Genomic DNA, 53070 nt, shown 5'->3' with positions numbered 1-53070 from the left:
TAGGTCGTTGCCAGGCAAATTGTCACCCAAACCACCTTCAGCAAGACTGCTGAAGGTGGTTTTTTTATGCTTGTTAAAAACGGTTGGCCAGTGGCGGTGGCAATGGCTTGGGAGAGCTGTAGAAAGGATGTGGAAAGAGAGAAATGAACTGGTTTTCCTCTCCAAATCAAAATGTTGAAGGCATCCGTTTCAGCCAAAGGATGAAATGTAATGTGTGGATTATCAACAAAAATGTCACGCAGAAATTACAGAAAGCAGGCAAATCGTCAGGTTGAATGCACAAATTTTCAACATGAAGGACTTGATGTTTCTTGTCTGGGGCCGTTGAAAATATCTAAGAGCCGGTCAAAAAATCCGGAATCATCCATCTTGCCCGAGGAAGAACGTTTGGACTTGGTGCAGACCGGATATGGATTAAAAAATTAATCGTCCGGAAAACCGATTTAAAAACCGGTTAAAAGCGGAAAGTGGCAATTGCATTTGGCCGGAATATCATACCCGCATCTGACGATACAGGGGGAGTAAGAGATGTGCGGCGGGATGGGACAAAGCAGGCGATGCAAAATGAGGAAAAGAAAGCCCGGATGTTTTTTCTGCAGCCATGGAATGGAAGCGGAATGAAACGGCTTTTTCTTGTATCAAACGGGTCTTAAACAAGGTTTTTACGGATTTTGTGTTGCTTAAGGCCAATTTTTTTCTTGAAAAACCAAATTTATTGCAAAAAACACGAACAAGGAGAAATTTGTTATCTGTAAATGTTCGTTTATTATATTGACGTGTTCCATGGGTTCCTGTTACACTGATAGTGAATTAAATAGCTGTTGTTTTCTCATATATGCTCAGGAATATGGCTTGAGCGTCTCTACCAGGAAACCGTAAATTTCCCGGCTATGAGAAAAAAACTGTTGGTGGGATCTTCTTGAAGGAAGATGAGCCTAAGCAGTAGTTTTTCTCATGCCCTTTTTCAGAAAACCTGCTGTTTAGGCTTATCTTTTTGAAAAGGAGAGGAACCATGGATCAGGCAAAAGTCGGAGTGATTATGGGGAGCACCTCAGATTGGCCGACAATGAAAAATGCATGTGAAGTGTTGGACGAATTGGGAATCAGCTATGAAAGCAAAGTCGTTTCCGCCCACCGCACCCCCGATGAAATGTTTCAATATGCCAGTGAAGCTGAAAACCGGGGCATTCAAGTCATAATAGCGGGGGCAGGGGGAGCCGCCCATTTGCCGGGAATGGTGGCAAGCAAAACCGTATTGCCGGTGATCGGGGTTCCCATCAAAACATCTTCCCTGAATGGATTGGATTCCTTGTTGTCCATTGTGCAAATGCCAGGAGGCGTTCCGGTGGCAACCGTTGCCATCGGCAAAGCCGGCGCGGTCAATGCCGGATTGCTGGCGGCGGAAATGCTCGGCATCAACGATCCGGAAATTCGTAAACTCCTGCAGCAACGAAGGGAGCAAATCCGTGAGCGGGTATTGAAGGAGAGTGATCTTGCTTGAATTCAAATTTGGAGGAAACACCGCAAGCATTGATCTCTCCGGGCCAAACCATCGGTATTTTAGGCGGGGGACAATTGGGAAGAATGATCATTAATGAAGGGAGAAAGATGGGTTTTCACTTTGTGACCCTGGATCCCGATCCCGATTGTCCGGGAGCGCAAGCATCGGACCGGCACATTGCGGCTCAATATGACGATTGGGCTGCCGTGGCCAAACTGGCCGGACAATGCGATTTGATTGTGTATGAATTTGAAAACATCCCTCCGGAAGTGGTTGAACACCTGGAAAAGATCAAGCCGCTTCCACAGGGAAGCCGGTTGTTGAAAACCACCCGGCATCGGTTGAGGGAGAAAAAAGCGCTCCGGCAAGCGGGTGTTCCGGTGGCCCGTTTTCAAGAAGTGAATACGTTTCAGGATCTGATGCAGGCAGTGGAAGAGTTGGGATGGCCGGCCGTGCTCAAAACGACAACGGGCGGTTACGACGGAAAAGGACAGTGGATTTTGCATTCCCGGGATGATATGAACCGGTTGCCGGACGGCCTGTTTCGAGAAGGCAAACCCTTCATACTGGAGGAATGGGTTCCTTTTGAAAAAGAAATTTCGGTGGTCGTTGCCAGGAGTATTCACGGAGAAATGGCTGCTTTTCCGCCGGCTGTCAATGTGCATCGCAATCATATTTTGCATCTGTCGGTTTCCCCGGCTCCGGTTTCCGATTCCGTCATCCGACAGGCCGTCCATTGGGCCAAACAGATCGCGGAGTCTTTGGAGGTTGTCGGTCTCATCGCAGTGGAGATGTTTTGCATGGAAGACGGAAGGCTGCTGGTGAATGAACTGGCTCCCCGGCCTCACAATTCCGGCCATTACACCTACGATGCCTGCCTGACTTCACAATTTGAACAGTTGATCCGTGCCGTTGCCGGGCTGCCGCTCGGACCGGCGGAGCAAGTAAAGCCGGCTGTGATGGTGAATCTCCTCGGAGAGCACATGGAAATGTTCCGGCGGCATTTTCCCCGGCTCCCGGGGGATATCAAGCCGCATTGGTACGGAAAAAAGGAAGCAAAGCCCGGAAGGAAAATGGGGCATCTGACCTTGCTCGGCCGGTCCATGGAAGAAGCGGTTCAGTGGATGGACGGAAGCGGAATTTGGCCTCCTTTGACGAGACAAGAAAAAAAGGTTATTTATAATAGAGATTCTTAAAAAAAGGTGGAAAAGCAATGATTGAACGTTATACGCGACCCGAGATGGGACAAATCTGGACCGAAGAAAACAAATACCAAGCATGGTTGGAAGTGGAGATTCTTTCCTGCGAGGCTTGGTCCAAATTGGGCGTCATTCCGGAAGAAGACGTCAAGCAGATCCGCAAGAACGCGGAAATTCATGTGAACCGCATTTATGAAATTGAACAGGAGACGCGCCATGATGTGGTGGCCTTCACCCGGGCGGTGGCGGAAACTTTGGGACCGGAATCCAAATGGGTTCACTATGGATTGACCTCCACCGACGTGGTGGATACGGCGCTTTCCTATCTCTTAAAGCAAGCCAATGAAATCTTGCTCAAAGACCTGGACCGTTTGATTGAGGTGTTGAAAGAAAAAGCCAAAGAGCATAAATACACCGTCATGATGGGGCGCACCCACGGGGTTCATGCGGAACCGACCACATTCGGACTGAAAATGGCCCTGTGGCTGGAAGAGATGAAACGAAACAGAGAACGTTTCTTGCAAGCCATGGAGACCGTGCGGGTTGGAAAAATTTCCGGGGCGGTCGGAACGTATGCCAATATTGATCCTTTTGTGGAGAAATATGTTTGCGAAAAACTGGGGTTGAAACCTTCCCCGATATCGACGCAAACCCTGCAACGCGACCGTCATGCGCAATACCTCTCCACCTTGGCCCTGATTGCCACATCGCTGGAGAAGTTTGCCACCGAGATTCGCGGCTTGCAAAAAAGCGAGACCCGGGAAGTGGAAGAGCCTTTCCGCAAAGGACAAAAAGGTTCTTCGGCCATGCCGCACAAACGCAATCCGATCGGTTGCGAAAACATCAGCGGATTGGCCCGGGTGGTTCGCGGACACATGGTCTCCGCATATGAAAATGTTTCTCTCTGGCATGAACGGGATATTTCCCATTCATCGGTGGAACGGGTGATTTTGCCGGATTCCACGATTTTGCTCAACTATATGTTGAATCGTTTCACCAACATTGTTCGTGATTTGACCGTATTCCCGGAGAACATGAAACGGAATATGGAACGGACCTTCGGTCTCATTTATTCACAACGGGTGCTGCTCAGTCTCATCAACAAAGGCCTGAAACGGGAAGAGGCATATGACCGCGTCCAGCGTTTGGCCATGCAGGCTTGGGAGGAACAGCGTCCGTTTAAGCCCCTGGTGAAACAAGATGAGCTGATTTCCCGGACATTAACCCCCGAAGAGGTGGAAGATTGCTTTGATTACCGGTACCACTTGAAACAAGTGGACACGATTTTCACCCGGTTGGGGTTGGATGATTGATTTCGCGGTGAAGCCGGTTTTCCGGCTTCCCTCCCACCTTCCTTTGAAAGGAGCAGGGCAATGGATACCTTGGAGATGTTATACGAAGGAAAGGCCAAGCAAATTTTTAAAACCGGTGACCCTTCCTTGGTTTTGGTGCGGTACAAGGATGCGGCAACGGCTTTTAACGGTGAGAAGAAGGCTGAGCTTTCAGGCAAAGGCGAATTGAACAACCGGATCAGTTCCTTCTTCTTTCAACTGTTAAGCAATGAAGGCATTCCACATCATTTTGTAAGAGAAGTTTCCGCACGCGAGCAACTGGTGAAAAAGGTGAACATCATCCCGCTGGAAGTGGTGGTGAGAAACCGGGTGGCCGGTTCCATGGCCAAAAGGCTGGGGCTGGAAGAAGGACAAATCCTGCCGCAACCGGTGGTGGAGTATTATTACAAAAATGATGAGCTTGGGGATCCGCTTTTGACGGAAGACCATGTGGCCATCTTGAATCTGGCAACCCCTGCGCAAAGAGCCCGACTCAAAGAGATGGCTTTGCAGGTGAACCGCTTTTTGTCGGAGTGGTTGGATCAACGGGGAATTATGTTGGTGGATTTTAAATTGGAATTTGGAACGGATGAAAAGGGTGAAATATTGTTGGCGGACGAAATTTCACCGGATACTTGCCGCTTTTGGGATAAAGAAACCGGGGAGCGTCTGGATAAAGATCGTTTTCGCCGTGATCTCGGCCAGGTTGTGGAATCTTATCGAAAAATTTGGAATCGTTTGGAAGGGGATAGCCATGTTTAAAGCTGAAATCTTCGTGTCGCTGAAAGAAAGTGTTCTGGATCCGCAGGGGGTGGCCGTCAAAAGTTCATTGCATTCCCTCGGGTTTCAAAAAGTGAGCGATGTCCGCATCGGCAAGCGCCTGGAGATGATGCTGGAATGTGACAGCCGGGAAGAGGCGGAGAAACAGGTTCAAGCGATGTGTGAAAAAATGTTGGCCAATCCAACGATAGAAAATTATACCTTTGAACTGGAGAGGGTGTCCTGACGTGAAATTTGCGGTTCCCGTATTTCCCGGATCCAATTGTGACATGGACTGTATCCATGCGGTTGAAGACGTATTGGGCGAACCGGTGACGCCGGTATGGCATCATGAGTCGGATTTGTCTTCGTTTGATGCCGTGATTTTGCCGGGAGGATTTTCTTACGGCGACTATTTGCGCTCCGGTGCCATTGCACGGTTTTCCCCGGTGATGCAAGGTGTCAAAAAAGCAGCGGCAGACGGAAAACTGGTGATCGGTATCTGCAACGGATTTCAAATTTTGCTGGAAAGCGGATTGTTGCCGGGAGCGATGTTGAAAAACAAAAACCTTTCTTTTCTCTGTGATTTTCAGACCCTGCGCGTGGAAAACGCCAAAACCCCGTTTACGATGCAGTATCAGGAAGGCGAACGGATCCGGATTCCGATCGCGCATCAGGAAGGCAATTACTACTGTGACGAAAAGACCCTCGCCGGGTTGGAAGAAAACGGGCAGATTGTGTTTCGTTATGCGGATGAAAATCCCAACGGCTCCGTGCAAAACATCGCAGGCATTTGCAACCGGGAAGGAAACGTGCTGGGCATGATGCCCCACCCGGAAAGGGCAATTCACGAGTGGATGGGATCCGAAGACGGAAGACGCCTGTTTCAATCGATGTTGAAATACGGGAAGGAGAATGGCGGTGCAGCTTGAGAACAAAGTGATCGAGAAGTTGGGCAATGAACCCTCCCCGGAAGTGATCAAGGAGAAAAAATTATACCGGGAGATGGGGCTGTCGGATCAGGAGTTTGAACAAATTGCCGGGCATCTGGGACGTTTGCCGAACTGGACGGAAACAGGGATTTACAGTGTCATGTGGTCAGAACACTGCAGTTATAAAAATTCAAAACCGTTGTTGAAGCGGTTTCCGACCCAGGGTCCAAGGGTGATTCAAGGGCCCGGGGAGGGAGCCGGGGTGATCGACATTGATGATGGCCAAGCCGTTGTTTTTAAAATCGAAAGTCACAATCACCCTTCAGCCATTGAACCGTTCCAGGGGGCCGCAACCGGGGTGGGCGGCATCATCCGGGATGTCTTCTCCATGGGCGCCAGACCCGTTGCGCTTTTAAATTCGCTCCGGTTTGGCGATTTGCGTTCCCCGAGGGTCCGTTATCTGTTTGAACAAGTTGTGGCCGGGATTGCCCATTATGGAAATTGCATCGGCATTCCGACCGTGGGCGGGGAAGTCGTTTTTGACGATGCATATGACGGCAATCCGTTGGTCAATGCCATGTGCGTGGGTGTCTTGAATCATGACGAGTTGCAAAAAGGGGTTGCCATTGGTCCGGGAAATCCCGTGATTTATGTCGGTTCCAGCACCGGACGGGACGGGATCCACGGAGCCACGTTTGCCAGTGAAGAGTTGAATGAATCGGCCGGGGAAAAACGTCCGGCGGTTCAAGTCGGCGATCCGTTTATGGAGAAGCTGCTGCTTGAGGCTTGTTTGGAAATGGTGAAAAAGGAAATGTTGATCGGGATTCAGGACATGGGCGCCGCCGGACTCACCTGTTCCAGTGCCGAAATGGCGGCCAAAGGCGGGCACGGATTGGAACTGAATCTGGATCTGGTTCCCCAGCGCGAAAAGGGAATGACCCCCTATGAGATCATGCTTTCCGAATCCCAAGAACGGATGCTTCTGGTGGTGGAAAAAGGACGGGAGCAAGAAATCATGAACATCTGCAAGAAGTGGGGCTTGCAATCCGCCGTGATCGGGCAGGTGACTGAAGGGAACCGTTACCGGATTTATTTCCAAAACCAATTGGTGGCTGACATTCCGGTCAATACGCTGGTGGATGACGCCCCGGTTTATACCCGGGAGGAAAAAGTCCCGGAATATTATGTGCAAAACGCTTCGGTCCAACCGGAAGAAGACTTGAAAGATATTGATCCCGGGCAAGCGCTTTTGCAGATGGTTTCTTCCCCCAACATGGGAAGCAAAAAGTGGGTTTACCGCCAATATGACCACATGGTGCGTGCCAGCACGGCGGTGCGGCCGGGATCGGATGCCGCGGTGGTCATTCTTCGCGGGACGGAGAAAGCCTTGGCCATGTCCACCGACGGAAACGGGCGTTATGTTTATCTCGATCCGGTGCAGGGAGGAAAAATTGCGGTCAGTGAAGCGGCGCGAAATGTGGTTTGTTCCGGGGCAGAGCCTTTGGGAATCACGGATTGCCTGAATTTCGGAAACCCGGAAAAACCGGAAGTGTATTGGCAGCTGTCCAAGGCAATTGACGGCATGTCCGAGGCTTGTCGCGTGCTTGAATCCCCAGTTATTGGCGGAAATGTCAGCTTATACAACGAAACCAAAGGAAATCCGATTTACCCGACTCCGGTGGTGGGAATGGTCGGGCTGATCCAAAAGCGGGAGCATATCACGACGCAAGCGTTTAAAAACGACGGGGATGTGATTTTCCTCCTGGGGGACACTTATGCCGAACTGGGAGGAAGCGAGTTGCAACATCTGATCACGGGCTCGATCAGCGGCCGGCCGCCGGTTTGTGATCTTCAGAAAGAACAGGCTGTGCAAAAAGCGGTTCTTCAAGCCATTCGTTCCGGATACGTCCAATCGGCGCATGATGTGTCCGAAGGCGGTTTGGCTTTGGCTCTGGCCGAATCTTGCATTTCCGGCGGAAAAGGGGCAACTGTCTCCGTGGAGACTGACTTGGCACCGGCTGTCTGTTTGTTCAGTGAAAGTCAGTCGCGCATTTTGATCACCGCTTCCCCGGAAAATGCGGGTCAGATTCAGGAGATTGCCCGCCAATACGGAGTTCCTTGCCGCAAAATCGGGAAAGTGACCGATGAACGTAAGTTGAAGGTCTCGGTAAACGGGCACGGTGCCATTCACCAAGATGTTGATCTTTTGAGCAAACGATGGGAGGCTGCCATTTCATGCGCGATGAATCCATCTTCGACTTCGATGAGTTAAACGAAGAATGTGGTGTTTTTGCGATCATCGGACATCCGGATGCCGCGCTGCTCACATATTACGGCTTGCACGCTTTGCAACACCGGGGGCAGGAAAGTGCCGGCATTGTTTCCGCTGAGGACGGGGAATTGTTTGCCAAACGGGGGACCGGGCTGGTGACCGAAGTGTTTGATTCCGCGAACTTGAAAGGGTTAAAGGGAACCACCACCATCGGCCATGTCCGGTACTCCACCTCCGGGGGATCCGGATTGGAAAATGCCCAACCTTTGCTCTTTAATTTTTCGTCGGGCAAATTGGCGATTGCGACCAACGGAAACTTGGTGAATGCCAAACGGTTGCGCTTGCAACTGGAAAAAGAAGGATCCATTTTTCAAACCACGTCCGATACGGAAGTTATTGCCCATTTGATTGCCCGATCCAAAGCCCCGACACTGAAAGAAGCCGTCAAAGAAGCCCTGAAGCAAGTGGTCGGCGCTTATGCTTTGCTCATCCTGACCAATGATCAATTGATCGTCGCTTCAGATCCGCACGGCCTTCGTCCTTTTGCCATGGGGAAAATCGGAGATGCTCATGTCTTTTCATCCGAAACCTGTGCGTTTAATGTGATCGGCGCAGAATTGGTAAGAGAAATCGAACCGGGGGAGATGATTGTTTTCGACCGGAACGGCGGGATGAAAACCACCCGGTTTGCCGGAAAAAGAGAACGCGCGCTTTGCGCATTTGAATATGTGTATTTTGCCCGTCCGGACAGTTTGATCCGCGGGGTGAATGTGCATGCGGCCCGCAAGCGGATGGGAAGAATCTTGTCGCAAGAAGCACCGGTGGAAGCGGATGTGGTGACCGGGGTGCCGGATTCCAGCACCTCAGCGGCAATCGGGTTTGCCGAAGCAACGGGCATTCCGTACGAGTTGGGATTGATTAAAAACCGCTATATCGGACGGACTTTCATTCAACCGAGCCAGGAATTGCGGGAACAAGGCGTGCGGATGAAGTTAAGCGCTGTGGAGGGTGTGGTTTCCGGAAAAAGAGTCGTTATGGTGGACGATTCGATTGTCCGGGGCACCACCAGCCGCCGGATTGTACGGATGCTGCGGGAAGCGGGCGCCACGGAAGTCCATGTCCGCATCAGTTCCCCTCCTGTGAAAAATCCGTGTTTTTACGGAATTGACACGCCGGACCGCAAACAGTTGGTGGCGGCGGTGAAAAGCATCGATGAAATTTGCAAAGAGATTGGCGCCGATTCGCTGGCTTTTCTCAGCGCCAAGGGAATGCTGAATGCCATTGGATACACTTCATCCGATCAAAACCACGGGCACTGTCTGGCTTGTTTCACCGGTGAATATCCGACCGAAGTGGAAGAGGGACTGACATTGGAGGGGAAATCATGAGTCAAGCGTACAAGGCCGCAGGAGTCGATATCCAGGCCGGCAATGAGACCGTCAAACGGATCAAAAAGCATGTGCAAAGAACCATGCGTCCCGAAGTGTTGGGGAACATCGGCGGATTTGGCGGATTGTTTGCCTTAAAGCCTTATGAGGAGCCGGTACTGGTCTCGGCAACCGACGGCGTCGGGACCAAACTGTTGATTGCCATGATGATGGACAAACATGATACCGTCGGCGTGGATTGTGTGGCCATGTGTGTGAATGATATCATTGTTCAAGGGGCAGAGCCCTTGTTTTTCCTGGATTATTTGGCCACCGGCCGCCTTTTTCCCGAACAGGCCGAAAAAGTGATCAAGGGAATCGCCGATGGATGCGAACTGGCAGGCTGTGCGTTGATCGGGGGAGAAACAGCGGAAATGCCCGGAATGTATTCATCGGGAGAATACGATATCGCCGGGTTTGCAGTGGGGGTTGCCGAAAGAAAGAATCTTTTGCCGCGGAAGAACATCCAAGAAGGCGATGTCCTGATCGGGCTTGCTTCCAGCGGACTCCACAGCAATGGGTTCAGCCTGGTGCGGAAAGTGCTGCTTCAGAACCAAAAACATTCAATTCACGAAGAAATTCCGGCATTGGGACAAACCCTGGGCGAAGAGTTGCTTACCCCGACCCGCATTTATGTAAAAACCATATGGACGCTTCTCCGGGAATTTACCATCAAAGGCATGGCCCACATCACCGGAGGCGGGTTTGTGGAAAATATTCCCCGCGTTTTGCCGGAGGGGGCTTGTGCCGTGATTGACCGGTCTTCATGGGAGATCCCACCGATTTTTTCCTTGATTCAAAAAGAAGGAGCCATTGGTATTGAAGAAATGTACCAAACATTCAACATGGGAATCGGCATGGTCCTGATCGTCCCTGAAGAAGAAGCCAAAGCGGTGGCTCAAGCTGCCGGGCAACTTGGGGAGAAGGCTTGGATCATCGGAAACATCGGAATCGGTACCCAACCCGTCCGGTGGACAGGAGGGGATGCATAGTGGGTGTAGCTGTTTTTGCTTCCGGTAACGGGAGCAATTTTGAAGCGCTGGTCCACCATTCCCGCAAGCACGCTTGGGCAGATGAAATCCGGCTGTTGTTTTGCGACCGGCCGGGAGCCGGTGTGATCGGGCGGGCCGAACGGTTGAAGATTCCGGCCATTCAACGGAGCCCCAAGGAATTTGCCGATAAAGCGTCTTATGAAAGATGGCTGCTCGGGGTGTTAAAGGAACATGGGATTGACCGGATCGTGCTGGCAGGATATATGCGGTTGATTGGCCCGACATTGCTGGAGGCTTATCCCGACCGGATTATCAATATCCATCCTTCATTGTTGCCGGCGTTTCCCGGAAAAGATGCCATTTTGAAAGCCTACTGCCATCCGGTTTGTGTGTCCGGCGTCACGGTTCACCTGGTTGATGAAGGAATGGATACCGGACGGATTTTGGCACAAGTCCCGGTTTCCATCGAAAAAGGGGACACTCTGGAAACCTTTGAGGAAAAAATGCATCAGGCAGAGCACCGGTTGTATCCCGAGGTTGTTCAAAAATGGATTGCCGGTGAAATCGGGATTAAAGAACAGTACAGCTGATAAGGGAGGCAGAACATTGGCAAATGCAAAGCGCGCATTGATCAGTGTGTCGGACAAAACCGGGATTGTCGATTTCGCGCAGAAACTGGCATCCCTGAATATGGAAATCATCTCAACGGGAGGAACCTGCCGGTTATTAAAAGAAGCGGGGATTCCGGTCAAAAATATCTCGGAAGTCACGGGGTTTCCGGAAATCTTGGATGGACGTGTCAAAACCTTACACCCCAAAATCCACGGCGGAATTTTGGCCAAACGGGACACCGCTTCCCACCTGGAGCAATTGAAAGAAAACGGAATCGGAACCATTGATGTGGTCATCGTCAACCTTTATCCCTTTCAAAAAACGATTGAAAATCCGGATGCAACGTTGGAAGACGCCATCGAAAACATCGATATCGGCGGCCCTTCCATGCTTCGTTCCGCGGCCAAAAATCATCAGGATGTCACAGTCGTGACCGATCCACAGGATTATGACCGCGTTTACCGGGAATTGTCGCAACAGGGAAGCACCAGCTTGGAAACCAGAAGATATCTGGCCGCGAAAGCTTTTAACCATACGGCTTATTATGATGCGCTCATTGCCGGATACTTTAATCAGTTGCTGGATAATCCGTTCCCGGATCAACTGACCATGACATTCACCAAAGCACAATCGCTCCGCTATGGGGAAAACCCGCATCAAAAAGCGGCTTTCTACAAGAAAACCTTTGGCAACCACAGCCACACGTTGGCCGGAGCCAAACAACTGAACGGAAAAGAATTGTCTTACAACAACCTTAATGATGCCAATGCCGCCTTGGAACTGGTGCGCGAATTTGACCAGCCGGCCGTCGTTGCCATCAAGCATATGAATCCGTGCGGAGTGGGACTGGGTTCCAATCTGTTGGAGGCATATCAAAAAGCGTATGAGGCCGACCCGGTGTCCATTTTTGGAGGCATTGTGGCAACCAATCAGACGGTGGATGCCCAAACGGCGGCGGAAATGAAGAAAATCTTCTTGGAAATCATCTTGGCGCCGGCCTTTACGGAGGAAGCCCTTGAGATTTTAAAAACGAAGAAAAATTTGCGTTTGTTAACCGTGGAAGAAGCGGCGAAAGGACAAGCAGGCATTCCGTTGAAACTGCAATCGATCGGCGGAGGGCTCCTTGTACAGGAAGAAGATCTGAAAAGTCTGGTGAAAGACGAATGCAAAGTGGTGACGGACCGTGCACCCAGCGAAGAAGAATGGGAGCAGTTGTTGTTTGCCTGGAAAGTCGTCAAACATGTCAAATCCAATGCCATTGTGTTGGCAAAAGATTTCCGGACGGTGGGCGTCGGCGCCGGGCAGATGAACCGGGTCGGTTCGGCGAAAATCGCCATTGAGCAGGCCCAAGAGGCTTCCAAAGGATCCGTGCTTGCTTCGGATGCTTTCTTCCCGATGAGAGACACGGTCCAGGCAGCCGCCGAAGCAGGGGTGACCGCCATCATCCAACCGGGCGGGTCGATCCGGGATGAAGAATCCATCGAAGAAGCCAACCGGCACGGCATTGCCATGGTGTTTACAGGGATTCGCCATTTTAAACATTAATCATTCATGAAAGAGAACGGGAGACGTATCAGAAGCCTTTTCTTGTGCGTATACTGGGAATAATTTTTGTGGAAAATGTAAATAGCACAAAGGAGGAATGAAGATGCGTCTCCTTTCATGGTCTCTTATGTGGATCGGCATCGCTCTGGCTTTAACTGGGTTGACGACATATTGGGCATATGATCTGGATCTTGCCGTTTGGCAAAGGCAACTGCAAACCGCAAGCGGTGTCTTTTACATGGCGGCAATGATCATCGGCGGAGTGTTTACCACCAAACGGTCTTATCGTCAGAAAAAACCTGTGGATAAAGAGCGGTCCTTTATCTGCATCATGGTGACATTGGGATTGTTTACGATCAGCCTGATGATTTCATAAGAAGAGCGGGGAGGAGACAATAAAGTGAAAGTGTTGGTTGTCGGCAACGGAGGAAGAGAACATGCCATTGTTTGGAAATTGCTAAAAAGCCCCAAGGTGGAAAAAGTGTATTGTGCACCGGGCAACGGAGGAATTCAGAAAGATGCAGAATGTGTGGATATTGCCGCCACTGACATCGAAGGGTTGGTTCACTTTGCAAAGGAAACCAAGGTGGATTTAACGGTGGTCGGCCCTGAAGTTCCCTTGTTGTCGGGAATTGTAGACCGTTTTGAAGAAGAGGGCCTTGCCATCTTTGGTCCCCGCAGGGAAGCGGCACGGATTGAAGGAAGCAAACGGTTTGCCAAAGAGTTCATGAAAAAATACGGAATTCCGACGGCAGATTTTCAATCATTCACGGAATCTTCGAAAGCAATCGAATATATCCGCGAGAAAGGTGCCCCCATTGTCATTAAGGCAGATGGTTTGGCGGCTGGAAAAGGGGTTGTGGTGGCAAGCACTTTGGAAGAAGCGGAAAAAGCCGTCATTAAGGCAATGGAAGAAAAGGTTTTCGGCGATGCCGGACAGGAGATTGTGATTGAGGAGTTTTTAAGCGGTCAGGAAATGTCGTTGATGGCGTTTATGGACGGAAAAACGGTTAAACCGATGGTGGTTGCCCAAGACCATAAGCCGGTGTTTGATCATGATCAAGGCCCCAACACCGGGGGAATGGGCGCTTATTCACCGGTTCCCCAGATTCCGGATGAAGTGGTCCGCGAAGCCGTTGAAACGATTTTGCTTCCCGTGCAAAAAGCGTTTAAAGAAGAAGGAATCGAGTACAAAGGAGTATTGTATGCGGGGTTGATGATCACCGCATCCGGACCGAAAGTGATTGAGTTCAATGCCCGCTTTGGCGATCCGGAAACCCAAGTGGTGCTGCCCAGACTGAAAACGGATTTGGTGGAAATCATGGAAGCGGTCATTGATGGCAAGCTCTCGGAACAGGACATCGTGTGGAGTGATCAAGCCGCCGTTTGCGTGATTTTGGCCTCGGGCGGTTATCCGGGCTCGTATCAGAGAGGAGTGCCCATTCAAGGACTTGACAAACCGGCTGCCGATACGGTGATTTTCCATTCCGGAACGGTGTTGAGCGGTGAAGAGTGGTTAACGGCAGGAGGACGGGTTTTAGGAGTCACGGCATGGGGAGAGTCGATTCAAGAAGCACAAATGCGGGCTTATGAGCGGGTAAAACAAATTTCGTTTGACAATGTTCATTACCGGACCGATATTGCAAAGAAAGCTTTGTAAACCGCTGAACGGGACTGCTGGATGCAAACCAGCAGTTTTTTATTATGTAAGGAAAATAATAAAAACGAGCCGCTGGGTCAGGCTCGTTAAATTTGGCAACCGGCACCGGTTGCGCAATAAAAGCCGTGTTCTTCATTCATTATCCAATTTGAGTCGTTTCTTTTTCCCCTTGAATGCTGATTCCGTTGACCGGGATCTTAAACCACCAACCGCCTTGTGTTTTTTGACCGGTTGGTAACCCGCTTTTTTCAGGGAACGGGCAACCGTCCAGCTGGCGGTGTATACGGTGGCCAAATTGGTCGACTCATCAAATTGGATCACAGTTTCTTTTTCCATTTCGCTAAGAGACATATAACTCACGCTCCTAAAACGGTTTTAATTTTCAAAAAACCGATCGTTTGTTCGCATTGCTATTAACCTTATTGTACCACTTTTTTTATGGAATGCCACCTCTGAATCAAAATCAACTTGATTCTTTTTTTCGACGTCAGGTTACAAATTATCCTGCTTATTCATGATAAAAAATGACGAAATTTGTATACAATATTACCAAAGTTCGATTTTTGTCGAATGAAGAGTTGGAAAGGTCGGACAAGTGTTATGGTGATCTTAGCTTGATTCTACGCCATCTGACGCATTTAATCAACTGCCATCTTACAGCACAGGAAGGAAAAAGGCTGAAAAAAGTGTTAAAATTCTTGTCGATCAGGTGAATGAGAGATTTTTATGAAGTATTTTTCTTCATCTTTCCGCGGGTGAAAGCGTTTTCCTGCGTGTTGGCAAACACCTCGTTTGTCAGAAAACGTCAAATTTCGAAAGTGACCCGCGGGACAGATTTTCTTGAAAATCATTATACAAAAGAGTCAGAATTTAATCAAGAGATTCTCTTTTGTATTTTTATATTTTTATGTTATTTATGATTGCGTCTCCCCTTTCTTTTCTAAATCAGGAAAAAAGGGGAGAAAAAATTAAATTTTCATAGATTGCATCATGAAAATGCAATCATCCATTCCATGTTTTATTCTAATATTGTATAGTTTTAATTAAATATAACTTTTTTCATGAGAGCTTTCTGTTTTCTTTTCCGAAAATGGCGATAATTGGACAAAAACGGGTGACCCCCTCTGCAACTTTCAGAGCCGAATGAATCGCCAAACACAAAGGAAAACGACGACGTTTTGCCGATGCACAATAAGCCAGACCAACCAGTCCCAACGTAATGCGAATCAAAGCATCCAACGTACCCACATTCTTTTGCAAAGAAATCCCTCCTTTTGGCTTGTTACTGTTATTTTTGCAGGTTGTGCTCTGAAGTATGCAACCTGTGGACAGGTAAAATGTTGTTCGACTGGCAAGTACAAAAATTGAAGGGGAGAGAAAGATTGTTCATCGAGATTTCAGCTGCGGAACAAAACAGGTTGATTGATGTGGCAATGGGAAGAAAAGCCCCCAGCAAGTTGATCTTGGGAGGAACGGTACTGAATGTGTACACCGGACAACTGGAAAGAGCCGATATCGCCCTGTCCGGAAAAAGAGTGGCCTATGTCGGTCCGATGGAGCAAAGCGGGCTGAAGCTGGATGAAGAGATTCCCACTCTGGATGCGACCGGACAAGTGTTAGTCCCCGGCTATATCGAGCCTCACTCCCATCCGTCACAAATTTACCATCCGCTCACACTGGCGGAAAAAGCCGGATCCTTGGGTACCACCACTTTGATTTGTGATAATGTGGTCTTTTTTGCCGAAAAAAATTTGTCACAAGTCATACATATGATGGATCAATTAAAGAAGTCACCCGTTAAATTTTTCTGGTGGGCACGGTTGGATCCCCAAGCCACTTTGCCAGATGAACGGAAAGAGCTGTTTGATCAAAAACGGGTGGAAGAAATGATCGGCTATGACCAGGTGGTGCAAACCGGCGAGCTGACCGACTGGGCGTCCTTGCTGGATGGTGATGAAAAAATGGTTTCCTGGATCACTTCGGCCAAGAATCAAGGCAAAAAAGTGGAAAGTCATGCCCCGGGGTCTTCTTATCAAACCCTGGCCAGATTGTCTGCGGCCGGCGTGACCGGCGATCATGAAAGCATCAGCTGCGATGAAGTATTCAAAAGGCTCCGTCTGGGGTATATGGTCTCCTTGCGATACAGTTCCATCCGCCCGGATCTTCCGGATATCATGAAAGAACTGGTCCGGCAAGAAAATGTGCCGTGGCACCGGTTGATGATGACAAGCGACGGGGCGACACCGTTATGTTTTAAAGACGGATTTGTTGATTATTTGATTCGCTTGGCGATCGAAAGCGGTTGTCCGCCGGTTCGTGCTTACCAAATGGCAACCATCAATCCGGCCGTGTATTATCGTATGGATGAGCATCTGGGAGGAATTGCCCCGGGACGGATTGCCGACATTAACTTTTTGTCTTCATTAAATGATCCCACGCCGGTCAAAGTGATGGCCAACGGAGAAGTGATCGCAGAAAACGGAGTATTTAAGGAAGAGAAAAAATTGTCGCGTGAGACCGTTTATGCGGGAATGAAATGGGATATGTCATCCTTTGAAGTGAAGCCGGAGGATTTGGTCATTCCGGATCCGGGGAAAAAGAGATTTCCGGTGATCCAATTGATTAACTCCGTGATCACCAAACGGTCCAAAGAAAAAGTGGAAGTAAAAGATGGAAAAGTTTATTTGCCGGAGGATGATGAACGGCTGTTTTCTTTTTTGATTGACCGGAACGGCCGGTGGATCACCCACGGATTGATCCGCGGATTTGCCGTCGGTATTGACGGATTGGCGACGACCAACACGGGATCGCGTGATATCTTGGTTTTGGGAAGGGATCCGAAAGCGATGGCGATGGCTGTCAATCAAGTGATCCGGGACCAAGGGGGATTGGTTTGGATCCAGGATGGAAAGGAAAAGTTTTATTTGCCTCTGCCTTTATTGGGTATCATGGTGGACTTATCCCTCGATGACCTGATCGAACGGTTGGAGCCATTTGTTGATGAACTGAAGCAGTATGGGTTTTCCCATTTGGATCCGCTGTTTACCATGACGTTTTTATCCTCCACGCATCTTCCTTATATCCGGCTCACCAGTGAGGGGATCATGCAAGTGAAGAAGAAGAAAGTGGAGTATCCTTCCAGCCGGCTTTTGGAGCTGGTATAGTTGTTTTGAAGACGGATCCACATGCAGGTGGGCTTCTCAGACGGAACCCACCTCTTCCCCCTAAATAACAAAAAATTCCGATAATAAAAAAGACGGCTGCAGAGGATTTCAAGAAATCCCCGTTGCAGTGAAAGTTTGTTGAGAGATCCGGCGCCCTTTTCCGTAAGGAATGCACAAGGGGGTGCCGAAAATCGGATCGGTTGTCACCTTGGACTTCAGTTTGAAAACTTCTTCAACCATGCGTTCGTTGACCACCTTTTCCGGAGCACCCTGGGCATAGACGGTTTGGTTTTGGATGGCGACAATATGATGGGCATACCGGCAGGCCAAATTCAAATCATGCAGGACCATCACAATGGTACGCCCTTCTTTCTGGTTAAGGTCAAACAAAAGATCTAAAATTTCAATTTGATGAGTAACATCCAGATAAGTGGTCGGCTCATCCAACAAAATGACATCCGTGTCCTGGGCCAGGGTCATTGCGATCCAGGCACGTTGCCGTTGCCCTCCTGACAATGCGTCCAACGGATGATCCGCATATTCCGTCATTTGTGTCATTTTTAAAGCCCACAACACTTTTTCTTCATCTTCCTTGGACCATTGGCTGGCCCAAGTTTGATAAGGATAACGGCCTTGCTTGACCAGTTGCATCACGGTAAATCCTTCGGGAGTTTCGGGTCCTTGGGGAAGGATTGCCAACTGTTTGGCGATTTCTTTGGAAGGACATTTGTGGATTTCTTTTCCATTTAAAATGATTTGCCCTTCAACCGGTTTCAAAAGCCGCGCCAGCGAGCGCAGGAGGGTGGATTTCCCGCAACCGTTGCTTCCGACAAAAACCGTGATTTTTCCGTGCGGAACTTCCAAATTTAATTCCCGGATAATGGTGGAAGAGCCATATGCCAGTGTCAATTGGTGAGCGATGATGCCTTTTTGCAACAGGAACGCCTCCAGTCAGCCCTTGATCGGACCGCATTTGTATTTGTCTTTCATTCTATGAGAATAATTTTCAATCGTCAACGTGATTAAAATTTGTAATTCATTTTATTCTTTTAGATAAATGTTATTTTATATTTGACCCGGAGAGAGGGTTTGGATATATTAGTCTTTATGGTAGGGAAAGGGTTGCTTTTTTCTTGAAGGAATAAAGAGGAATGAACCGATGGGCGAATCGAAATATATATAAATTATGTGTACAATGTAGAGTAGGAATAAAAAAGGCGATTTTGTCCACAATAATTTTGCATGTGCTGTCGAAAATGAGCGAAACTTGATCAAAAGGAGTTTATACTCTTGAAAGTAATAAATTTCTGGGGAAATCAACGGTTGGCACAGTTTTTATTTTTATCCATTATCTTGACGCCATTGTTGCCGCCGGTTGCCCTTTTGTGCATTGCAACAGCTGTTTTGTGGCATCGGAAAAAATACCGGTTTGTAAAAGACCTCGATTGGCCGGAGAAGGCTTTCATCGGGTTCATGCTGATTTCCGCGGTCAGCTGGCTGGTTGAACCTTCCTGGTTTTACGGGATTCCCATCGGGTTGATTCCGATTGCCATGTTTGGGCTTTATTGGATGTTGGCGGTTTGGATCCGCCATTTGAACTGGTCTTGGCAAGAAGTCCAAAAGACGTACCTTGCTTTTTGGCTGAGCGGCCTTTACATTGCGGTCATTGTTTTTATTCAGCAAATGGATTGGCATGTGATCAATGACTCCTTTGTAGGTAATATTTTACAATTTTACAATGATTTTCGTTTTCAGTCGGAACGATCCGTCCGCAGCATCGGAACGTCGGGAAATTCCAATTTGACCGCCGCATTGCTCATCTGTTTTTCCCTGATGAGCATTTATGCCGCATCCGTGTTGAAGAAAAAATGGCATAAGTTGACGGCATTTTTGATTTTCGGGGTTTATGTGACGGCGATTTGGTGTACGGGTTCCCGCGGTGCCTGGGCCGGATTGCTCATCGGCTTGATTGTCCAGCTGTGGATGACGGGGCACCGAAAACGCACCGTGACGATCACGCTTGCTATTTTTTTGCTGATTTCTTGTTTTCCCGAGCTGATCCCGCGCAAAGAAACCCTGCAGGCGACCATTGAAGTCCGTTTGGAAGTGTGGACCACCGCGTTCAAGATTTTCAGGGAACATTGGTTGCTCGGAGTGCTGCCCCTTCATTTCGGCCAGCTTTTCGTCAAAGAAGCCGGATTTTATGTGTATCATGCCCATAACATTTTTTTGGGGATTGCCAGTGAGTTTGGTGTGTTGGGATTGAGCCTGTTTCTTTGGATGTTGCTGCTGACCATCCAACGGGCAAGGCGCTGGCGGAAGGTGGCCAACCAAAAAGAAGAAAAAAGGCTGGCCGGGATGCTATTGTCTTTGACCATTGCCCTTTTGGGACATGGAATGTACGACTATCCGATTATTGCTCCGCAAATCGGCCTGATGTTTATGCTTAGTGTCATTATCATTCATACTCAGTATGTTCGTCGTTGCGTCAATAAGCCGGATTGGAGCAAGCCTTCGGAACCCGAGCCGGAACTTCCCGCTTTTTCGGAGCGAAAAGTGATTTCATGGATCCTGCTTTTTATCCCATATGAAGTGATGTACTGGATCTATCGCTTTTTTGTACACCGGAAAATCGAGTAGAAGCCGGGGGAAGTGCATTTCCCCGGCTTTTTTGTATTGATCCAAGAGGAACAAGAGTGTATAAAATCTGAAAAATTCGATCAGGATGATACCATGAAGAAACTTTTTGGTTTGAGGTGGTACCCGTGAAATGGATACATATGCTTTGCTTTGTTTTGTCTTTCTCCCTGGCCGGCTGTTGGTTGGCCGGTGATGCCGGGGCCGAAAGCCTTGCGGAGGATGCGGTGGTGGTTCAAAAAGGGGATACGTTGACCCGGTTGGCGAAGAAATATGAGGTTTCCGTGGAAGACTTGGTACGGATAAACCACCTGAAGGATCCGGACAAGATCTATCCGGGACAAAAATTGTGGATCCGGAAAAAACAAGGATCCGTCCAATTGTCCTCCGCGCGTGCCATGCCGGCGATGAAAAGGGGGAAGGACCTCGGTGAATTTACGCTCACAGCCTACACGGCCGGACCGGAGTCAACCGGCAAACGTCCGGGGGATCCGGGGTACGGGATCACGGCGAGTGGAAGTCCGGTGATGGAAGGAGTGACCATTGCCGTCGATCCGGATGTGATTCCCATCGGCTCCCGTGTTTACATTGAGGGCATTGGTTACCGGATTGCCCAAGACACCGGAGGGGCGATCAACGGGCGCAGGATAGACGTTTACATGGAAGATCTCGATGAAGCCCTTCAATTCGGAGTCAAGAAAAATGTCCGTGTTGAAATGGTGGAATGAGTTTACCTCTTCCGGGGCGATGGTCCGTTTGCCGGATCATTGCCGCCTTTCAAAAAAACCAATTCATAATTGTGAATTTTTAGAACAACGGGCTTTTCTTGATGGAAAAGTCTTTTTTTTTGATTGGGGATGAGCATAAAATGAAAGGGAAAGGAGAAATACGATGGAATTTTCGCTTCCATTGAGTTATCCGTATTCATTCAAACTGACGACCAAACGTCTTCAATTCTTTGAAAAAAGCATTTACCGTTGCCAACATGGCCGTTTTCAGCGTACCATTCACGGAAAGCACGGTCCGTTATTGCTCTCGGTAAGCTGTGACGAAGAGGAGGTTGCCCTGAAGGTGGAGATCACCGGGAAGGTGGGGGAACAGGAGGAAGAAGGGCTCCGCAAAAAAGTGGCCCGCATGTTTTCCACCGAAGTGGACTTGCAACCGTTCTATGAACAAATGGAACAAGTCCCGGAGTTGGCCCCGGTGATCCTGGCGCGGAAGGGATTGCATTTTGTGCTGGATCCCGATTTGCATGAGTGCCTGATCAAAACCATCATCGGGCAACAATTGAATGTATCTTTTGCAGCTGTCCTCATTCGCCGTTTGATTGAACTGGCAGGGGATGAAGCGGAGTTTCAAGGAGAACGATGGGCCGTTTTCCCGACTCCGGAACAGATTGCCCGGCTCCGGTATGAAGATTTGCAAGCGATTCAGTTCAATCGTCGCAAAGCAGAATACATTATTGATCTGTCGAGGAGGATAGCCGGCGGCAAATTGGATCTGGAGGCACTGGACCAGTGTTCCGATGAGGAAGTTTTTGCCCGCTTGCTTCCGATCCGGGGGATTGGACGTTGGACGGCGGAATGTGTGATGCTATTTGGACTGGGGAGGCCCGATCTGCTCCCGGCCCAGGATATCGGGCTGAGAAATGCGGTCAAACAGTTTTATTCCATGGAAGAAAGGCCGGATGAATCGACTGTCCGCCAACTTGGCCGAAGTTGGTCCCCCTATGCCAGTTATGTTACTTTTTATTTATGGGATGCCCTGAGAGACCTGAAAAACGAAAAATAATGGAAATGGCAATGATCCGATCGACATTTGTAAAGGAGAAGATGAAAGTGGCAAGGAAGAGAGCTCAACAAAAGAAGAAACGTGTGGCTGAAGTCGATGCCAATGGCATCTTGATGAGGGATCTGAAAGCGATGGCATTGTGGACAGGGATTGCAATTCTTGCCATTACCGTCTTTGTGCTTGCCGGGCAATTTCTATAAAAAACCGTTGACGAAACAGCGGTCTCGGAAAACTGAAAAAGCCCCTCCTTCAAAAGGAGGGGCTGATTGTATTTCCTTACACTTCCAAGCCTTCTTTGACCAGTTTGACTTCTTGTCCGTCTTCTGCGTGATAAATCACACTGCGCGGATAAGCGAAGTCGATATTGTATCGGTGCAGAACAAGAATGGCTTCTTTTCGGATCGCCCTTTCCAGCGCCCAAAATTGATCCGGTTCGCTGAGGGCGGTCAGGGTGAATGTGACCCCGCTTGTATCCATCGTGGTGATTCCCAAGATTTCCGGCTCTTGAATCAGAGAGGAGGCAAACTTTTCTTGAATGCTTGCGCAAACCTCTTCCAATGCTTCATTCACTTTTGACAGGTCGGATTCATAAGGAACTGTCACATTGACAATGGCCCGCATCTGATCCCGGTTGTAATTTGTCACCTGGTTGATGTTTCCGTTCGCAAGATAATGCAGTCGTTGGTTAAATTCGCGAATTTTGGTGATGCGGAGGCCCACTTCTTCGACCGTTCCGCGGATTTGACCGTTGATTTCCACATAATCGCCGACTTCCAGTTGTCCCTCGAAGATCATAAAAAAGCCACTGATGACATCCCGGATCAAATTTTGTGCCCCGAAACCGACCGCCAGACCCAAAACACCGGCACCGGCCAGCACAGGCAGCGGATCAAAGCCGAGATTGATTAAAATGGTGAGCGCGGATATAAAGTAAATGGCGTAACGGGCAATCGATTTGATCAACTTGCGGAGGGTTTGCGCTTTTTTGGATTCCATCCGGCTGATGTCAAAAATTTTATCCACAATCCGGTCGACAAAGCGAAGTGCCACGATCGTCAAAACAACAATGAGTGCAATTTGGCCGACCGGAAGGACAATGTAAGACATCGGATCTTCAATCATCCGGGTCAACAGGGTTTTGGTTTGCACCGCCAGTTCCCCGGCGGCCGCAAATTGCGTATTCAATGTTTGTTCCGTTCCATTCATTCTTTTACTTCTCCTCCGGTTTCATCGTGCGAATTTATGAAATGAATTGTTTTGTTTTTTTATCTAATTGTTCTCTGCTCATCCAACCAACATAAGCGTAAAAGATTCGGTGATGATGGTCAAGTAAAGCAATGGCAAAAAAGGGATAATGCCTTTTATAATGGTACCGGACGTCCAGCCAGCGGACCTCATAACCGTAGGGACGTTCAAAGACTTTGGGATATCCGTAAGAAGTAAAAGAAAGGAATGCACGGATGGGCTCGGCCTTTTTCGATTCCTTGACAGCCGGATGAAGCAAATCTTTGCTCGGAAAACGGCCGGTCCAATGGATTCGTTTATTGCGAATTTCCCCCACCTTCGCCATTTCCGGGGTTTCAACGATCAAATTCCACACATTCCAGCGGAAAGTGGGGGTCACGGTGTATCTGCCGAGCAAATTGACTTGTTTTTGTGCCATCCGGAGCAGATTTCTCTGTTGCCAAAACCGGAGTGCAATATAACAGGCGATTGTCAAATAGATGATAAGGAATATTTTTCCACATTGTGCCGGCCATATCCACCACAGGGCAAACCCGGCCAAATGAAGGGAAAAAATGAAAGGGTCAAAGATATTCAAAACGTTAAAAGCGACCCAGTTTCTTGATAACGGGCGCAACGCCTGGGTTCCGTAAGAATTAAACAAATCAATAAAGATATGGATAAAGACGGCAAGAAAGCTCCATAAAAACGTGTGTAACACATTCATTTCCGGAAGCAGAACAAAAAGCCCAAGGGTGATGAGACCGGGCCAGATCAAAAGCATTGGCAATGAATGGCTGAATCCCCGGTGATTCCGGATATATTTGGCATTTCCTTTCAGGCGGTAAAGCGTATCGATATCCGGGATTTCCGATCCGATCACGGTTGCCAGCAGCACCGATTTCATTGTTTCGGGATCGGTTGTGACCGCCGGATCCAATTGAGCCAATCCGAAAAGTCCCACCCCCATCACAAAATGGGTTCCTGTATCCATGTTTAGACCCTCCTCCGGGACAGACTGAACAAATTTTATCAGATTTTTATAAAGAAAAGATTGACGTAATCGATAAAATTAATTTTAATAAAACAACTGCTGTCCATAGTTTAAAGGAACGTTAAAATTCATTTATACAAATCGGGGTCAGGTCGTGTATGATGTTAATAACAGGATTTTCTGTATCATCTCATTCAGATTATAACCTTTGGAACCGAATTCATGCTAAAGGAGGACACTGATTGCCAAAAAGTCGTGAGATTGATAAGCACTTATCCATCAGCGATGAAAAACGACATACTATTCAGACACAATTGCTGACCTGGTACGGACAAAACAAGAGAGATTTGCCGTGGCGAAAAAACAAAGATCCTTACCGGATCTGGGTTTCCGAAATCATGCTGCAACAAACCCGCGTCGATACGGTGATTCCTTATTTTGAACGGTTTATGGAGCTATTTCCCACGGTGGAAGATCTGGCCAATGCCCCTGAAGAACAAGTGTTGAAGGCTTGGGAAGGTTTGGGCTACTATTCGCGCGTGCGAAATTTGCACCAAGCCGCCAAGCAAATTGTTCATGAAGGCGATGGGAAAATCCCTTCAGATAAAAAATCCATTTTAAAATTAAAAGGAATCGGCGCATATACCGCCGGAGCGGTGTTGAGCATTGCTTTTGACCAAAAGATTCCGGCCGTGGACGGAAACGTGATGCGCGTTTTTTCCCGGTTGTTTGCCATCGGGGAGGATATAGCATCCGGCACCACCCGGAAGAAGATGGAGTCTCTGGTTGAGAAAGTCATGCCGGAAGAAGCCCCGGGGGATTTCAACCAGGCGTTGATGGATTTGGGGGCAACCATTTGCACCCCGGTTTCCCCCGGCTGTTTGCTCTGTCCGGTTCGTCCGGTGTGCGAAGCCTATGAAAAAGGGATGGAAGAACAACTTCCGGTCAAAAAAAAGGCAAAACCGCCGGTCCAACAAGAGATGGTGATGGCCTTTTTTCAACATCAAAACTTGTTTATCGGGGAGAAAAGGCCTGAACAAGGATTGCTTGCCGGACTTTGGGGCTTGCCGACCTTTGAAATTCCCAAAGGGGATCGCCATTTGACAATCATAGAAAAATTTTGCAAAGAAAATCGAATACCTGTTTTAAATTATATAATTAAAGGAGAGTTTCAACATGTTTTCAGCCATCGCCATTGGAAGGTGACGGTGGTGGAAGTGGAACTGAAACATACCGGCTTTGATTTGCCAACGTCATGGTCATGGCTGGAAAAAGAGAAAAGAGATGAAAAAACCTGGGCCAATGTTTACCACAAAGCGTTTGAAACCGAACGAAAAAAAGTCTGACGGATGGAAGATAAAGGGAGAGTGTGCTTGTGGAGGAAAAAGAGAAGAAACATGAGGAACATTCCTCTGAAACAAAGTCTGAGTTAATGAACAGTGTGGATGGAAAGAAGCCGGAAGGTACGGGAAGCGGGGAGCAGCAGGTGTCCGGTGATCCGGGGGCATTTTCCCCGACAGGCACTGAAGCGCATGCAAAGGTTGAACAAACCCATGCAAAACCGGAAGCCATGAGTGAGCAAAACGAACCAAATGAGAAAGCGGATAAAACCCCGGCAGGCGTGCCGCAGGAAAGAGGAATCCGGGAACGGATCAAGAGTGAAATCAAAAACACCCCCCGTCCCAAAAAGATATTGGTGAGCACCATCCTCGCATCCATGACGGTGGTGGCGATTCTGGGCTTTGGCGTTTACGGCCCGGCCGGGACGACGGAAGAAGTTTCTGCCGTTCAGACGGAGGAAGAAAAGAAAGATCCGGCCAAACTGATTTTGCAACATGAGGACAAAAAATACGAGTTGGATTTGTGGCAATTGGGTTATGACGGAAAAAATCCGGAAAGTGTGGATATGAAAAAATTAACCGAATGGTTGGACAATGTCCGGAAGGAAGTGCGTGTCGAACCAAAAAATGCCCGGTTTGAGAACAACCGTTGGGGAGGGGCCCTGATCAAGGGAGAATACGGGAAAGACATGGATGTGGAAAAAATGAAGGAATGGCTGAAAAATTGGCATGCTTCCTTGAATCAACCGTATGTGATCCCCATGGTGGAGGTGAAACCGGAGGTAACCAGCAAGGATTTGCAACAAGTGGACAAGAATTTGATCGGAAGCTACACCACCAAATTCAACCCCGGAAACGTCAACCGGACCACGAATATGAAGCTGGCCTCCAAGGAGATTCATAATTTGGTCATGTTGCCCGGCGAAAAATTTTCATTCAACCAAGTGGTGGGAGAGCGCACTGAAGCCAGAGGATATAAAACCGCTCACGTGATTGTCAAAGGAGAATATACCGAAGGCATTGGCGGAGGCATTTGCCAAGTCTCTTCCACGTTATACAACAGCACGGACCGTGCCGGATTGAAAATGCTGAGAGTGGTTCATCACAGTGCCGATGTCAATTATGTGCCCAAAGGCCGGGATGCCACGGTTTCATGGGGCGGGCCGGATTTCCGCTTCCAAAACAATCTGGATGCCCCGATTCTTTTGCGGATCTTTATCAACGGCGGGGAACTGACGGCAAATGTTTATACGGTTCCCGGTGCCAAAGTGAAAAAGCGCAATGTGGCGCCGGCACCCGAATCCTTTACGGAAGTGGTCGTTGATCAAAACGGAAAAGAAGTGCCGCAATCTTAAATGATAAACACCCTTCGACCAAGATGAACGGGTCAAAGGGTGTTTTTTATTTTTGAATTAGTATCGTGGCCGCAAAGGTTTATCATAAATTCTAAAAATCAAATTATTTCGCAAATAAAAGGAGGGAACCCTATGATGGAACAATTTGCGTATTTTCGCAACCAACGCGAAAAACATCTTGAAGAGTTGACCAAATTTGTGAGCATTCCGAGCATCAGCACACAGGCAGCATATCGCAAAGAGGGGGGGGCAAGTTGTTCGGGCGGGGAGCCGGTGATGATAAAGGACAACTAATTATGCATATCAAGACGATGGAAGCTTTTTTCGCCTTGCGGAAGGAAGCAATGGGCGAGGGAGAAAAGCGAAACAAGAATCGGGGGCTTCCCCGGGTGGTCAGTCCTTTTATTATTCTGGAACAGGAATGCGTTTCATTAATCGCATCAAAAATAATAAGAAAGATCTGGAAAAAGGTGATTGAAAGAAGAAGGGGGAGGATAAAATAAAGATAAAGGAAAATTTTGTTTTTTTATAAGCGTCCGGCGGGGGGGTAAATGGATGAAACATGTGTCTGCAGGGGTTCGCAAGCATTGGTTTTTATGGGTGTTCCGCGGGTCGGCCCTTCTTCATTTCGTCACTGTTCTTTTTGTCATGTTCGTTCTTTTTCAACTGTCGCAGGGGCCCTGGCTCAAACGGTTTCGTTTTATGCAGGCGAATGAGGTCTTGGTGACGGTCTCTTGGATCAGCATTCTGATTGCTGTTTTATCCATATTGGCCGTTTTCACCATCTTGCTGTTCACCCTCGACCGGCAATATCGCGTGATTTTGCAGTGGGGTTGGTTTATCCATTTGACCGGCAGCCTTTCCTTGTTCATCCATGTCTTTATTCAAATGTTTGTCTATCCGTTGCTGATGAAAATGGCTTGGGAGACAACCAATCCGCTCTTGTTTCACCATCTGGATGACTGGGAACATTTGCTTGTCCCCGTGATCAGCGTTTTTGTTCCCTCTTGTTGGGCTGTCGGCGGATTGATTTATACCGCCGTGATGTTTCAGTCATCGGGCCCGTCCCGATGGCTTCATTGGTGGTCGCTGCTGGTTTGGGGCATGGTTTTGACCGGGGCGGTTTTGGTACGGTGGATCGGTTCTGCGGTGGTTTTCTGGCAAGGGGCGGCCATCCTCCTGTTTGTCCCGTGGCTTTGGTATGCGGCGGAAGATATGAATCTGATTGGAAATGAAATGGATTGAAATAAAATTAGTTCTTGAGGTAAAATAAATAAGCCGAGAATGGGATCTGAAGCGGGGGGAAAAAATGATACGCTTACGTTCTTTTCGATTGTCAGATGTACATGATGTATCAAACATTTGGCAAATGACAGCTTCTCGCGAGCAGGAAAAAGAAACGTTGCAAGTGTTGGCGGAACAAATCAGCTTGGACCGGGATCTGGTGATCGTGGCTGAAGAAGAAGGAACAGTGGTTGGTGCGATTGTTGGTACGATTGATCAACAAACGGGCTTTTTTTATTGTCTGGCTGTTCATCCTGACCATCAAAAGAGAAAAATTGGCACCATGTTGGTCCGTGAGTTGGAACACCGTTTTTGGAAAAAAGGAGTCAAAAGGATTTGGATCACAGTCGATGAAGGAACGAAAAAACTGCTCCCATTTTATCAACATCTCGGCTATACCAATAGTTGCTCCACTCGCTTGGAAAAAGAGTTGTATTCTGTCTTTCAAAGGCGTCAAACCGTTTCATAACACATTTTTATGCTTTGAGTTTCTGCCGAAAGGCAGAGATTTTTTTGTGTCCAAATCCTTTTTTGGACCCCAAGCCTATTTAAGGATATCTGTTTTAAGTTAAGATTACTACACTTTGAATGCGCTTTCAAATTAAAATTATTTGAACGGTTTATTTTTTTGCCTGTTCCTCTCTATTGAAAAGATGAACCGTCTTTTTTGTTTTCTTTCTTTTATGTAAATTTTAATGATTGATCAAAAAATTATTAAATGCAATTAAATGAATGCATTTGTTTTTTTGCTTTCTTTTTCTGCAAGCCTGAAAACGGTTGAAGGGATGGGGACCCGGACCGTGATCTCCGGTTGACATCCCGATCGCAATGATTCATAATAGTTAGCAGAATTTCATGATCAGTGAGAATAAAACGTTCGTATAACCGATATATGTTGAAAACGCGATGACGAGGGCCAGTAAAACATGGCAAGCCGTACAGAGAGTAAAGCCCGCGGTTGAGAGGCTTTGCCGGTGTTGTCTGTTTGAACCCACCCTTGGATGCGGATGATGATGAATCAATCCGGGTTTTCCCGTTACAGATAAAAAGCCGGGCACAATGGATGTGCCAACAAAGGTGGTACCGCGGAAGACAAACCTCTTTCGTCCTTTAGGCGAAAAGAGGTTTTTTATTTTGAAAGAAAGAGGAGGGATTTTTGATGCTTGAACAAAAGACCATCGGGTTTATCGGCGCCGGATCCATGGCGGAAGCAATTTTGGAAGGGCTGATCACAGAGAAGAAGGTGAAACCGCACCAAGTGAGCATGGTAAACCGGCAAAACCGTGCGCGCATCAAAGAAATATGCCAAAAATACGGGCTTGATGGGGAGAGACAAAACGAAGAAAATGTGACCGGGGCAGAGATTGTGATTCTTGCGGTAAAACCCAAAGATGCGGCCGGGGTGCTGAGAAAATGGGGAGAGCGTTTACAGGACGGACAAATTTTGATTTCTGTGGTGGCGGGAATCACCACGGAATTCATTGAAAATTATATACAAAATCGGGTTTCGGTGATGCGGGTGATGCCAAACACCTCATGCCGGGTGGGACGATCGGCCACGGCGATGAGCAAGGGAAGCCGGGCGACCCGGGAAGCGGTTGAGATCACAAGAGAGATTTTTTCCACCATCGGTTTGGTGGTCACGGTGGAGGAAGCTTTGATGGATGCCGTGACAGGCCTGTCGGGGAGTGGTCCGGCTTATATCTACACCCTGACGGAAGCCATGGAGTCTGCCGGGGTATCAGCCGGTTTGGATCCGGAAACCGCCCGGATGTTAACAGTTCAAACTTTGCTGGGAGCGGCACATATGCTCATGGAAAGTGGAAAAGATGCCCGGCAGTTGTGTGAAGAAGTTACGTCTCCCGGAGGCACCACCATGGCCGGTTTGCAGGCATTAAGGGACTATCGTTTTGACGAAGCGGTGAAAGCGGCCGTGCTGAAGGCGGCGAAACGAGCCGGTGAATTGGGCAAATAACATGCTTCTTTTTGAAATGTTGAGAGTCCATGAAAAGGCGGGGTCATGGGCTCTTTTTCATGCCGGCGGCCGGTTTTTGCCTGAAGTTGATTTAGTAAGGGATTTTTCTTTATTACAGAAAAAAATTAAATTCAGAGTTTTAGGTGTTTTATTTTGTGTTATTTTTGGAAATAAAAAGACTAGAAACTTCACTGAGAGGACTGAAAAAAAGCCAAAAAAGGCCGTGATGCCATGGAGGAGCGGATGATAAAACCGCGGATGGGTTTGGGGGTATTTGCCAAAAAAACGTCATTTTGTTAACAAATGATGGTTTTATACTTGCAACTGACAGGGGAAAAGTGGTAGAAAAAGATGATGTGAGTGAAAATTCCTTGGTTTGGCAATAGGTTTCTTTTTTAAAAAGATTTATGCTTTGCCTTCACCGTGTCGTCGGAAACCTTTTGCTCCGTGTCTGCTTCCTCCCGGTATCATCGGTACCTTGCATGAATTGGGAGGTAGATGATGGAGTGAATGAACATGGACTTGGTGAAACGATTGTATAAATGGGTATTTGTGCTCATCTATGCAATCTTGTTTTCCTGGGCGGTCAACCATTACGGGATTGCATTATCCGTTGTAAACGGGACATCCATGAAACCGACACTCCATGACGGGGACTATCTCCTTGTGAACAAATTTACATTCTTGTGGAATGAGCCGAAACGGGGAGATATTGTCACGTTTGAAGATCCATCCAATCCCGGACGTTATTTGGTGAAAAGGGTGGTGGGTGTCGGAGGGGACATCATTGAAGCAAAAAATGGATATTTATACCTGAACGGGGAGAAAATGGTTGAAAAGTACATTGACACCAAGATTGAAGACGGGGATTTCGGACCCGTCCGGGTAAAGCCGGGGACCGTATTCGTCATGGGGGATAATCGGCATCGGTATGCCAGCAAAGACAGCCGTTATGAAAGCGTGGGTTTTGTTCCCTGCGAATTGATCAACGGCAAAGTGGAACGGATCTTATGGCGGTCTTTGTCCGGTTCTTCCCTTTAAAGCCATAAAGGAAACAATTTGGAATAGGTATAAAAGTCGAAAATTGTTCACAGAAATGAAATTGCGTAATTGCTTAAATGTCGCATAATAGGTAAGTGTTTACTTTTACTGATTTTCCCCGAAATTCAATCCCGTTAAAAATAACTCGTCTTTTGGACGGTCAAAAGGACGGCCCATAAACATACAAGAATCAAAGAAAATGAACTTGGAGGTTATGGATATGGATCTATTAAACAAAACACGACGCATTTCCAAAATTTTGCAAAGAAATGCAGGTCACAACCTGGTGGATTTTGATGAGGTTGCAGAAGCGCTTTGTGACATTATCGGCGCCAACATCTATGTCGTCGGGCCTGAAGGAAAACTGTTGGGAATGGCGATCAACCATGACGTCGAGAATGAACGGATGAATCAGTATTTGAAAACCCGTGAGTTCCCGCCGGAATATGCGAAATTGCTCATGGAAGTTGACAAATCCATGACGAACGTGGATGTGGACAGCCCGTATACGGCTTATCCGACCGAAATGAAAGAGATGTTCAAAAACGGGTACACCACAATTGTTCCGATCATCGGCGGCGGTGACCACTTGGGAACATTGGTATTGTCCCGTCTGAATAACAAATTTGAAGAAGACGATCTGATCTTGGCAGAGTACGGGGCAACCGTCGTGGGAATGGAGATTTTGCGTGAACGTGCCGGCCAAGTCGAAGAGGAAGCACGGAGCCGTGCGGTTGTACAGCTGGCTATCAACTCCCTGTCCTTCAGCGAGTTGGAAGCGGCTGAACACATTTTCAACGAATTGGATGGCATGGAAGGGCTCCTGGTCGCAAGCAAAATTGCCGACCGCGTGGGAATCACGCGTTCCGTCATCGTCAATGCTTTGCGTAAACTGGAAAGTGCCGGGGTTGTGGAATCCCGTTCCTTGGGAATGAAAGGAACCTACATCAAAATCCTCAATCCGAAATTGTTGCCGGCTTTGGAAAAAGCCCGTCACTGATGGATAAAACACCGGTCCCTTGTTCAAGGGGCCGGTGTTTTTGTCATGTATGTTTTTGCCACGGTTGTCTGTGAAAAAGGGAAGAGGTGGTCTTCCCTTTTGATGATCCGATTCTTGTACCCTGTTATAATAGAATTCAGTTCTTAACTTACAGGGGTTGAAAGAAATGGGTAGCATGAAGCGATATCTTCAATTTGTCAAGCCATATTGGAAAGAAATCACTCTGACGATGATCATCGGGATCGTGAAGTTCGGGATTCCGTTGCTTCTTCCGCTGCTTTTGAAATATGTGGTGGATGATTTGCTTTTGTCATCGTTGCCGGTTCAGGATAAAATACAAAAATTGATGTGGGTGATGTTGGCGGCCCTGTTTGTGTTTACGGTGATCCGGATTCCGGTGGAATATTTCCGGCAATACTTTGCCCAATGGACTGCAAGCAAAGTATTATTTGACATACGCAACAAACTTTTTGATCATATTCAAAAATTATCCTTGCGGTATTATCAAAATAACAAAGTGGGGCAAATCATTTCCCGGGTCATTCACGATGTGGAACAAACCAAAGAATTTGTGATTACCGGTATGATGAATATCTGGTTGGATTTATCCACCCTGTTCATTGCCGTCGGTTTCATGCTTTGGCTGGATCCGTGGATGACACTGATTTCTTTGTCAGTCTTTCCGTTGTATGCCGTCTCCGTCAAGTACTTTTTCCAAAATATGCGAAGAACCACCAAAGAGCGTTCACAGGCTTTGGCTGAATTGCAAGGGCATTTGCATGAGCGGGTCCAAGGCATTTCGGTCATCCGTGCGTTCCATTTGGAAAATCACGAACAGAAACAGTTTGAACAGCGAAACCGGCATTTCTTGGACAAAGCCCTCAACCAAACCCGATGGGTGGCCAAAACGTTTGCAGCCATTAATACCATTACCGATCTGGCCCCCATTCTGGTGATCGGCGTGTCCGGTTACCTGGTGGTTCAAGGCCGGCTGACCATTGGTGAAATGACGGCTTTTTACGGATATATGGGATTGATTTACAACCCGATCCGGCGCTTGGTGAACTCTTCAACCACCCTGACCCAGGCTTTTGCATCGATGGACCGGGTGTTTGAGTTTGTGGATGAGCCTTATGACATCACCGATCTGCCGGATGCTGAAAATGTTGAACAGGTTAAAGGGGAAATTATCTTTGACCATGTCAGTTTCCGTTATCACGATAAACAGGATGATGTGTTGAAAGACATTGATCTGAAAATCGCTCCGGGACAAACCGTTGCATTGGTGGGGCCAAGCGGCGGAGGAAAATCATCTTTTATTTCCCTGATTCCGCGCTTCTATGATGTCACTCAGGGGCAAATCCGCATCGATGGCCGTGACGTCCGCTCTTTTACTTTAAAGAGTTTGCGGAAACACATCGGGATGGTTTTGCAGGAAAACATCTTGTTCAGCGGGACGGTCAGCGAAAATATCCGGCTGGGAAAAGTGGACGCATCCTTTGATGAAATTGTCGAGGCGGCCAAAGCGGCCAATGCCCATGACTTTATCCTGGAGCTTCCCCAAGGGTACGATACCGAAATCGGCGAACGGGGCATTAAATTGTCGGGGGGACAAAGGCAGCGGGTTGCGCTTGCCCGTGTCTTTTTGAAAAACCCGTCCATTCTGATTTTGGATGAGGCAACCTCGGCGCTGGATTTGCAAACGGAGCACTTGATCCAGGAATCTTTGGAGCGTTTGGCCAAAGACCGCACCACTTTGATCGTTGCCCACCGTTTGTCGACGATTACCCATGCCGACCAGATTTTTGTCATTGACCATGGCCGTTTGATCGAACACGGCACCCATGATGAATTGATGCGCCGAAACGGCAAATATGCCGAGCTTTACCGGGTGCAAAACTTCGACCACAGGACATCGGCGGAAGCGGACCGGAAGCTTACCACGTGATGGAGGGGAAACATGCGGAAAAGATTTGAGATCCATGCAGAAGAGGATATTGTCCACATACGGAGTGAAGTGAGGGAAATGGCAAAGGAAATCGGTTTTGACGAACTGGAACAATCGCGGATTGTCCAGTCCATGTCGGAACTGGCCCAAAATGTGGTGCAATATGCCGACAAGGGAATTTTGACCATTTCCCCGGTAAAGGATGAAGGAGGACGCAAGGGGTTGAAGATTCAAGTCCGGGACAAAGGGCCGGGATTAAACAACCTGGAAGAATTGGCAAAAGGAAAAGCCCGGCAAGCCGGGGAAACTTCCGGCCTTCAGCATGTGTATATGCTGATGGATGAGTTAAGGCAAATTCCGGTTGAATCCGGTACTTGCCTGGAAGCGGTCAAATGGCTGAAAAACAAACCCATTATTTCATAATTCACCCATTAAAAAACCTTTTTTTGGTTAAGCCGGCAATTGGCATCCGTTGCCGTTGCCGGCCGAAAAAATGTTCACAAATATGTCATCTTCCGTTTGGAACAATCGATTAGACTAATGAGTGAAAAGGTTTTTGCAGAAAAAAGGGCAGCGGGGGCAATAATAAAAATGAAGGAAACCGTTTAAGCGCACGGCAGTGCTTATTTCCTGCTCTTGCACGAAGGGGTTCTATCATCTAAAATGATGATGGTAATTAGGCAAAAAGTAGCTCTTTTTTTGCAATACGCCTGAGAAAGAGAACAAAAGAGCAGGTCAAGGAATTTGTGTTTTTTTCTTTGTTTGTATTATGTTAAATTATATCGCTTTCTTTCTTCAACAGTCATTTCCTGTTGAAGATGGTTTCTTGGTAGAAAGGAGGTTTGTACGGGTGAATCATACTGTGTCCGAGCAAACCGCATCTGAGCAGATGTTAGATTCTGTGGAGTCGAAAAATAAGGCCTCCTGGCGTGATTATATAGAAATTACGAAACCGGGGATTAATAAGAGTAATTTGATTGCCACGTTTGCAGGATATTTGGTAGCGGCGGGATTGACGGATTTGAATCCGTTAATTTTGATCCTGACTTTGCTCGGAACTGCACTTACGATTGCAGGCAGTTGCACGTTGAACAATTTTATCGACCGGGATATTGACCCGTTGATGGAACGTACCAAGAGCCGCCCGGTGGCTGACGGAAGAATCAAACCGACCACCGCTTTATGGTATGGTCTGACATTAACTCTTTCGGGACTCATGATATTGGCTGTCGGTGTAAATGTTCTAGCTGCATTTGTTGCATTTATCGGGGTAATGGTATATGTTTTGATTTATAGTTTATGGTTAAAAAGAACCAGTACTTTAAACACAGTGGTTGGAGGTATTTCAGGAGCTGTTCCGCCGATGATCGGTTGGGTTGCGGCCAATCCGGCCATCGATTTGAATGCTTGGGCACTCTTTCTCATTTTGTTTATGTGGCAACCTCCTCACTTTTTTGCCCTTGCGATGCGGCGTGTGGAAGAGTACCGTCAGGCAGGAGTTCCGATGTTGCCGGTCGTCAAAGGGTTTCAAGAGACCAAGAAACAAACCCTGTTCTTTACGATTCTTTTGCTTCCTTCTTCTTATTTGTTGTTTTACACAGGGACTTTGGGATGGTTTTATCTGATTATGTCACTTGTGCTGGGTGGGATTTATGTCGTTTTATCCATCCGCGGCTTTTCTGCAAAAGATGATATCAAGTGGGCAAATCAGATGTTTTTTTATTCTTTGATTTACTTGACGGTGATTTTGCTTTCGATGGTGATCGATGTTTTGATTCGTGATTTGATGCGCATTTTATAAATACGATACAGTGCTTATCATGAGCTTGATATAAATATATCTGATGCACTGTGAAAATAATTGGTCCGGCTTCGGTTGATCGGGGTCGGATCAACCTTACAGAAAGCGAGGTAGGAAATGTGGTGAGTCGAAAAGGCGCATGGCGAGTATTAAGTTTATTCGCACTTATGTCTCTGGCGCTCACTGGATGTTCCGGGGTAGACGGTTTCAGTGTTTTGAAACCGAAAGGGACATCGGGTGAGATGTCGCTTGATATGATTAAATTAGCCTTATTCATCATGTTGGGCGTCTTTGCGGTTGTTATTACCATCTATATCTATGTGCTGATCCGGTACAGAAAACGGAAAGGCAAAGATGTGATGCCGGAACAAGTTCACGGAAACAATGTTCTGGAAATCATCTGGACTGCTATTCCGATCATTTTGCTTACGATCTTGGCAATTCCGACAGTCAAATACACGTTTAACATGTCGGAAATAAAAGCTTCAGAAGACTCCATCACGGTGAAGGTGACGGGGTATCAATATTGGTGGGAGTTTCAGTACCCTGACCTGGGAATCAAAACAGCCCAAGAGCTACATATCCCGGTAGGGAAAAAAGTGAATTTTATCATTGAAGGGAAAGACGTTCTGCACTCCTTCTGGATTCCAGCGCTCGGCGGAAAAGTGGACGTCGTCCCCGGACGTACGAACACTTTGGTTCTGGATGCCAAAAAACCGGGTGTTTACCAAGGAAAATGTGCAGAATTGTGTGGAGCGGGCCATGCTTTAATGGACTTTAAAGTGATCGCTCAAGAAGAAAGCGACTTTAACAAATGGGTGGCACAAATGAAACAACCATCCACCGTTCAAACCGCTCAGCAAAAACAAGGGGAAGCATTGTTTAACCAAAACTGTCTGGGTTGTCATGCCGGAACCAACAAAAACATCAAAGGACCGGATTTGACCAAGTTTGGAACACGTTCCACCATTGCAGGGATTTTGCCGCATGACGAAGAGAATCTGAAAAAATGGCTGAAAGACCCGACCGCGGTGAAACCGGGTGCAAGAATGCCGAAAATTGACTATTTAGAACCGCAAGAAATGGAAGCGCTTGTGGAGTATTTGATGAGCAGAAAATAACTTTTCACATCGTATCGTAACGGATCACGTTAGAAGGAGGGAACACCATGGGTACGCTCTTGATATTGATCGTCTTTGCTCTTTTCATATGGGCGATCTTTACGGGAGGCTATAACAAAAACTTGCTCAGTCTCGTAAAGAAGAGCAAAGTTTGGGAATGGCTTACCACGGTGGACCATAAGAAAATCGGGATTATGTATTTTATTTCCGGGATTGTTTTCTTTGTCATCGGGGGAATTGAAGCCTTGTTGCTGCGGTTGCAGCTCATTGTTCCCCAAAATGACTTTATTGTTGGCGACACCTTTAACCAAGTGTTAACCATGCACGGAACCACGATGATTTTCCTTGCTGCGATGCCTTTGATTTTCGGGTTGATGAACGCGGTGGTTCCGCTTCAAATCGGTGCGCGTGATGTTGCGTTTCCGTTTTTGAACTCACTCGGGTTCTGGCTTTTTACAGCGGGGGGAATCATTTTAAACCTCAGTTGGATTTTTGGTGGGGCACCCGATGCCGGTTGGACCTCCTATGTGGGGTTGGCCCTGAATGAATACAGCCCCGGGCCGGGTGTGGACTACTATGTGATCGGTTTGCAGATTTCCGGGATCGGGACGTTGCTCAGCGGGATCAACTTCCTGGTGACCATTATCAACATGCGGGCTCCCGGAATGACATTCCTGAGATTGCCGCTGTTTACATGGACGACGTTTGCAACGTCCGCATTGATCATTTTTGCCATGCCGCCATTAACCGTCGGCTTGTTGCTGTTGATGTTTGACCGCTTGTTTGGTGCAAACTTTTTCGATTACACGATGGGCGGCAGCGCCGTGCTGTGGCAACACTTGTTCTGGATCTTCGGGCATCCGGAAGTATACATCGTGATTTTGCCGGCGTTTGGAATCATGTCCGAGGTCATCAGCACGTTCTCGAAAAAGCGTCTGTTCGGATATACATCCATGGTCTTTGCAACGGTGTTGATTTCTTTCCTCGGGTTCATGGTGTGGGTTCACCATATGTTTACCGTCGGACTGGGACCGGTTGCAAACTCCATTTTCGGGATCGCGACCATGACCATTGCGATTCCGACGGGGATCAAGGTCTTCAACTGGTTGTTTACTATGTGGGGTGGGGAAATCCGCTTTAAAACCCCCATGTTGTTTGCCCTCGGGTTCATTCCCACTTTTGTGATGGGGGGTATGACCGGGGTGATGGTGGCTTCGCCGCCTGCGGACTTCCAATACCATGATACCTATTTCGTCGTGGCACACTTCCACTATGTATTAATCGGAGGAACCGTATTTGCATTATTTGCCGGTGCCTATTATTGGTGGCCGAAAATGTTCGGGAAACTGTTAAACGAAAAATTGGGTAAAGTTCATTTCTGGACTTTCTTTATCGGTTTCCATCTCACCTTCTTCCCGCAACACTTCTTGGGACTGTACGGTATGCCGCGCCGGGTGTTTACTTACCAAGCAGAGGCCGGGTTGGAAACCTTGAACTTCATCAGTACCATTGGTGCATTCTTCATGGCAATTGGTACAATTGCATTTGCGCTTAATATTGTTCTGACTTTCAAAAAAGGCGAAAAAGCATCGGGAGATCCGTGGAATGGACGGACTTTGGAATGGTCGATTTCTTCGCCGGCTCCGGAATATAACTTTAAACAAACGCCTTTGGTGCGTGGTTATGATGCATGGTGGCTTGAAAAGCAGGCCGGAAACAAAGAAATGCAACCGGCTGAACCGTTGGGCCCCATTCATATGCCATCCCCGACCTATATTCCTCTTTTGATGGCATTAGGCTTGTTTGTAGCCGGTTTGGGATTCATTGCCCGTGGCGATTTCAGTGCGGCGATCATCGGGATCATTGTCGTCTTCGTTGCCATGTTTATACGCTCTTTTGAGCAGGATCATGGCTATCATATCGATCCGGAGGAAATTGACAAAGAAAAGGGGGTTAAGGCATAATGGCAGCCCAAACGGAAGCGGCCCAAAAACCTCAACATCTGGAAACGGCCACGCTGGAAGGGAAAAACAAAGTCTTGGGCTTCTGGCTCTTTTTGGGAGCGGAAACCGTCTTGTTCGCTTGTTTGTTTGGTTCTTATTTGGCTCTTCGCAGCCAAAACATGGGTGGACCGGACAGTAACGAGTTATTTGATTTGGAACTGGTTGCGGTCACCACGGCGATCCTTTTGACAAGCAGTTTGACCAGTGTGCTTGCGATGGTGAAAATGAACCAGCGTCATTTGAAGGGAACCCTGGCATGGCTGGGAGTCACGGTTCTGCTTGGTCTGGCTTTTTTGGTGCTGGAAATTGATGAGTTCATTCATTATGTCAGCTTGGGGCATACTTTTATGAGCAGTGCTTTTGGTTCCGCTTTTTATGCCCTGGTCGGTACCCATGGTGCGCACGTCACGTTTGGGATTTTCTGGATTTCGGGGTTGATGATTCAGGCGGCCAAACGTGGGATCACAAAAGAAACGGCGCCAAAATTATTCCTTTCCAGTTTGTATTGGCACTTTATTGACGTGGTTTGGGTGTTTATCTTTACCCTGGTTTATCTTTTGGGAAAGGTGGGCTAAACGGTGGCACAACAAGTCAGTCAGTCTTCAAACGGACAGTCTGCCAATAAATCAGAGCGCGTGACGAAGCATCTCATTTCGTTTGCCGTGATGATCGTGTTGACAGCGGCTGCTTTTTACCTGGTCGCCACCGATGTGGCACCGGAACACCTGGTCTTGCCGGTTCTTTTGATCCTGGGTGCGTTGCAGGTGTTTCTGCAGCTGTTTACGTTTATGCATCTGGATCAAAAAGGAACGGCTTTCTACAGGATATTTATTGTGGCAGGCATTTTCTTCGCAGTCGTTTGTGTTGTAGGAATCTTTTTGATGTAAAGGTCATTGCAAAAGCCTCTTGTTGGATAGCAAGAGGCTTTTGTTTTTGTATATAATGGCTCTGGAGATATAAAAGAATTATAGATTAATAATCAATTATTTTATGTTAAATTGATCACGTTTTAAAAAAACAGGAGGAAACATGAATAATCTGTTAAAAGATCAACTCCTAAACAATCCAAAGACTTTTCTGCACTCCATTCCGTTTATGAAAGTGTCTGAGGGAATTGCCATCGGGGTGGTCACCGGACTGGGGTATTTTTCGGCTTATTTGTCCGATGTGAGTTACAAGGCTTACTTTGGATTGCCTGCCCTTTATGCAGGCGTGGGGTTAAATGCCATCATTCTCTCCATTTTTGCGTTTGTGATCGTTTCGCTTGTGCTTTTGGCCTATTTGCAATACCCGATCGTGGCCCGGTATGGAAAATGGGTTTTACCTGTTTTTTTGCCCGGGTCGGTGGCATTTATGCTCGGGCTGCGGTTGGGTTTTGAGTTCCATTATTCGGTGGAAGTGCTTCTGTTTTTCTTTTTGTTGTATGTTGCTTTTACCTATGCGTTGATCCGGATGGTTTCCAAGCGAAAATGGTTCATTGCCGGGCTGATTTTCATGGTGCTGGTGATTTCCATTTCCAGGGCTTGCGGCTATTTGATTGCTATGAACCAAAAGGAATATCTGGTGTACATGGAGGAACCAAAGCCTTATGCTGTGGTGGATGTCAACGGGGAAGCCATGATCATGATGCCTGTCGATTTAAAGAAAAAAACACTCTTGCCGGAATACCGGTTTGTGGATCAAAAAGCGGAATTGGAGAATTCGATTCCTTTGAAAAAAATGAATATTGGTCCTCTTCATGTGCAGGAAACCCGGCCGTGAAGGACAGAAATTAAAAAAACACCGATAGCTTGGACTATGCGGTGTTTTTTCATCGTTTATGCTTATTCATAAAAAATCACTGAACGTTTTGTATTTCCTGGATACTTGTGTGTCCACATATTCTTTCCACATCTGCTTTGCACATTCTTTTGAACAGATGGGGGATTCAAAGCTGATTTCAACATAGTATGCTTCTTTCCCACAGATTGAACAAGGAGCCGTTTTATTAGCGGGCAAAAGAATGTCTTCACCATGCAAATCATCTTTATAATTCAACTGAATCATCCTCTCCTTATTCGGTTTTGTGGTGTCCCACTTCCGCTAAGGAGGAATTGATTGAAGCAATCAATTTCTCTTAAGCTTATTTTCTCATATTTTCCATGAGATCTAAAGCCTTTTTTTGTAGAGTCACAAGAGATTTCAGATGATTACAAAGCAATAGCCGGCCATGATGGAAAAGAACGCAAAATTTTGATGTGTTAACCGTAAAAGATGAGAAATTCGAGATCCGGGCCAAACCGGTTTAGGGCGCGTGCTTGACGGCCGGCTCCGCGTTTTTGCCGTTCGTTGGATGAGATTGATTTTGAAGTTTTTTTTGTTGGAATAACAAGCTTTCTTCTTTAACCCGCAAAAGCAAAACGAGGAACGAAGATGATTCTTCAAGATGAGGCGCATGCGCCGAATTTTCAAACCAAATCATGTCTTTCACGGGGGCATCCAGCTGCTCGTAAAATTGTTCCTGCAGCTCAAAAGGGGAGTAAAAATCATAGCGGCCCACACAGAAATAAGCCGGAACCTTCAGTTCGTGAATCTCCTCAAAAAGATTGACTTGCATCAGTTGGGGCATGAGCCGTTTGAAAGAAGTCCGGTAGCCCCGGATCCACTTAATCCAGTCCAAAAGGGTATACTCCGAAGAAAAAAAACCTTTGGACAAATATTGAAAAAGGTTTCCCTTCCGAATCAATCCCCCGAAACGAGTCAGCCACTTGCGCTGTACCAGCACACGGCGCAAATCTTTATATGGTGGATAGCCGATGCGTTTCAAAGCCCGCATCGCCAGAAATTTCCGGTTTTGCCTTGCATGAATCAATACAAACTGATACGAGAGCAGTACGCTTTTTTGCACATCCGTCATTTGGCCGATGCCGATATAGGCGTGGAGCAAAGACGGATATTTTTTGGCAAAGCGTGCTCCGATGATACTGCCCCAAGAGTGAGCAGCCAAATAGATTTTTTTCTGTTTAAAACGTTCCAAGAGGATTTGAACCAATTCATGCGTATCTGAGACGAACTGGTCAAGGTTGATGGTTTTCGGATCCATTTTGGCGGAAAAAGATTTTCCGGCTCCCCGTTGATCCCAATGAACCACGATAAAGTGCTTTTCCAGTTCTTCTTGATAATGCCTGATAAACCCGATTGGCGCAAATCCAGGACCCCCGTGCAAAAACAAGAGAATCGGATGGCTGGTGTCTTGGCCCCGTATCATAATGGTTTGCTTTGCGATTCCCAGTTGAATCGTTTCAATGGTTGCCGTTCCATTCTCCGGCGTTTTGTTGGGGGTTTGACTCTTAAACATTTGTTTCCCTGCCTTTTCATCATAATCAATGGATAAATATGTCGGGATAAAATAATTCTGCATTTTTCCGGGGTTTCCTTCAAAAAAACGGGATTTTCATCTAAATTACAGAACGAAAAGACCGAATTCACACGAAAAAACGGGAGAGTTTTGCGAACGGCAAAGGGGCGGAAACGGAATAATTTTAATCAAATTCCTTCTTTTTTCATGTTTTGCGGGATGTTTACCAAGCGGCTTAAAAGGGGTAAATCTTGTTTGAGTGCCTGTCAACAAAATGAATTTTTGCGGACAGATGGCAAACTTTGTTATTGGAAAAAATTATCTTAAAGAGTATAAATGGAATGAGGCGACTGTTGAGGTGAACGGGATGTGACCGGAGATTTCGGAAAGGGGGAAAGATGGTTGCGAAGATGGGTGGTATGCGGATGGATTCTTTTGGTTTCCTTTTGGTTGTCAAGCGGTGAAACCTGGGCCAATGAGATGGGCTGTCATTCGTTTGAGAACTGGAGCGGGTCGCAGAAGTATTTCGAAGAAAAAGGCGGGTCCAAATATCTGAATATCGATGGTTTGGACAGTGACCGGGATGGATTGGCTTGTGAAGAGTTGATCGGTTTTGATCCGAAACACATCAATCCGAATAATGTTCAGCGACCGGACGTCCATAAGGACAAAGATCCCGCGGAAAAAGGTGTGTGGGAGGAGATTTTGTCGGTATTGAAAAAATGGTGGCGCCAGTGGTTGGATTAAAAAAAGCCCCGGATCCGTTTCCGGAGCTTTTTTGTTTACAGTTGCCGGTTGGAAGGTTGGTTCACCATGTGGTGGGCCGTCAAGACCAAACGGCTCCAGATCACTTCTCTGATTTTTCCTTGGATCTCCACTTCATCCAATGCCTGGCTCATGCATTCCAGCCAGGCTTCGGCCCTTTCCGGGGTGATGGGAAAAGGCATGTGGCGTGCCCGAAGCATGGGGTGGCCGTATTTTTCGCTGTAAAGCGGGGGTCCCCCGAAAAATTGCGTGAGGAATAAGTATTGTTTCTCCATCACGGGGCGGATGTCTTCCGGAAAGATCGGCTTCAAAAGCGGATGTTTGATGACGCGCGGGTAAAAAGCTTCGACCAATTGCCGGACTTTCTTTGCTCCCCCGATTTTTTCGTAGATCGTGACTGGTTCGTTTCGGTCCATCAAATCACCTTTTCCTCAATTACGGTTTCATTTTTTTGAAAGCCCGTTCGACGGCACGCAAAGTGAATTGGATGTCTTCTTCCGAATGCTGGGTTGTCAAAAACCAGGCTTCGTATTTGGATGGCGCCAGGTAAACCCCTTCTTCCAGCATCAGCCGGAAAAACTGTCCGAATTGTTCGCTGTCGGCCGCTTGGGCTCCTTCGTAGTCGGTCACTTCCTGGTCGGTGAAGTAGACGGTCAATGCTCCACCCACCTGATTGATTGTGATGCTCAAGCCATATTTGTCAGCCAAACGGGAAATCTCATTGTTTAAGGTTTTGCCCATTTTTTCAAGCCGTTCGTAGGTGTTGGGTTGCTTCAAGGTTGCAATGCATGCCATGCCTGCGGAGATCGACAGCGGATTTCCGGCCATCGTTCCCGCTTGGTACATCGGCCCCATCGGGGAGACTTTTTCCATGATTTCTCTTTTTCCACCATAAGCCCCGATGGGAAGTCCGCCGCCAATGATTTTGCCCAAGGCGGTCAGATCCGGCTCCACATGATAGTAATCCTGGATTCCGCCGTAATGAAAGCGGAACGCGGTGATCACTTCATCGTAAATGACCAAGGCGCCTGCTTGATGGGCCAATTGGTTGATGGTTTCCAGGAAATTCGGTTTGGGCGGGACGATCCCGAAGTTTCCGACCAACGGCTCGACCAAAATGGCGGCAATTTCGTCTCCCCATTTTTCCATGGTCTCTTCCAGGATTTCGATGTTGTTGTAAGGGATGGTGATCACTTCATTGGCGATGCTGACGGGCACACCGGCGCTGTCGGGAGTGCCGAGGGTGGAAGGACCTGAGCCGGCAGCCACCAGAACCAGGTCAGAGTGACCGTGGTAACAGCCTGCAAATTTCAGGATTTTGGTGCGGTTGGTGTAAGCGCGGGCCAAACGGATGGTTGTCATAACCGCTTCGGTTCCGCTGTTGACGAAGCGGATTTGTTCCATGGACGGGATGGCTTCCCGCAACATTTGTGCAAAACGCACTTCTTTTTCCGTCGGTGTTCCGTATAACACCCCGTTGGTGGCCTGTTCAACAATCGCCGCCGTCACCACCGGATGGGCATGCCCCAAAATAATCGGGCCGAAGGCCGCGAGATAATCGATATACCGGTTTCCATCTTCATCCCAGAAATAAGCACCTTGTGCTTTTTTCATAAAGATGGGCGTGCCGTTTCCCACTGCACGAAAAGACCGTGATGGGCTGTTGACACCGCCGACAATGACATCCAATGCTTCCTGATAAAGTTTTTCCGATTGCTGTATATTCAAGAATATCCCCCATTTCGTCTCCATTGTGACATTTCATGACGATTTGAGAAAACAACGTCATGTGCAGGAACCATGCATCATATTTTTCTACTGACGAAACAAGTCCCTTTTTCAATTGTAACGTGATGCACAGAAAATGCCTAGGGAGGATTGTCTCTGTGAATCATCCTGTGATATGCTGAAATTGGGTATATATGCCGATTTTTCGGAGTTTATATATATTTTGGGAACGGAAGATGGAGGCGAAGTATCTTGTCATTCAGATTTCAAGTCGGTGAGCGTTATAGAGATTTATACCAAATCGAATATGTCGTCCGGTTTTTTGACGGTGAACTGGCAGTTGCCCGGAAAGGTTCGCAACGCTACTACCTGCAGTCATCCCGTTTGGAAAAACAAGCGCCGATCTCCCGTGCGATTGCGCACTACCGCTCCTTTGAACATCCGTTGGTGATTCCTTATGAAGATGTGTATGCCGAAGACCGTTCAATCGTATTTGTCCGCCCTTATGTCCCCATCCTTCCTTTGCGGGAGGTTTTTGCCAATCAAGAAGTGGAAGAGGCGAAACTGGTTGAATGGGGAAAACAGCTGCTTCTGTTGGAAAAAGATTTGAGAGCGCATCCGATGCGGATGTATTTGCTTTTGGATCCCGGAAATATCGGGGTGACAGAAGATGATGAGGAGCTGAAGGTGTTATTTTGCGGTACGGAAACCATCACGGCACAAAAAAACATATTTGATTGGGGAACCTTTTTTTATTCCCTTTTATCCGGCGAGCCCGTGGATAAGCCGATTCAAAAATTGCCGAATGATTTCAAGGCATCGAAAAAGATGATGCGGTTGATTCAACGGAGCTTGCAAAACGACTCGCCTGATTCGGTCTTGTCCCATATCAAGCAATATGAAAAAGTGGGTCTGTTGGACCGTTTGTTTGGCAGCGGCGGGGAGAAAAAGAAGGACCCCAAATCCGGAAAATCTCCCGCGAAACGTCAGCCCTCCGCAACCCCGGTTTCTTCCGCGTCTGAAACCCGGGAACCGGCAGAACCCAAAAAGGCGGAGGCGGCAAAAGTCACCTCCGAAGCGACTGAAACAAAACAGAAGTTACCGGAAGAAGATTATATCGCAAGTTTGAAAGCCGAATTTGAAAAAAGACAAAAAGAAGCCTTGGAAAAACAGCGCAAAGAATTGGAAAAGCGCCAGCAAGAGTTGCTGGAGCGGCAGCGGCTGGAATTTGAAAAACGGGAACAAGAGCTGTTGCAAAAGCAGAAAGAAGAGTTTAAACAACAAATTGAAGAGCCGGAACAACGGGAGAACTGGGAACGGGAGATTGCGGAAAGAGAACGCATGCTTGAAGAACAAAAGCGGAAAGAAGAAGAAGAAAAAGCCCGCCTGGAAGAAGAGCGCTTGAAACAAGAGCGGCTCGAGCAGGAACGCATCGCATTGGAACAAGAAGAGCGGCTGCAACAAGAATTGGCCAAAGTGGAAGAAGAACGGATCAAGTGGGAACAGAAGCAAAAAGATTTGGAGAAAAAAGAAGAAGAATTGCGGGAGAAGCTGCAAAAAGAATTTGAAGAAATGGCGAAGTCATTGCTACAAAAACAAGAGGAAGAATTTAAAAGACGCCAAGAGGAGTTGTTGCAGCAACAACGGGATCTTTTGGAAAGCCAGACCAAAAAACGCTTGGAACGGCATCGCGAAGAGTTGGAGCAAACATCCAGGCACTACTTGATCACCCCTGACACCAAACCGCGTGCCAGCTTGTTGGATTTGGAAAAAGAAAACAAAGCGAAAAATGAAAGCGGGCAACCGAAAGAAAACACCCAATCGCAGCAAGACGACCGCGAACGCTTGCGGAAGGAGAAACTGGCCAAGGAGAACAAAGATCACGATGAATTGGTGAAACAGTTCGAGGAGTATATGAACCAAATGTATCCCAAATAAGATGGACAAGAGAGAGAGCGGGTTTCCTGTTCTCTCCTTCTTAAACGGTTTTTATTTTGAAGCTGGAAAGGATTGAAAATATGGTTCTTTATAAATCATTGGCCTGTTTGGGTATTGGCGGAACCACCGTGGATGCGCAGATCGAGGACGAACCATTCCGGCCGGGGGATGTCATCAAGGGAGAAATCAAAATTCGGGGGGGACAAGCCGAACAGCAAATCGATGGCATTTACATGAACCTGCTGGTGACGGTGTCCAAAAACGGGAGGAAAGCTTCCCATCTCATGCAACAATATCCTTTGTCCCATTCCATGATCATTCAAAAAGACGAGATCAAAAAGATTCCGTTTCAAATTAAACTTCCCATGGAAACGCCCATGTCGACGGGAAGCTTTCCTGTTTATCTGAAGACGGGATTGGACATAAAAATGAGCCTGGATCCCACCGATCTGGATAAAATCGAAGTTTTGCCCGCAAATTTGGTGCAAAAAATCTTGAAAAAAATTGAAGATGCTGATTTCATTTTGTATCGGATACATAACGAATATGATCCACAACAGAAACCTTATCCTTTTTTCCAGATGTTTCAGTTCCGCCCGACCGGCCGTTATCACGGATATGTGGATGAATTGAACGTATTCTTCCAAGTGACGGATATGTCGATCCGGATGGATATCGAGCTGATCCGTTCCGACCGGGTCTTAAACAGTCAATTTTCCTGGGAATACCATGATCCGAAAGGAACCCTCATGATCAATAACGAGCGGGTGATGCAAGATCCGCTTGAAAAAATTGATGAAATGTTAAACCGCAAAATGCATTAAGGGAAAAAGGACGGATGCTTATTTGGGATTGGAGTGAGAAAGCATGTTTAACAAAGTGTTAGCCGGCTTGGGTGTCGGAGCCGCCAAGGTGGATACCCGGCTTGAAAAATCAACGTACCGCCAAGGAGAGATAATTAAAGGGGAAATATTTATTCAAGGCGGGCAAACGGAACAGCGAATTGATGAAATCTATTTATACTTGATTGTCCGGTATCATCATGAAGGAAAAGATCAAAAGCATGTTATCAGCCAGTTTCGGATCACGGACACATTTGAAATCGGGGAAAGGGAGAGCAAAGTGATTCCGTTTGAAATTGAAATGCCGTTGGATGCCCCGATTTCAACCGGGGGGTGCCCCATCTATTTAAAAACCGGACTGGACATCAAAATGGCGATCGATCCGAAAGATACCGACGGCATCGAAGTTCTCCCCCATCCGTTGGTGGACAAAGTGCTGCATGCGGTGGAAAATGTCGGATTTCGGTTGACCAGTGTCGATTATGCGTTTGATAAATTTTATTCCCGCCATCCTTTTGTGCAGGAATACCGCATGACGCCGACGGGCAAGTATGAAGAGTATTTTGATGATATCAGCATGGTTTTTTATCCCGATCATGATTCGTTGGATGTCATCATGACTTTGGACCGCAAAGCCATTGACTTGATGAGTTCGATGGAAGAAGCGCTGAATTTGGATGAACGGCTGATGAGATTTACGGTGACAAGAAAAGAGCTGGAAGCTAAAAAGAACCCGTTTGAGAAAAGATTCACCGAAATCGTGGAGCAGTATATTTAACGGGCAAATCCCCGGATCCCTGTGGATAAGGCGTTCCACCATGAAGTGGAATGCCTTTTTCAGTTGGTTTTTTCTTTTTTCTGATTGATGAAATCCACATAATGGCTGAATATCGCTTCCACGATCATGAAGAAGGAAGCAAAGGTATCCAGGTGAATCCCGTTATGGATGGAAACGGTCGAGCTTCTGGCATACAAATGATACGGAGTCATTTTGGCCAGACGGTTGTTGACCAGATTCGTGACGGAAACAAAAGGAACGCCTTTGGCCACCAAAGTTTGTACGGCGGGAAAGATGGACGGGGTGTCTCCGGATAAAGAAAAAATAAAGACCAAGTCGTTTTTTGTCATATCCTTGACAACGATTTCAAATTCAGAGTGAGAGGGAATCACATTCATATACTTTTGAAGAGGCAGAAACATCCGATGCAATTCCAATGCACAATTCCGCTGGGCATTTCCCGTGCCAAAAACGAACAATTTCTGTGCTTCATCGATTAATCTGCAAATGTCCGAAAAATCCTTGGTCTGTATATATTTCATGGTCTCACGGAAATCTTCTTCCAAGATTTCGATGCTGCTCTTATCTTTTACCGGTTTTTCCTGGTGCTGCCATTTCAAAAAAATGCGAAATTCACTGTAACCGGTGAACCCGAGCTTTTGCGCCAGACGCAAGATGGAAGATCGGGAAACATTGCACCGGTCGGCCAGATGATTAATCCCCAACTGATAACACGTGTCTTTGTGATTCATGATGTATCTCAAAATGTGTAAATCGGTTTCATTGAGCTTGTTGTAATGTTCATTGATAAGTTCTTCTAATGTCAAATGATTCTCCTCCCTGCACAAAGAGAATTCCTTTATAAAAATTAAAACAAAAAGTGCAAAGAGGCACAAGCTCTTTGCACTTTCCGTCCGTAAGGTGTATGGATCTTTTATTTATAAATCTTCACGTACGACGACATCCTCTTTGTGCAGTTTTGGCCAATAATCTTTGTTGGCCTCGATCAAGTCATCCAGGATGGCTTTGGCCACCTTGGCGCTGGGAACGGTTTTGGACAAGGTGAGGGCTTGCCACAATTTTTGATAAGAGCGGGTGATCCAGGCTTCGACCACGAGTTTTTCCACGGAAACTTGCTGTTCCATCAGTCCTTTTTGGAATTGCGGGATTTCTCCGATGGCGATGCGTTCGGGCCCGTTGCTTCCCACGATACAGGGAATTTCCACCATGGCGGTCGGGTCGAAATTGGAGATGGCTCCTTGGTTTTCGACAATCAACAACATCCTCTCTTGTGTGTTGTATGCGATGGCGCGTGCCAGGTCCACAATATAGGATGCGTGTTCGTCAACATGCAGTTTGGTACCTTCGGTCGATTGGTTTTCAATGATTTTTTGACATTCACCGAACACGAATTTTTCACGGCCGTCCATGACTTCATTAGCGCGCGTGTATTCCGGGTTGGAATGTTCATACACATAATCCGGGTAAAAATAATATTTCAAATACGTATTCGGCAGGGTGTCAGGATCCAGTGCATAGACATCGCGGGCTTTTAAAAAGGTGTCGCTCCAGCTTGCATCGGCATCATCTTTGGGAACAGTGTAGCCGTGTTTCCGGACATGCTCTTTCAATTTGGGCATCAAATCATTCCCGTTTTGGTCACGGATATCCGTCCACCAGCCGAAATGATTCAATCCGTAATAACGGACCTTCATTTCCTTGCGGCTTTTGAGTCCCAGAATTTGAGCCATGCGGTTTTCAATGCCGATGGGCATGTCGCAGATGTTGAGCACTTTGGAATCGGGTCTCAGGCGCCGGGTGGCCTCGGCGACAATGGCGGCCGGATTGGAGTAGTTTAACATCCATGCGTCGGGAGAGTATTTTTCCATGTAGTCGATCAATTCCAAGACTCCCCCGATGGAGCGCATGCCGTAGGCGATTCCTCCGGGTCCGCATGTTTCTTGACCAAACACGCCGTGTTTCAACGGGATTTTTTCGTCCAGTTCCCGCATGGCATATTTCCCGACCCGAATGTGTGCCATGACGAAGTCGACGTCGGTGAATGCTTCTTCCGGATCGGTGGTGGCCAAAAACTCGATTTCCGGCGCTTTTTCATTCAGGATGATTTTGCAGGCTTCGGCAATCGTCGACTGGCGGGCAGCGTCATTATCGTAAAGTTTTAATTTCCGGATCGGAAATTGATTCAAATTTTCAAGAAGCATCAGGACAATTCCCGGTGTAAAGGTGCTGCCTCCTCCGGCGATGACAATGGAGAATTTTTTCATTTTGCTGATTCCTCCTTATTTTCGTGACCGCTTACAACTCAGTTATAACAACCTGGTGACGAGAGAACAATAGATCGGGCGGATGCTGTTCATAATCACATATCTTGTTATTTTTCACAGGAGCCTGGAAATTTTCCCGCCACCATTTTATGCATTCTCCCGGTTTGGATGATCCAGCAGGTTTTCAAACTGTTCCCGGATCTGCGGGGAAGACAAACCGACGATAACTTGGATGGCTTTTCCGTTTTTAACGATCCCGTGGGCCCCGGCGGAGAGAAATTGCTTCTCTGGTGCCGTTTTGGTTTCATCATGAACGGTGACGCGCAATCTGGTGGCGCAGTTGGTCACTTCCGCGATGTTGTCCGGCCCGCCCAATGCTTCCAAAAACCGGGCGGCTTTTTCTGCGTAATCATTTTTCTTTTGCTTGGCCGCTTGTTTTTCTTGGAAATCTTTTTTGGTGTACAGCTTGGTTTCCTGTTCTTCGTCATCTTCACGGCCCGGCGTTTTCACATCCAGTTTTAAAATCAAATAGCGGAACAGGAAGAAATAGATGGCCGTAAAGATCAAGCCGACTACGATTTGCGTCAAATAAGTGGTGCTGTGGTATTTAAACAGCGGAATCCAGTTTTGGATGGCCACTTCCAGCAATCCACCCCCCATATTTCCGGAAACCCCGAGGGAGTACATGATGGTGGACATGGTGGCCGCCAGGAGGGCATGAATCAGAAAGAGAACCGGCGCCACGAACAAAAAGGTGAATTCGATCGGTTCTGTGATTCCGGCGATCACGGAGGTGAGTGTCGCCGCGATCAACATTCCGGAGATGATTTTTTTCTTGGAGGATTTGGCCGTGACATACATGGCCAGTGCAATGCCCGGAATTCCGAATATTTTTGAAAGCCCGTGTAAAGCAAAACCGCCTTCCGGGAACATTTCTTTTAATGATTGCGAATTATTGGCAAATTCATTCAAATGTTCCACCCAATATTTTACGATTCCGCCGTCCACCACGGCCGGACCGAAGATGAAAGGACCGTAGATAAAGTGATGCAACCCGGTCGGGATCAAAATTCGCTCAAGGAATGTGTATAACCAAACGCCCAATGCCCCGGATGAAGCAAGAAACCCTTGCATGGAAGCGATGCCTTTTTGAATGACCGGCCAACCCCAGGAAGTGAGGAGTGCCAGAGGCAGCATGACAAAAAAGCTGAGGATGACGATATAGGAGGTCCCTTGGAAAATCCCCAAAAAATCAGGCAACTTTTTATCGAAATAACGGTTATGAAGATAAACGACGATGGCAGAAATCAGGATGGCTCCAATGATACTGGTGTCTAACGTTTTAATGCCGGCAATTTCCGTCAGTCCGCTCACTCCGCCCGCTTCTTGTTCAAAATCAACGCCAAATTGGGGCCCCCAAATGGTTAAAATGGCATTGATAAAATAGTTAAAGGTCAGATATGAGATCAAAGAAGCCAAAACGGCTCTGGCTTGGGCCTTTTTGGCCAGGCCGATCGGGATGCCGACCGCAAACAGCAAAGGCATTTGTTTGAATACCGCCCAACCGCCTGCTTCGATCACGGTCCAAAATTTGTACCAAAAGCTGTCGGGGTGTGCGAGAGCATTCATAATATCCTGATTTTTCAGCAGGGTGGTCAGCCCGACAACGATCCCTGCAAAGGGAAATAACAGAACGGGTACAAACATGGCTGCCCCAAAGCGCTGGAACTTTTGCAGCACGGAAATCACTCCTTGTTGTATAATTTTTTGTAACATGTTTTTTTGGGATTTTTGTTAACTTATAATTGAACTATGAATAATTTGTTAACGCTTACAAATAAAATATCTTATAATTCATGTTCCAACAATTGTTTTTGTTCATCTTGAAACAGAATCACTTTTTTTGAACATTTTCACACTGCATAAAAACTTTCCCATAAAAAATTCCATGGCCGGCTTATGCCTGTGCCATGGAATTTTTTACGAAATCATGCCGGAGGAAAGGTGAAAACCGGCCCAAACCAAAAACAAACCGAAGAAAAGGCTGGAGAGAAGATAAGCCCAAAATTTTCCCTTTCGCCTTTGTTGCCGGAGCCTTTCAGCTTCATAAGAAAAAGTGGAAAAGGTGGTGTAACCGCCGAGAAAACCCGTTGCAAACGGCCGGTTTGCCATCATCCAGGCGACCGGCAACCGGTCATGAATCCATCCCAAATAAAGCCCCATGATCAAACAGCCGGTCATATTGACAAGAAAGGTTCCAAGCGGAAATTTCCCGTCCCGGGCGGGAAACACCTCCGTGACCAGCCAGCGGCACATGGCTCCGATTCCCCCTCCCAATGCAATCCACATCATTTCCAATCGGCTTTCCCCCTTTGGGCCAGCCAAACCCCCAAGCGGGCAAAAAGCAGGCCGCCCGTGGTGGTGGCGACGATATAAAAAAGGGATAAAAGCGGAGGCAAGAGATGGGCTTCCACGCATAGCGTGGAGAA

The 53070-nt window shown here is 47.3% G+C and carries 52 protein-coding genes and 1 riboswitch; of the genes, 39 read left to right on the top strand and 13 right to left on the bottom strand.

From position 1 onward, the window contains the following. Positions 1 to 809: 809 nt before the first annotated feature. Positions 810 to 911: riboswitch (purine riboswitch) on the top strand. Positions 912 to 1012: 101 nt separating this feature from the next. From purE to purD, 13 genes are all read left to right on the top strand, one after another. Continuing rightward, positions 1013 to 1501 carry a 5-(carboxyamino)imidazole ribonucleotide mutase gene (gene purE / locus H1R82_RS10480; RefSeq protein WP_181732841.1) on the top strand — a complete coding sequence of 163 codons (489 nt, stop codon included), beginning with the start codon at positions 1013 to 1015 and terminating at the stop codon, positions 1499 to 1501. Then, positions 1498 to 2697, top strand: a complete 1200-nt coding sequence (purK, locus tag H1R82_RS10475) for a 5-(carboxyamino)imidazole ribonucleotide synthase (protein WP_232334024.1) — start codon at positions 1498 to 1500, stop codon at positions 2695 to 2697. The genes purE and purK overlap by 4 nt, the downstream gene beginning before the upstream one ends. Before the next feature lie 17 nt (positions 2698 to 2714). Then, a complete protein-coding gene (purB, locus tag H1R82_RS10470) occupies positions 2715 to 4013 on the top strand; it encodes an adenylosuccinate lyase (protein WP_181732840.1) in 1299 nt (432 codons plus the stop codon). 60 nt (positions 4014 to 4073) lie between these two features. Further along, a complete protein-coding gene (gene purC / locus H1R82_RS10465; RefSeq protein ID WP_181732839.1) occupies positions 4074 to 4793 on the top strand; it encodes a phosphoribosylaminoimidazolesuccinocarboxamide synthase in 720 nt (239 codons plus the stop codon). Further along, on the top strand, positions 4786 to 5037 hold the full coding sequence (gene purS / locus H1R82_RS10460) for a phosphoribosylformylglycinamidine synthase subunit PurS (RefSeq protein ID WP_181732838.1): 252 nt from the start codon (positions 4786 to 4788) through the stop codon (positions 5035 to 5037). The genes purC and purS overlap by 8 nt, the downstream gene beginning before the upstream one ends. Position 5038: 1 nt before the next feature. Then, on the top strand, positions 5039 to 5722 hold the full coding sequence (purQ, locus tag H1R82_RS10455; RefSeq protein ID WP_181732837.1) for a phosphoribosylformylglycinamidine synthase subunit PurQ: 684 nt from the start codon (positions 5039 to 5041) through the stop codon (positions 5720 to 5722). A 7-nt stretch (positions 5723 to 5729) separates the two neighbouring features. Further along, entirely contained in the window at positions 5730 to 7994 is a 2265-nt protein-coding gene (gene purL / locus H1R82_RS10450; protein ID WP_445267834.1) for a phosphoribosylformylglycinamidine synthase subunit PurL, read from the top strand. Then, a complete protein-coding gene (gene purF, locus H1R82_RS10445; RefSeq protein WP_181732835.1) occupies positions 7958 to 9382 on the top strand; it encodes an amidophosphoribosyltransferase in 1425 nt (474 codons plus the stop codon). Before purL ends, purF begins: the two co-directional genes overlap by 37 nt. Beyond that, complete coding sequence (gene purM / locus H1R82_RS10440) at positions 9379 to 10413, top strand: phosphoribosylformylglycinamidine cyclo-ligase (protein WP_181732834.1); 1035 nt, start codon at positions 9379 to 9381, stop codon at positions 10411 to 10413. Before purF ends, purM begins: the two co-directional genes overlap by 4 nt. Further along, the gene (gene purN / locus H1R82_RS10435; protein ID WP_181732847.1) at positions 10410 to 11003 is read left to right on the top strand and encodes a phosphoribosylglycinamide formyltransferase; all 594 of its coding nucleotides are present in this window, start codon (positions 10410 to 10412) and stop codon (positions 11001 to 11003) included. Before purM ends, purN begins: the two co-directional genes overlap by 4 nt. Before the next feature lie 16 nt (positions 11004 to 11019). After that, a complete protein-coding gene (gene purH, locus H1R82_RS10430) occupies positions 11020 to 12570 on the top strand; it encodes a bifunctional phosphoribosylaminoimidazolecarboxamide formyltransferase/IMP cyclohydrolase (protein ID WP_181732833.1) in 1551 nt (516 codons plus the stop codon). Between the two features lie 103 nt (positions 12571 to 12673). Continuing rightward, positions 12674 to 12946, top strand: coding sequence for a hypothetical protein (locus tag H1R82_RS10425; RefSeq protein ID WP_181732832.1), 273 nt, complete (start codon positions 12674 to 12676; stop codon positions 12944 to 12946). A gap of 24 nt (positions 12947 to 12970) precedes the next feature. After that, entirely contained in the window at positions 12971 to 14230 is a 1260-nt protein-coding gene (gene purD, locus H1R82_RS10420) for a phosphoribosylamine--glycine ligase (protein ID WP_181732831.1), read from the top strand. Positions 14231 to 14362: 132 nt separating this feature from the next. Here the strand turns inward: purD and H1R82_RS10415 are convergent, their stop codons facing one another. Together H1R82_RS10415 and H1R82_RS10410 are read right to left on the bottom strand one after the other, a co-directional pair. Next, entirely contained in the window at positions 14363 to 14581 is a 219-nt protein-coding gene (locus H1R82_RS10415; protein WP_181821660.1) for a hypothetical protein, read from the bottom strand. 708 nt (positions 14582 to 15289) lie between these two features. After that, positions 15290 to 15490 carry a YgaP family membrane protein gene (locus tag H1R82_RS10410; protein ID WP_181732829.1) on the bottom strand — a complete coding sequence of 67 codons (201 nt, stop codon included), beginning with the start codon at positions 15488 to 15490 and terminating at the stop codon, positions 15290 to 15292. 122 nt (positions 15491 to 15612) lie between these two features. Between H1R82_RS10410 and H1R82_RS10405 the strand changes: the two genes are divergently transcribed. Next, complete coding sequence (locus H1R82_RS10405; RefSeq protein WP_181732828.1) at positions 15613 to 17394, top strand: adenine deaminase C-terminal domain-containing protein; 1782 nt, start codon at positions 15613 to 15615, stop codon at positions 17392 to 17394. Positions 17395 to 17502: 108 nt separating this feature from the next. On the opposite strand, the gene H1R82_RS10400 is transcribed toward H1R82_RS10405, so the two are convergent. Beyond that, the gene (locus H1R82_RS10400) at positions 17503 to 18330 is read right to left on the bottom strand and encodes an ABC transporter ATP-binding protein (protein ID WP_181732827.1); all 828 of its coding nucleotides are present in this window, start codon (positions 18328 to 18330) and stop codon (positions 17503 to 17505) included. A gap of 354 nt (positions 18331 to 18684) precedes the next feature. Here H1R82_RS10400 and H1R82_RS10395 point away from each other — a divergent pair, with 354 nt between their 5' ends. The 4 genes from H1R82_RS10395 to H1R82_RS10380 all read left to right on the top strand — a co-directional run bounded on the left by H1R82_RS10395 (position 18685) and on the right by H1R82_RS10380 (position 22022). Then, entirely contained in the window at positions 18685 to 20034 is a 1350-nt protein-coding gene (locus H1R82_RS10395; protein WP_181732826.1) for an O-antigen ligase family protein, read from the top strand. 125 nt (positions 20035 to 20159) lie between these two features. Then, on the top strand, positions 20160 to 20759 hold the full coding sequence (locus tag H1R82_RS10390; protein ID WP_309544820.1) for a 3D domain-containing protein: 600 nt from the start codon (positions 20160 to 20162) through the stop codon (positions 20757 to 20759). 163 nt (positions 20760 to 20922) lie between these two features. Next, positions 20923 to 21822 carry a DNA-3-methyladenine glycosylase family protein gene (locus H1R82_RS10385; protein WP_181732825.1) on the top strand — a complete coding sequence of 300 codons (900 nt, stop codon included), beginning with the start codon at positions 20923 to 20925 and terminating at the stop codon, positions 21820 to 21822. A gap of 47 nt (positions 21823 to 21869) precedes the next feature. Then, a complete protein-coding gene (locus H1R82_RS10380; protein WP_181732824.1) occupies positions 21870 to 22022 on the top strand; it encodes a hypothetical protein in 153 nt (50 codons plus the stop codon). A 76-nt stretch (positions 22023 to 22098) separates the two neighbouring features. Here H1R82_RS10380 and H1R82_RS10375 read toward each other — a convergent pair whose 3' ends face one another. Both H1R82_RS10375 and H1R82_RS10370 read right to left on the bottom strand, forming a co-directional pair. Then, entirely contained in the window at positions 22099 to 23028 is a 930-nt protein-coding gene (locus tag H1R82_RS10375) for a mechanosensitive ion channel family protein (RefSeq protein WP_181732823.1), read from the bottom strand. Positions 23029 to 23062: 34 nt separating this feature from the next. Then, on the bottom strand, positions 23063 to 24040 hold the full coding sequence (locus tag H1R82_RS10370) for a metal-dependent hydrolase (RefSeq protein WP_181732822.1): 978 nt from the start codon (positions 24038 to 24040) through the stop codon (positions 23063 to 23065). A gap of 242 nt (positions 24041 to 24282) precedes the next feature. Between H1R82_RS10370 and mutY the strand changes: the two genes are divergently transcribed. From mutY to H1R82_RS10285, 17 genes are all read left to right on the top strand, one after another. After that, positions 24283 to 25386, top strand: a complete 1104-nt coding sequence (mutY, locus tag H1R82_RS10365) for an A/G-specific adenine glycosylase (protein ID WP_220215068.1) — start codon at positions 24283 to 24285, stop codon at positions 25384 to 25386. Positions 25387 to 25415: 29 nt separating this feature from the next. Further along, positions 25416 to 26735, top strand: a complete 1320-nt coding sequence (locus H1R82_RS14860) for a VanW family protein (RefSeq protein WP_181732821.1) — start codon at positions 25416 to 25418, stop codon at positions 26733 to 26735. A 132-nt stretch (positions 26736 to 26867) separates the two neighbouring features. Continuing rightward, a complete protein-coding gene (locus tag H1R82_RS10355) occupies positions 26868 to 27029 on the top strand; it encodes a hypothetical protein (protein WP_181821658.1) in 162 nt (53 codons plus the stop codon). A 261-nt stretch (positions 27030 to 27290) separates the two neighbouring features. Beyond that, positions 27291 to 27980, top strand: coding sequence for a hypothetical protein (locus H1R82_RS10350; protein ID WP_181732819.1), 690 nt, complete (start codon positions 27291 to 27293; stop codon positions 27978 to 27980). 64 nt (positions 27981 to 28044) lie between these two features. Beyond that, positions 28045 to 28488 carry a GNAT family N-acetyltransferase gene (locus H1R82_RS10345; RefSeq protein ID WP_082240699.1) on the top strand — a complete coding sequence of 148 codons (444 nt, stop codon included), beginning with the start codon at positions 28045 to 28047 and terminating at the stop codon, positions 28486 to 28488. 690 nt (positions 28489 to 29178) lie between these two features. Continuing rightward, positions 29179 to 29994: a pyrroline-5-carboxylate reductase gene (proC, locus tag H1R82_RS10340; RefSeq protein WP_181732818.1), complete on the top strand. Its 816-nt coding sequence runs from the start codon at positions 29179 to 29181 to the stop codon at positions 29992 to 29994. Beyond that, positions 29978 to 30241 carry a hypothetical protein gene (locus H1R82_RS10335; protein ID WP_181732817.1) on the top strand — a complete coding sequence of 88 codons (264 nt, stop codon included), beginning with the start codon at positions 29978 to 29980 and terminating at the stop codon, positions 30239 to 30241. Before proC ends, H1R82_RS10335 begins: the two co-directional genes overlap by 17 nt. A 269-nt stretch (positions 30242 to 30510) precedes the next feature. Continuing rightward, complete coding sequence (lepB, locus tag H1R82_RS10330; RefSeq protein ID WP_181732816.1) at positions 30511 to 31035, top strand: signal peptidase I; 525 nt, start codon at positions 30511 to 30513, stop codon at positions 31033 to 31035. A gap of 220 nt (positions 31036 to 31255) precedes the next feature. After that, on the top strand, positions 31256 to 32035 hold the full coding sequence (codY, locus tag H1R82_RS10325; protein WP_181732815.1) for a GTP-sensing pleiotropic transcriptional regulator CodY: 780 nt from the start codon (positions 31256 to 31258) through the stop codon (positions 32033 to 32035). A gap of 166 nt (positions 32036 to 32201) precedes the next feature. Then, positions 32202 to 33983, top strand: coding sequence for an ABC transporter ATP-binding protein (locus H1R82_RS10320; RefSeq protein WP_181732814.1), 1782 nt, complete (start codon positions 32202 to 32204; stop codon positions 33981 to 33983). A 12-nt stretch (positions 33984 to 33995) separates the two neighbouring features. After that, the gene (locus H1R82_RS10315) at positions 33996 to 34406 is read left to right on the top strand and encodes an ATP-binding protein (protein ID WP_181732813.1); all 411 of its coding nucleotides are present in this window, start codon (positions 33996 to 33998) and stop codon (positions 34404 to 34406) included. Positions 34407 to 34833: 427 nt separating this feature from the next. Next, positions 34834 to 35784: a heme o synthase gene (cyoE, locus tag H1R82_RS10310; protein WP_309544819.1), complete on the top strand. Its 951-nt coding sequence runs from the start codon at positions 34834 to 34836 to the stop codon at positions 35782 to 35784. Between the two features lie 167 nt (positions 35785 to 35951). After that, positions 35952 to 36905, top strand: coding sequence for a cytochrome c oxidase subunit II (gene coxB / locus H1R82_RS10305; RefSeq protein ID WP_181732844.1), 954 nt, complete (start codon positions 35952 to 35954; stop codon positions 36903 to 36905). Between the two features lie 194 nt (positions 36906 to 37099). After that, positions 37100 to 38869, top strand: coding sequence for a cytochrome c oxidase subunit I (gene ctaD, locus H1R82_RS10300; protein WP_232334031.1), 1770 nt, complete (start codon positions 37100 to 37102; stop codon positions 38867 to 38869). Next, positions 38869 to 39483: a cytochrome (ubi)quinol oxidase subunit III gene (locus H1R82_RS10295; RefSeq protein WP_181732810.1), complete on the top strand. Its 615-nt coding sequence runs from the start codon at positions 38869 to 38871 to the stop codon at positions 39481 to 39483. Before ctaD ends, H1R82_RS10295 begins: the two co-directional genes overlap by 1 nt. A 3-nt stretch (positions 39484 to 39486) precedes the next feature. Next, a complete protein-coding gene (locus H1R82_RS10290; protein WP_181732809.1) occupies positions 39487 to 39795 on the top strand; it encodes a cytochrome C oxidase subunit IV family protein in 309 nt (102 codons plus the stop codon). 142 nt (positions 39796 to 39937) lie between these two features. Then, positions 39938 to 40669, top strand: coding sequence for a hypothetical protein (locus tag H1R82_RS10285; protein ID WP_181732808.1), 732 nt, complete (start codon positions 39938 to 39940; stop codon positions 40667 to 40669). A gap of 66 nt (positions 40670 to 40735) precedes the next feature. Here the strand turns inward: H1R82_RS10285 and H1R82_RS10280 are convergent, their stop codons facing one another. Then, positions 40736 to 40945 carry a hypothetical protein gene (locus H1R82_RS10280; protein ID WP_131470860.1) on the bottom strand — a complete coding sequence of 70 codons (210 nt, stop codon included), beginning with the start codon at positions 40943 to 40945 and terminating at the stop codon, positions 40736 to 40738. Positions 40946 to 41192: 247 nt separating this feature from the next. Then, positions 41193 to 42245, bottom strand: a complete 1053-nt coding sequence (locus H1R82_RS10275; protein ID WP_181732807.1) for an alpha/beta fold hydrolase — start codon at positions 42243 to 42245, stop codon at positions 41193 to 41195. A gap of 402 nt (positions 42246 to 42647) precedes the next feature. On the opposite strand from H1R82_RS10275, the gene H1R82_RS10270 reads away from it, so the two are divergent. Then, entirely contained in the window at positions 42648 to 42992 is a 345-nt protein-coding gene (locus tag H1R82_RS10270) for a hypothetical protein (protein ID WP_181732806.1), read from the top strand. A gap of 35 nt (positions 42993 to 43027) precedes the next feature. Here the strand turns inward: H1R82_RS10270 and H1R82_RS10265 are convergent, their stop codons facing one another. Both H1R82_RS10265 and H1R82_RS10260 read right to left on the bottom strand, forming a co-directional pair. Then, positions 43028 to 43426, bottom strand: coding sequence for a globin domain-containing protein (locus tag H1R82_RS10265; RefSeq protein WP_181732805.1), 399 nt, complete (start codon positions 43424 to 43426; stop codon positions 43028 to 43030). Positions 43427 to 43445: 19 nt separating this feature from the next. Next, positions 43446 to 44738 (bottom strand): glutamate-1-semialdehyde 2,1-aminomutase, encoded by a 1293-nt coding sequence (locus tag H1R82_RS10260; RefSeq protein WP_269747562.1) that lies wholly within the window; start codon positions 44736 to 44738, stop codon positions 43446 to 43448. Positions 44739 to 44990: 252 nt separating this feature from the next. Here H1R82_RS10260 and H1R82_RS10255 point away from each other — a divergent pair, with 252 nt between their 5' ends. The 3 genes from H1R82_RS10255 to H1R82_RS10245 all read left to right on the top strand — a co-directional run bounded on the left by H1R82_RS10255 (position 44991) and on the right by H1R82_RS10245 (position 48296). Then, a complete protein-coding gene (locus H1R82_RS10255) occupies positions 44991 to 46676 on the top strand; it encodes a hypothetical protein (protein WP_181732803.1) in 1686 nt (561 codons plus the stop codon). 80 nt (positions 46677 to 46756) lie between these two features. After that, on the top strand, positions 46757 to 47500 hold the full coding sequence (locus H1R82_RS10250; protein ID WP_181732802.1) for a sporulation protein: 744 nt from the start codon (positions 46757 to 46759) through the stop codon (positions 47498 to 47500). 43 nt (positions 47501 to 47543) lie between these two features. Further along, positions 47544 to 48296: a sporulation protein gene (locus H1R82_RS10245; RefSeq protein ID WP_181732801.1), complete on the top strand. Its 753-nt coding sequence runs from the start codon at positions 47544 to 47546 to the stop codon at positions 48294 to 48296. 59 nt (positions 48297 to 48355) lie between these two features. On the opposite strand, the gene H1R82_RS10240 is transcribed toward H1R82_RS10245, so the two are convergent. The 4 genes from H1R82_RS10240 to crcB form a co-directional block, all read right to left on the bottom strand. After that, complete coding sequence (locus tag H1R82_RS10240) at positions 48356 to 49123, bottom strand: MurR/RpiR family transcriptional regulator (protein WP_181732800.1); 768 nt, start codon at positions 49121 to 49123, stop codon at positions 48356 to 48358. Positions 49124 to 49234: 111 nt separating this feature from the next. Next, positions 49235 to 50581, bottom strand: a complete 1347-nt coding sequence (locus tag H1R82_RS10235) for a 6-phospho-alpha-glucosidase (protein WP_181732799.1) — start codon at positions 50579 to 50581, stop codon at positions 49235 to 49237. A 147-nt stretch (positions 50582 to 50728) separates the two neighbouring features. Further along, entirely contained in the window at positions 50729 to 52321 is a 1593-nt protein-coding gene (locus H1R82_RS10230; protein WP_181732798.1) for an alpha-glucoside-specific PTS transporter subunit IIBC, read from the bottom strand. Positions 52322 to 52561: 240 nt separating this feature from the next. Beyond that, entirely contained in the window at positions 52562 to 52933 is a 372-nt protein-coding gene (gene crcB / locus H1R82_RS10225; protein ID WP_232334028.1) for a fluoride efflux transporter CrcB, read from the bottom strand. Positions 52934 to 53070: the final 137 nt, after the last annotated feature.

This window comes from Thermoactinomyces intermedius (assembly GCF_013912365.1).
Lineage (GTDB): Bacteria > Bacillota > Bacilli > Thermoactinomycetales > Thermoactinomycetaceae > Thermoactinomyces > Thermoactinomyces intermedius.
Note: the sequence above shows the minus strand (reverse complement) of the source record. Positions and strands in the feature narration are given on the sequence as shown.

Bases quoted from the DNA above. Each gene is read 5' to 3' on its own strand.
- purE (WP_181732841.1), top strand. From the start codon at position 1,013: ATGGATCAGGCAAAAGTCGGAGTGATTATGGGGAGCACCTCAGATTGG.
- purB (WP_181732840.1), top strand. From the start codon at position 2,715: ATGATTGAACGTTATACGCGACCCGAGATGGGACAAATCTGGACCGAA.
- purC (WP_181732839.1), top strand. From the start codon at position 4,074: ATGGATACCTTGGAGATGTTATACGAAGGAAAGGCCAAGCAAATTTTT.
- purS (WP_181732838.1), top strand. From the start codon at position 4,786: ATGTTTAAAGCTGAAATCTTCGTGTCGCTGAAAGAAAGTGTTCTGGAT.
- purF (WP_181732835.1), top strand. From the start codon at position 7,958: ATGCGCGATGAATCCATCTTCGACTTCGATGAGTTAAACGAAGAATGT.
- purM (WP_181732834.1), top strand. From the start codon at position 9,379: ATGAGTCAAGCGTACAAGGCCGCAGGAGTCGATATCCAGGCCGGCAAT.
- H1R82_RS10425 (WP_181732832.1), top strand. From the start codon at position 12,674: ATGCGTCTCCTTTCATGGTCTCTTATGTGGATCGGCATCGCTCTGGCT.
- H1R82_RS10415 (WP_181821660.1), bottom strand. From the start codon at position 14,581: ATGTCTCTTAGCGAAATGGAAAAAGAAACTGTGATCCAATTTGATGAG.
- H1R82_RS10385 (WP_181732825.1), top strand. From the start codon at position 20,923: ATGGAATTTTCGCTTCCATTGAGTTATCCGTATTCATTCAAACTGACG.
- H1R82_RS10375 (WP_181732823.1), bottom strand. From the start codon at position 23,028: ATGAATGGAACGGAACAAACATTGAATACGCAATTTGCGGCCGCCGGG.
- H1R82_RS10370 (WP_181732822.1), bottom strand. From the start codon at position 24,040: ATGGATACAGGAACCCATTTTGTGATGGGGGTGGGACTTTTCGGATTG.
- H1R82_RS10355 (WP_181821658.1), top strand. From the start codon at position 26,868: ATGATGGAACAATTTGCGTATTTTCGCAACCAACGCGAAAAACATCTT.
- H1R82_RS10350 (WP_181732819.1), top strand. From the start codon at position 27,291: ATGAAACATGTGTCTGCAGGGGTTCGCAAGCATTGGTTTTTATGGGTG.
- H1R82_RS10345 (WP_082240699.1), top strand. From the start codon at position 28,045: ATGATACGCTTACGTTCTTTTCGATTGTCAGATGTACATGATGTATCA.
- proC (WP_181732818.1), top strand. From the start codon at position 29,179: ATGCTTGAACAAAAGACCATCGGGTTTATCGGCGCCGGATCCATGGCG.
- lepB (WP_181732816.1), top strand. From the start codon at position 30,511: ATGGACTTGGTGAAACGATTGTATAAATGGGTATTTGTGCTCATCTAT.
- codY (WP_181732815.1), top strand. From the start codon at position 31,256: ATGGATCTATTAAACAAAACACGACGCATTTCCAAAATTTTGCAAAGA.
- H1R82_RS10320 (WP_181732814.1), top strand. From the start codon at position 32,202: ATGGGTAGCATGAAGCGATATCTTCAATTTGTCAAGCCATATTGGAAA.
- H1R82_RS10315 (WP_181732813.1), top strand. From the start codon at position 33,996: ATGCGGAAAAGATTTGAGATCCATGCAGAAGAGGATATTGTCCACATA.
- coxB (WP_181732844.1), top strand. From the start codon at position 35,952: ATGTCTCTGGCGCTCACTGGATGTTCCGGGGTAGACGGTTTCAGTGTT.
- ctaD (WP_232334031.1), top strand. From the start codon at position 37,100: ATGTATTTTATTTCCGGGATTGTTTTCTTTGTCATCGGGGGAATTGAA.
- H1R82_RS10295 (WP_181732810.1), top strand. From the start codon at position 38,869: ATGGCAGCCCAAACGGAAGCGGCCCAAAAACCTCAACATCTGGAAACG.
- H1R82_RS10285 (WP_181732808.1), top strand. From the start codon at position 39,938: ATGAATAATCTGTTAAAAGATCAACTCCTAAACAATCCAAAGACTTTT.
- H1R82_RS10275 (WP_181732807.1), bottom strand. From the start codon at position 42,245: ATGTTTAAGAGTCAAACCCCCAACAAAACGCCGGAGAATGGAACGGCA.
- H1R82_RS10265 (WP_181732805.1), bottom strand. From the start codon at position 43,426: ATGGACCGAAACGAACCAGTCACGATCTACGAAAAAATCGGGGGAGCA.
- H1R82_RS10250 (WP_181732802.1), top strand. From the start codon at position 46,757: ATGGTTCTTTATAAATCATTGGCCTGTTTGGGTATTGGCGGAACCACC.
- H1R82_RS10245 (WP_181732801.1), top strand. From the start codon at position 47,544: ATGTTTAACAAAGTGTTAGCCGGCTTGGGTGTCGGAGCCGCCAAGGTG.
- H1R82_RS10235 (WP_181732799.1), bottom strand. From the start codon at position 50,581: ATGAAAAAATTCTCCATTGTCATCGCCGGAGGAGGCAGCACCTTTACA.
- crcB (WP_232334028.1), bottom strand. From the start codon at position 52,933: ATGATGTGGATTGCATTGGGAGGGGGAATCGGAGCCATGTGCCGCTGG.